The sequence below is a fragment of the Actinoplanes ianthinogenes genome, from assembly GCF_018324205.1.
Lineage (GTDB): Bacteria > Actinomycetota > Actinomycetes > Mycobacteriales > Micromonosporaceae > Actinoplanes > Actinoplanes ianthinogenes.
In genome coordinates this window covers 4591371-4647098 of the sequence record NZ_AP023356.1, presented here as the reverse complement: position 1 = coordinate 4647098, position 55728 = coordinate 4591371, and the positions used below count along the sequence as shown (strand labels likewise).

The 55728-nt window shown below is 71.6% G+C and carries 59 protein-coding genes and 1 pseudogene (1 of these 60 cut by a window edge); 19 read left to right on the top strand and 41 right to left on the bottom strand.

Annotated elements, in window-relative coordinates; genetic code table 11:
• Nucleotides 1-1424, bottom strand: partial view of a putative bifunctional diguanylate cyclase/phosphodiesterase gene (locus Aiant_RS20935; RefSeq protein WP_189332047.1) — the 5' portion only. The gene continues 1105 nt to the left of window position 1, outside the view; only the first 1424 of its 2529 coding nucleotides appear in the window; its start codon is at nt 1422-1424; its stop codon lies beyond the left edge, outside the window.
• A 514-nt stretch (nt 1425-1938) separates the two neighbouring features.
• Here Aiant_RS20935 and moaC point away from each other — a divergent pair.
• The 4 genes from moaC to Aiant_RS20915 are packed head-to-tail and all read left to right on the top strand — an operon-like array spanning nt 1939 to nt 4508.
• Nucleotides 1939-2379, top strand: coding sequence for a cyclic pyranopterin monophosphate synthase MoaC (gene moaC, locus Aiant_RS20930; protein WP_229830443.1), 441 nt, complete (start codon nt 1939-1941; stop codon nt 2377-2379).
• Nucleotides 2352-2849: a MogA/MoaB family molybdenum cofactor biosynthesis protein gene (locus Aiant_RS20925; RefSeq protein ID WP_189332049.1), complete on the top strand. Its 498-nt coding sequence runs from the start codon at nt 2352-2354 to the stop codon at nt 2847-2849. The genes moaC and Aiant_RS20925 overlap by 28 nt, the downstream gene beginning before the upstream one ends.
• 16 nt (nt 2850-2865) lie before the next feature.
• Complete coding sequence (locus tag Aiant_RS20920) at nt 2866-4092, top strand: molybdopterin molybdotransferase MoeA (protein WP_229830353.1); 1227 nt, start codon at nt 2866-2868, stop codon at nt 4090-4092.
• Nucleotides 4089-4508 carry a molybdenum cofactor biosynthesis protein MoaE gene (locus Aiant_RS20915; protein WP_189332050.1) on the top strand — a complete coding sequence of 140 codons (420 nt, stop codon included), beginning with the start codon at nt 4089-4091 and terminating at the stop codon, nt 4506-4508. Before Aiant_RS20920 ends, Aiant_RS20915 begins: the two co-directional genes overlap by 4 nt.
• Nucleotides 4509-4516: 8 nt before the next feature.
• Here the strand turns inward: Aiant_RS20915 and Aiant_RS20910 are convergent, their stop codons facing one another.
• From Aiant_RS20910 to Aiant_RS20895, 4 genes are all read right to left on the bottom strand, one after another.
• The gene (locus Aiant_RS20910; RefSeq protein ID WP_189332051.1) at nt 4517-5788 is read right to left on the bottom strand and encodes a glycosyltransferase 87 family protein; all 1272 of its coding nucleotides are present in this window, start codon (nt 5786-5788) and stop codon (nt 4517-4519) included.
• A 203-nt stretch (nt 5789-5991) separates the two neighbouring features.
• Nucleotides 5992-6570 (bottom strand): DoxX family protein, encoded by a 579-nt coding sequence (locus tag Aiant_RS20905; RefSeq protein WP_189332052.1) that lies wholly within the window; start codon nt 6568-6570, stop codon nt 5992-5994.
• A 27-nt stretch (nt 6571-6597) separates the two neighbouring features.
• Nucleotides 6598-7803 (bottom strand): ATP-binding protein, encoded by a 1206-nt coding sequence (locus Aiant_RS20900; RefSeq protein WP_189332053.1) that lies wholly within the window; start codon nt 7801-7803, stop codon nt 6598-6600.
• Between the two features lie 101 nt (nt 7804-7904).
• Nucleotides 7905-8537 (bottom strand): LppU/SCO3897 family protein, encoded by a 633-nt coding sequence (locus Aiant_RS20895; protein WP_189332054.1) that lies wholly within the window; start codon nt 8535-8537, stop codon nt 7905-7907.
• A gap of 126 nt (nt 8538-8663) precedes the next feature.
• Between Aiant_RS20895 and Aiant_RS20890 the strand changes: the two genes are divergently transcribed.
• Nucleotides 8664-9218, top strand: a complete 555-nt coding sequence (locus tag Aiant_RS20890) for a prepilin peptidase (protein ID WP_229830356.1) — start codon at nt 8664-8666, stop codon at nt 9216-9218.
• Here Aiant_RS20890 and Aiant_RS20885 read toward each other — a convergent pair.
• From Aiant_RS20885 to Aiant_RS20860, 6 genes are all read right to left on the bottom strand, one after another.
• Nucleotides 9205-12330, bottom strand: a complete 3126-nt coding sequence (locus Aiant_RS20885; RefSeq protein ID WP_189332055.1) for a UvrD-helicase domain-containing protein — start codon at nt 12328-12330, stop codon at nt 9205-9207. The genes Aiant_RS20890 and Aiant_RS20885 overlap by 14 nt on opposite strands.
• A gap of 65 nt (nt 12331-12395) precedes the next feature.
• Nucleotides 12396-13718 (bottom strand): metallophosphoesterase, encoded by a 1323-nt coding sequence (locus tag Aiant_RS20880; RefSeq protein WP_189332056.1) that lies wholly within the window; start codon nt 13716-13718, stop codon nt 12396-12398.
• Between the two features lie 87 nt (nt 13719-13805).
• Nucleotides 13806-14474: a VOC family protein gene (locus Aiant_RS20875; protein ID WP_306415827.1), complete on the bottom strand. Its 669-nt coding sequence runs from the start codon at nt 14472-14474 to the stop codon at nt 13806-13808.
• A 101-nt stretch (nt 14475-14575) separates the two neighbouring features.
• Nucleotides 14576-14827 carry a ubiquitin family protein gene (locus Aiant_RS20870; protein ID WP_189332335.1) on the bottom strand — a complete coding sequence of 84 codons (252 nt, stop codon included), beginning with the start codon at nt 14825-14827 and terminating at the stop codon, nt 14576-14578.
• On the bottom strand, nt 14824-15831 hold the full coding sequence (moaA, locus tag Aiant_RS20865; RefSeq protein WP_425322681.1) for a GTP 3',8-cyclase MoaA: 1008 nt from the start codon (nt 15829-15831) through the stop codon (nt 14824-14826). The genes Aiant_RS20870 and moaA overlap by 4 nt, the downstream gene beginning before the upstream one ends.
• Nucleotides 15832-16616: 785 nt before the next feature.
• Nucleotides 16617-17495, bottom strand: a complete 879-nt coding sequence (locus Aiant_RS20860) for a fructosamine kinase family protein (RefSeq protein ID WP_189332059.1) — start codon at nt 17493-17495, stop codon at nt 16617-16619.
• Nucleotides 17496-17551: 56 nt separating this feature from the next.
• Here Aiant_RS20860 and Aiant_RS20855 point away from each other — a divergent pair, with 56 nt between their 5' ends.
• Together Aiant_RS20855 and Aiant_RS20850 are read left to right on the top strand one after the other, a co-directional pair.
• Entirely contained in the window at nt 17552-18055 is a 504-nt protein-coding gene (locus Aiant_RS20855; protein ID WP_189332060.1) for a GNAT family N-acetyltransferase, read from the top strand.
• A gap of 78 nt (nt 18056-18133) precedes the next feature.
• Nucleotides 18134-19141 carry a DUF4192 domain-containing protein gene (locus tag Aiant_RS20850; RefSeq protein WP_189332061.1) on the top strand — a complete coding sequence of 336 codons (1008 nt, stop codon included), beginning with the start codon at nt 18134-18136 and terminating at the stop codon, nt 19139-19141.
• Between the two features lie 38 nt (nt 19142-19179).
• Here Aiant_RS20850 and Aiant_RS20845 read toward each other — a convergent pair whose 3' ends face one another.
• Together Aiant_RS20845 and fdhD are read right to left on the bottom strand one after the other, a co-directional pair.
• Nucleotides 19180-20829, bottom strand: coding sequence for an alkaline phosphatase D family protein (locus tag Aiant_RS20845; RefSeq protein WP_189332062.1), 1650 nt, complete (start codon nt 20827-20829; stop codon nt 19180-19182).
• A gap of 71 nt (nt 20830-20900) precedes the next feature.
• Complete coding sequence (fdhD, locus tag Aiant_RS20840) at nt 20901-21731, bottom strand: formate dehydrogenase accessory sulfurtransferase FdhD (protein WP_189332063.1); 831 nt, start codon at nt 21729-21731, stop codon at nt 20901-20903.
• 92 nt (nt 21732-21823) lie between these two features.
• Here fdhD and mobA point away from each other — a divergent pair, with 92 nt between their 5' ends.
• From mobA to Aiant_RS20825, 3 genes are all read left to right on the top strand, one after another.
• A complete protein-coding gene (gene mobA, locus Aiant_RS20835; protein ID WP_189332336.1) occupies nt 21824-22405 on the top strand; it encodes a molybdenum cofactor guanylyltransferase in 582 nt (193 codons plus the stop codon).
• Nucleotides 22402-22638 (top strand): DUF6457 domain-containing protein, encoded by a 237-nt coding sequence (locus tag Aiant_RS20830; protein WP_189332064.1) that lies wholly within the window; start codon nt 22402-22404, stop codon nt 22636-22638. The genes mobA and Aiant_RS20830 overlap by 4 nt, the downstream gene beginning before the upstream one ends.
• A 63-nt stretch (nt 22639-22701) precedes the next feature.
• On the top strand, nt 22702-23784 hold the full coding sequence (locus Aiant_RS20825) for a T3SS (YopN, CesT) and YbjN peptide-binding chaperone 1 (protein ID WP_189332065.1): 1083 nt from the start codon (nt 22702-22704) through the stop codon (nt 23782-23784).
• Here the strand turns inward: Aiant_RS20825 and Aiant_RS20820 are convergent.
• A complete protein-coding gene (locus tag Aiant_RS20820) occupies nt 23781-24233 on the bottom strand; it encodes an Lrp/AsnC family transcriptional regulator (RefSeq protein WP_185038386.1) in 453 nt (150 codons plus the stop codon). The two genes, Aiant_RS20825 and Aiant_RS20820, sit on opposite strands and share 4 nt — an antisense overlap.
• 68 nt (nt 24234-24301) lie before the next feature.
• Between Aiant_RS20820 and ddaH the strand changes: the two genes are divergently transcribed.
• Entirely contained in the window at nt 24302-25135 is an 834-nt protein-coding gene (gene ddaH, locus Aiant_RS20815) for a dimethylargininase (RefSeq protein WP_425322680.1), read from the top strand.
• Between the two features lie 196 nt (nt 25136-25331).
• Nucleotides 25332-25877, top strand: coding sequence for a bacterial proteasome activator family protein (locus Aiant_RS20810; protein WP_189332066.1), 546 nt, complete (start codon nt 25332-25334; stop codon nt 25875-25877).
• A 173-nt stretch (nt 25878-26050) separates the two neighbouring features.
• Here Aiant_RS20810 and Aiant_RS20805 read toward each other — a convergent pair whose 3' ends face one another.
• From Aiant_RS20805 to Aiant_RS20790, 4 genes are all read right to left on the bottom strand, one after another.
• Nucleotides 26051-26878, bottom strand: a complete 828-nt coding sequence (locus Aiant_RS20805) for an HAD family hydrolase (RefSeq protein WP_189332067.1) — start codon at nt 26876-26878, stop codon at nt 26051-26053.
• Nucleotides 26878-27690, bottom strand: coding sequence for an HAD family hydrolase (locus tag Aiant_RS20800; RefSeq protein ID WP_189332068.1), 813 nt, complete (start codon nt 27688-27690; stop codon nt 26878-26880). The genes Aiant_RS20805 and Aiant_RS20800 overlap by 1 nt, the downstream gene beginning before the upstream one ends.
• Before the next feature lie 104 nt (nt 27691-27794).
• Nucleotides 27795-29057 carry a serine--tRNA ligase gene (gene serS, locus Aiant_RS20795; protein WP_189332069.1) on the bottom strand — a complete coding sequence of 421 codons (1263 nt, stop codon included), beginning with the start codon at nt 29055-29057 and terminating at the stop codon, nt 27795-27797.
• Between the two features lie 33 nt (nt 29058-29090).
• Nucleotides 29091-29786, bottom strand: a complete 696-nt coding sequence (locus Aiant_RS20790) for a hypothetical protein (RefSeq protein WP_189332070.1) — start codon at nt 29784-29786, stop codon at nt 29091-29093.
• A gap of 66 nt (nt 29787-29852) precedes the next feature.
• On the opposite strand from Aiant_RS20790, the gene Aiant_RS20785 reads away from it, so the two are divergent.
• Entirely contained in the window at nt 29853-30281 is a 429-nt protein-coding gene (locus Aiant_RS20785; protein ID WP_189332071.1) for an OsmC family protein, read from the top strand.
• 54 nt (nt 30282-30335) lie between these two features.
• Nucleotides 30336-30698 carry a metallopeptidase family protein gene (locus Aiant_RS20780; protein ID WP_189332072.1) on the top strand — a complete coding sequence of 121 codons (363 nt, stop codon included), beginning with the start codon at nt 30336-30338 and terminating at the stop codon, nt 30696-30698.
• A 674-nt stretch (nt 30699-31372) separates the two neighbouring features.
• Here the strand turns inward: Aiant_RS20780 and pheA are convergent.
• The 5 genes from pheA to Aiant_RS20755 all read right to left on the bottom strand — a co-directional run bounded on the left by pheA (nt 31373) and on the right by Aiant_RS20755 (nt 34822).
• The gene (gene pheA / locus Aiant_RS20775; RefSeq protein WP_189332073.1) at nt 31373-32320 is read right to left on the bottom strand and encodes a prephenate dehydratase; all 948 of its coding nucleotides are present in this window, start codon (nt 32318-32320) and stop codon (nt 31373-31375) included.
• 104 nt (nt 32321-32424) lie between these two features.
• Nucleotides 32425-33012 carry a hypothetical protein gene (locus Aiant_RS20770; RefSeq protein ID WP_189332074.1) on the bottom strand — a complete coding sequence of 196 codons (588 nt, stop codon included), beginning with the start codon at nt 33010-33012 and terminating at the stop codon, nt 32425-32427.
• Between the two features lie 60 nt (nt 33013-33072).
• The gene (locus Aiant_RS20765) at nt 33073-33459 is read right to left on the bottom strand and encodes an ACT domain-containing protein (RefSeq protein WP_189332075.1); all 387 of its coding nucleotides are present in this window, start codon (nt 33457-33459) and stop codon (nt 33073-33075) included.
• Nucleotides 33460-33542: 83 nt separating this feature from the next.
• Nucleotides 33543-34004 (bottom strand): PAS domain-containing protein, encoded by a 462-nt coding sequence (locus Aiant_RS20760; protein ID WP_189332076.1) that lies wholly within the window; start codon nt 34002-34004, stop codon nt 33543-33545.
• An 80-nt stretch (nt 34005-34084) separates the two neighbouring features.
• Nucleotides 34085-34822, bottom strand: coding sequence for a hypothetical protein (locus Aiant_RS20755; RefSeq protein ID WP_189332077.1), 738 nt, complete (start codon nt 34820-34822; stop codon nt 34085-34087).
• 311 nt (nt 34823-35133) lie between these two features.
• Here Aiant_RS20755 and Aiant_RS20750 point away from each other — a divergent pair, with 311 nt between their 5' ends.
• Nucleotides 35134-36330, top strand: a complete 1197-nt coding sequence (locus tag Aiant_RS20750) for an arginine deiminase (RefSeq protein ID WP_189332078.1) — start codon at nt 35134-35136, stop codon at nt 36328-36330.
• 36 nt (nt 36331-36366) lie between these two features.
• Nucleotides 36367-36837: a hypothetical protein gene (locus Aiant_RS20745; protein WP_189332079.1), complete on the top strand. Its 471-nt coding sequence runs from the start codon at nt 36367-36369 to the stop codon at nt 36835-36837.
• A gap of 168 nt (nt 36838-37005) precedes the next feature.
• On the opposite strand, the gene Aiant_RS20740 is transcribed toward Aiant_RS20745, so the two are convergent.
• The 9 genes and pseudogenes from Aiant_RS20740 to Aiant_RS20700 form a co-directional block, all read right to left on the bottom strand.
• Complete coding sequence (locus Aiant_RS20740) at nt 37006-37878, bottom strand: DUF5926 family protein (protein ID WP_189332080.1); 873 nt, start codon at nt 37876-37878, stop codon at nt 37006-37008.
• Nucleotides 37879-38021: 143 nt separating this feature from the next.
• The gene (locus Aiant_RS20735; RefSeq protein WP_189332081.1) at nt 38022-38468 is read right to left on the bottom strand and encodes a hypothetical protein; all 447 of its coding nucleotides are present in this window, start codon (nt 38466-38468) and stop codon (nt 38022-38024) included.
• Nucleotides 38469-38649: 181 nt separating this feature from the next.
• Entirely contained in the window at nt 38650-39837 is a 1188-nt protein-coding gene (locus Aiant_RS20730) for a sensor histidine kinase (RefSeq protein ID WP_189332082.1), read from the bottom strand.
• 48 nt (nt 39838-39885) lie between these two features.
• Nucleotides 39886-40677, bottom strand: coding sequence for a glycerophosphodiester phosphodiesterase (locus tag Aiant_RS20725; protein WP_189332083.1), 792 nt, complete (start codon nt 40675-40677; stop codon nt 39886-39888).
• Complete coding sequence (locus tag Aiant_RS20720; RefSeq protein ID WP_185038367.1) at nt 40674-41009, bottom strand: rhodanese-like domain-containing protein; 336 nt, start codon at nt 41007-41009, stop codon at nt 40674-40676. The genes Aiant_RS20725 and Aiant_RS20720 overlap by 4 nt, the downstream gene beginning before the upstream one ends.
• A gap of 28 nt (nt 41010-41037) precedes the next feature.
• The gene (locus Aiant_RS20715; RefSeq protein WP_189332084.1) at nt 41038-42171 is read right to left on the bottom strand and encodes an LCP family protein; all 1134 of its coding nucleotides are present in this window, start codon (nt 42169-42171) and stop codon (nt 41038-41040) included.
• A 119-nt stretch (nt 42172-42290) separates the two neighbouring features.
• Entirely contained in the window at nt 42291-43964 is a 1674-nt protein-coding gene (locus Aiant_RS20710; protein ID WP_189332085.1) for a solute symporter family protein, read from the bottom strand.
• Nucleotides 43964-44308 carry a DUF485 domain-containing protein gene (locus Aiant_RS20705; RefSeq protein ID WP_189332086.1) on the bottom strand — a complete coding sequence of 115 codons (345 nt, stop codon included), beginning with the start codon at nt 44306-44308 and terminating at the stop codon, nt 43964-43966. Before Aiant_RS20705 ends, Aiant_RS20710 begins: the two co-directional genes overlap by 1 nt.
• Before the next feature lie 109 nt (nt 44309-44417).
• Nucleotides 44418-44921: pseudogene (locus Aiant_RS20700) on the bottom strand (flavin reductase family protein); the annotation flags it as partial.
• A 107-nt stretch (nt 44922-45028) separates the two neighbouring features.
• On the opposite strand from Aiant_RS20700, the gene Aiant_RS20695 reads away from it, so the two are divergent.
• Entirely contained in the window at nt 45029-45307 is a 279-nt protein-coding gene (locus tag Aiant_RS20695) for a hypothetical protein (protein ID WP_189332088.1), read from the top strand.
• Here the strand turns inward: Aiant_RS20695 and Aiant_RS20690 are convergent.
• Nucleotides 45255-45953: a GntR family transcriptional regulator gene (locus tag Aiant_RS20690; protein WP_212847117.1), complete on the bottom strand. Its 699-nt coding sequence runs from the start codon at nt 45951-45953 to the stop codon at nt 45255-45257. The two genes, Aiant_RS20695 and Aiant_RS20690, sit on opposite strands and share 53 nt — an antisense overlap.
• 112 nt (nt 45954-46065) lie before the next feature.
• On the opposite strand from Aiant_RS20690, the gene Aiant_RS20685 reads away from it, so the two are divergent.
• A complete protein-coding gene (locus Aiant_RS20685) occupies nt 46066-46293 on the top strand; it encodes a hypothetical protein (RefSeq protein ID WP_189332090.1) in 228 nt (75 codons plus the stop codon).
• Here the strand turns inward: Aiant_RS20685 and Aiant_RS20680 are convergent.
• From Aiant_RS20680 to Aiant_RS20645, 8 genes are all read right to left on the bottom strand, one after another.
• Nucleotides 46277-47881, bottom strand: a complete 1605-nt coding sequence (locus Aiant_RS20680; RefSeq protein ID WP_189332091.1) for an ABC transporter permease — start codon at nt 47879-47881, stop codon at nt 46277-46279. The genes Aiant_RS20685 and Aiant_RS20680 overlap by 17 nt on opposite strands.
• Nucleotides 47872-48651, bottom strand: coding sequence for an ABC transporter ATP-binding protein (locus tag Aiant_RS20675; protein WP_189332092.1), 780 nt, complete (start codon nt 48649-48651; stop codon nt 47872-47874). Before Aiant_RS20675 ends, Aiant_RS20680 begins: the two co-directional genes overlap by 10 nt.
• Before the next feature lie 386 nt (nt 48652-49037).
• Complete coding sequence (locus tag Aiant_RS20670) at nt 49038-49718, bottom strand: RlpA-like double-psi beta-barrel domain-containing protein (protein WP_189332093.1); 681 nt, start codon at nt 49716-49718, stop codon at nt 49038-49040.
• Nucleotides 49719-49774: 56 nt separating this feature from the next.
• On the bottom strand, nt 49775-51400 hold the full coding sequence (locus Aiant_RS20665; RefSeq protein WP_189332094.1) for a sodium/solute symporter: 1626 nt from the start codon (nt 51398-51400) through the stop codon (nt 49775-49777).
• A 25-nt stretch (nt 51401-51425) separates the two neighbouring features.
• A complete protein-coding gene (locus Aiant_RS20660) occupies nt 51426-51809 on the bottom strand; it encodes a DUF485 domain-containing protein (protein WP_189332095.1) in 384 nt (127 codons plus the stop codon).
• Nucleotides 51810-51840: 31 nt separating this feature from the next.
• Nucleotides 51841-53316, bottom strand: a complete 1476-nt coding sequence (locus tag Aiant_RS20655) for a DUF4153 domain-containing protein (RefSeq protein WP_229830365.1) — start codon at nt 53314-53316, stop codon at nt 51841-51843.
• A gap of 113 nt (nt 53317-53429) precedes the next feature.
• Entirely contained in the window at nt 53430-54467 is a 1038-nt protein-coding gene (locus Aiant_RS20650; protein ID WP_189332338.1) for a HAMP domain-containing sensor histidine kinase, read from the bottom strand.
• Nucleotides 54468-54478: 11 nt separating this feature from the next.
• On the bottom strand, nt 54479-55180 hold the full coding sequence (locus Aiant_RS20645; protein ID WP_189332097.1) for a response regulator transcription factor: 702 nt from the start codon (nt 55178-55180) through the stop codon (nt 54479-54481).
• A 151-nt stretch (nt 55181-55331) separates the two neighbouring features.
• Between Aiant_RS20645 and Aiant_RS20640 the strand changes: the two genes are divergently transcribed.
• Nucleotides 55332-55718: a hypothetical protein gene (locus Aiant_RS20640; RefSeq protein WP_189332098.1), complete on the top strand. Its 387-nt coding sequence runs from the start codon at nt 55332-55334 to the stop codon at nt 55716-55718.
• Nucleotides 55719-55728: the final 10 nt, after the last annotated feature.

The following is a 55728-nucleotide window of genomic DNA, read 5'->3' as shown; positions in this document are numbered from 1 at the left end:
GCCGGCGTGGGCAGGCCGGTGAGCAGCACGGCGAACTCGTCCCCGCCGAGCCGGGCCACCAGGTCACCGGGCGCCGCCGCCTCGCTCAGCCGGCGGGCCACCTCACGCAGCACGTCGTCGCCGGCGGCGTGCCCGAGCGTGTCGTTGACCTCTTTGAAGTGGTTGAGATCGATGATCATCAGGGCCACCAGGCCGTCCGGCGCCGCGTCGTGACACAGCAGCTCGGCGTGCTCGTAGAACTGGCGGCGGTTGGCCAGCCCGGTGAGCGGGTCGTGGGCCGCCGCATACGCGTTCTCCGCGGCGATGCGTGCCAGCTCGGCGTACGCCTGCGCGTTGCGGATCGCGGTGCACACCGCCGAGGCGAAGGTACGCAGTTTGTACTCCTCCACCTCGGTGAGGCGCACCGCGCCGCCGAAGCGCAGCCGCAGCACCCCGACGCGGACCCCGCCGTCGTGCGCGATCAGGTCCACGCTGGTGTCACCAGCCTGGACGGGCGCCACGGACAGCGGGCCGTCGGCGAGGACCTGCTCCTCGGTGGCACGCACGGTCCGGCCGGGACCGGTCGCGGTCAGGTCGATGGCCGCCTCGGCGGCGCGGAAGATCTGCGCGGCCCGGGTGGCCGCGGAGTGCAGCACCTGGGTGAGGTCGACGGCGTTCAGCTCGTCGGTGGCTTTCGCCAGGCGCTGCCACGCCTCGCGCTCCTCACGGGTCCGGGAACTGCGGGACTGCCACAGCTGCATGCAAGCAACAACGAGCGGGACGACCAGGAGAAGCAGCACGTTCGCGTGGGAGGTCAGCACCCAGAGGGCGAGCAGGCAGGCGCCCAGCTCGCCGAGGAAGCCGATGACCTTGCCGATCCAGCTGCGCCGGGCGACGCTCAGGATGCTGGTCCGGTTGTCGGTCGCCAGGACCGGCAGGAAGACGAGCTGGTCGACCAGGGTGAAGACGACCAGGCCGGTGATCACCGCGAGGACCGGGACGTGCGGCTGGTCCAGGTCGGGCCGGACCCCGAACGCGGCGAAGACGGCGCCGGCCGCGCTGACCGTCAACGCCTGCTTGGCCGCCGCGAACACGGTCTTGCGGATGCCCTGCCGGTCCCAGATCTTGAGGGCGAGGACGCTGATCGTGGCACAGAGCACCATCCAGGGCGCCGGGATCAGCATCAGGCCGACCAGGGCCGGGATCTCGTCCCAGGCGAGGCCCTCGCGGCCGGAACGCACCCGGACCGTGACCCGGAGGCGATAGGCGGCGATCACCGTGCCGCCGAGCAGAACCAGCAAGCCGGGTGGCGGGACCGCGCCGGGATGGAGGTAGGCCTGCTGGGCCCAGGCGGCGGAGGCGCCGAGGCCCAGAACGACGACGAGACCGATGAGCAGCCGGAGCCGCCGATCGGTCGCGTCGTCGTTGAAGCCGGTGTCAGGCATGATGTCCTTGTCGCCGAACGCAACTGAGCTGTCGCTCAGGGTTCAAGGCTATTCATCTGCGCCGTTTTGCGCATCACTGTCTTTTTCAGAGCCAGTCGCCGCCGCGCATGGCGTTCTCCTCATCCTCATCGGTGCGGGAATCCGCTCAACTGATCGCCGGATCTTCAACGAGCCGGCGGGGTGTCCGTCGCGACGAGATCGACGCTAGGCTGCGATCTTTCCCATTTCCAGTAAATCGTGTCGTTATGCGCATAATGCGGGAACGATTCAAAGGATTGTCACAGACGGTTTCCCAATGGCAACAGAAAGCGATGGATAGCCGTTCCGATTTCTATTTTCAATACTCCGGGCAAGGCTCCTGAGCAGTGCTCAAGAAGGTACGGAGCCGATGTGGACAAAGTGTGAAGCCGGTCCGGCGGTGATGCGAACGCGGTTTCCGCCACCGCTCTATAAGCTCCCGGGTATGCCCCAGGAAACACATCTCACCCATGTCGACGAGACCGGCGCCGCCCGGATGGTCGACGTGTCCGCCAAGACGGTGAGCGACCGCCGTGCCGTCGCCGCTGGTCAGGTGCGCACCACGGCCGAGGTGATCGAGCTCCTGCGGGGCGACGGCCTGCCCAAAGGTGACGCCCTCGCGGTGTCCCGGCTGGCCGGCATCATGGGCGCCAAACGCACCCCTGACCTGATCCCGCTGTGTCACCCGATCGGGCTGCACGGCGTCAAGGTGGAGCTGGAGCTCGGCGCCGACGTGGTGGAGATCACCGCGATCACCAAGACCGCGGACCGCACCGGGGTCGAGATGGAGGCGCTCACCGCGGTGGCCACCGCCGGCCTCGCGATGATCGACATGATCAAGGCGGTGGATCCGGCCGCCAGCCTCGACACGGTCCGTGTGCTCCGCAAGGAAGGCGGAAAAACCGGACTTTGGGTACGCCCGGAGGACCGGCCGTGACCATCCGGGCCCGCGTGATCGTCGCGTCGAACCGCGCGGCCGCCGGTGTCTACGCCGACACCAGCGGCCCCCGCCTGGTCGCCGGCCTGCGCGAGCTGGGTTGCGAGGTGACCGACCCGGTCGTGGTGCCGGACGGCGACCCGGTCGCCGAGGCACTCCGGGCCGCGGTCCAGGACGGCGTCGACGTGGTCGTGACCAGCGGCGGCACCGGCGTCACCCCGACCGACCGGACCCCGGAGGCGACCCGCCCGCTGCTCGACTTCGAGATCCCGGGCATCGCCGAGGCGATCCGCGCCCACAGCCGCGACAAGGTCCCGGCCGCCGCCCTCTCCCGCGGCCTGGCCGGCGTCGCCGGCCGCACCCTGATCGTCAATCTGCCCGGCTCCACCGGCGGCGCCAAGGACGGTCTGGCCGTCCTCGGCCCCCTCCTCGAGCACACGGTCGACCAGATCAAAGGCGGCGACCATTAGCGACTAGGCTCGACCGGTGAGCGCTGACGTGAATTCTCCGGTCGGCTGGGAGCAGGCCCGGCAGCTGGCCTATCAGGCCGGTCTCGCCGCCTGCGCCGGCGTCGAGCGGATCCCGCTGGCGGCCGGCGACGGCCGCACCCTGGCCGAGCCGCTGCGTGCCCTCACCGCCCTGCCCGCGTTCCCCACCTCCAGCATCGACGGCTGGGCGGTGCGCGGCGACGGCCCGTGGCGGCCGGTCGGGCGGGTGCTGGCCGGCAGCACGCCACCGCCGCTGACCGAGGACGGCACCTGCGTCGAGATCGCCACCGGCGCCATGGTCCCGGACGGCGCCGCCGCCCTGATCCGCGTGGAGGAGTCCGCGACCGGCGCCGATGGCCTGGTCACCGGCGTGCCGCGCCCCGCGCCGGAGTGGCGCCTGCCCGGCGAGGAGGCGGCCGAGGGCGAGGAGCTGCTGCCGGCCGGCACCCCGGTCGACCCGGCGGTCATCGGCGTCGCGGCCACGTGTGGATATGAGACGTTGGCCGTGCGGCCCGAGCCCCGCGCGGCCCTGCTGGTCTTCGGCGACGAGCTGCTCACCGCCGGCCCGCCGGGCGCCGGCCGGGTCCGCGACTCGCTCGGCCCGCAGGTGCCGGGCTGGCTGCGCCGCTGCGGCGCCACGATCACCTCGGTCGACGGGCCGGTCCAGGACACTCTGGACGCGCACCTGACCGCGATCCGCTCCGCCCTGGCGACCGCCGATCTGGTCTGCACCACCGGCGGCACCATGCACGGCCCGGTCGACCACCTGCACCCGTCGCTCACCGAGCTCGGCGCGGACTATGTGGTCAACACCGTCGGCGTCCGCCCCGGCTTCCCGATGCTGCTCGCCCGGGTCCCCGGGCCGGACGGCCGCCCGCGTTTCCTGGCCGGCCTCCCCGGCAACCCGCAGTCCGCGGTGATCGCCCTGGTCAGCCTGGTCGCGCCGCTGCTCGCCGGGCTGTCCGGCAGGCCGTTCCCGGCCGAGCTGCCGCAGGTCGAGGCGGCCACCCCGGTCGGCGGTCGCGGCCGCGACACCCATCTGGCGCTGGCCGCCCTCGATCCCACCGGCCGGGTCGCCACCCCGGTCGGCCACGTCGGCTCGGCGATGCTGCGCGGTCTCGCCAACGCGCACGGTTTCATCGTGGTCCGCCCCGGCGTCAAGGTTGCCGCCGGCGACTCGGTTCCGTTCCTGCCCCTTCCGCTGCTGCCCGGGGAGCGCGCATGACCGTCACCCTCGCCGAGGTGCTGGACGCCCCGCTGGACCTGGCCGCGCACGAGGCCGCCGTGGCCGACCGCCGGGCCGGCGCCGTCGTCTCCTTCCAGGGCGTGGTCCGCGACCACGACCACGGCCGCGGCGTCACCCTGTTGGAATACGAGGGCCACCCGACCGCCGCCGCGATCCTCCGCGAGGTCGCCGAGGAGATCGCCGCCGATCCCGCGGTCTACGCGGTCGCCGTCTCGCACCGCATCGGCACCCTCCAGATCGGCGACGTGGCCCTGGTCGCCTCGGTCAGCACCGCGCACCGGGCCGCCGCCTTCGAGGCCTGCGCCCGCCTGGTCGACGAGGTCAAAGCCCGCCTGCCGATCTGGAAGCGCCAGGTCTTCCTGGACGGCCAGGAGGAGTGGGTGAACTGCCCCTAGGCGGATGATCACGCGGCCTGGTCCCGGCGGCGTCCGCGAGGGACCGGGATGGCGGCGCGCCTGACGGGTTCGGCGGGCGCCGGAGCCGCGCGCCAGGGCAGCGCGCCGGTCAGCAGGATCAGCGCGAAGGCGAAGACGTCCCACCGGAACAGTACCGGCAGCGGAGCGACCAGCAGGGCGTACCCGGCGAGGGCCACGCCCTGCCGGTGACGGGAGAGGGTGTCGGCGAGCACCAGCAACGCCGGGAGCAGCCAGATCAGCTCGGCCGGCGTGCTCATCGGCCCGACCGCAGCCGCCGCCAGCCCGATCACCGTGAACGCGGCCACCTCGTCACCCGCGGCCAGCGCGGATCGGGCCCGGATCAGCCCGGCCGCCAGCAGCACCGCCCCGAGCGACAGCCAGACCAGCACCGGCGGCGCCGGGAGACCGTAGGCCCGGGCCAGCACCCCGGCCAGGGCCTGATTCCCGGCCGCGGTCAGCGGCTCGGTGCGGTTCAGCTCCCACAGCGTGTCGCCGAACCAGGTCAGCGTCTCCCGCGGGGCGAACAGCAGCCCGGCCAGCGTCACGGTCACCGCCGTGGTCAGCGCGGTCAGCGCGGCCCGGCGCTGCCGCAGCACGACGAGGCCGAGCAGGAAGAACAGCGGCGTCACCGCGAACGCGGCGGCCAGTCCGGTGCCGATCCCGGCCCAGGAGCCGTCCGCCCAGCCCTGCCGCAGCCGGTCCGGCAGCGGCCTCGGCCGGTCGGTGAGCCACCACCGCGCGCCACGGCCGCGGCCGGCCCGGAGCCGGCGCAGCGCCACCAGGTCCGCCACCACCAGACCGAAGAGCAGCAGCTCCGGGCGTCCCTCGCCGAGCGCGGCCCGGACCGGTTCGGTGAGCAGTGCGAGCGCGGCCACGCCGAGCACCAGCGGAGCGCGGCGGCGACCGTGCCGGCGGGCGATCGGACCGGCCAGCACCACCGTGGCCAGCAGCAGCGCCGCGACACCGGCGAGGGCGAGGAGCCAGCCTGCCGCTTTCAGCGGCAGCAGGGCGAGGGGCGCGAGGAGGATGGCGAGTGCGGGTGGCAGCGCGGCGCCGGCTCGATTCACCGGTTCCCGGTACGCGTAGAGCCCGGTCCCGCCCAGCCAGTCGCGTACCGCCGCATGGGTGACGGCGAGAGTGCTCAGGCCGTACCGGGAAAGGAAGAGCGCGACCAGCGCGAGGGTGACCAACCCGCCCACCGCGACCAGGGCGGACCTGGTTGGCGCGGCGCGCTGCGCGCGTTTCTGACTGACCGGCATGGCGCGACCCCTGTCTCGTCCTCGGGGCGCGGCACGGCCTGCCACCGGCGCGGGTCGCGTGGCAGGTGGGTAGCCGGGCGGAAGCGAGCGGTGCGGGCGCAGACCGTCGAGCGGCCCTTCGTTCGCTCTAACGCCAGGGCCGCTACAAGGTTGTTATCGGACTAATTAGGACATTACGCCCGCGCACACCGGGTGCGTCGGATTCACCCGGGAAGCTTGCGGGCGGCGGTGGCGGAGAGCGCCGCGATCTTCGCCTCGCGTTTCGCGGTCCGCGCGGCGCGCCGCACCGAACGCTGCGACCGGTCCACCGCGCGGCTGATCGAGCGCTGCCCCCGGTCGACGGCGTGCGACGTGCGATAGCGGAGCCCGGGCTCGCCCTCGGTGTCGACGGCGGCCAGCAGCAGGCCGCCGAGCAGACCGAGATTTTTCAGGAAGTGGATCTGCTGGTCGGCGCGACGCTCGCCCGGGACGGCCCAGAACGGATGCCCGGCATACGTCGTCGGGATCAGCCCGGCGGCCAGCACCGCGGCGGCCGGCCGGGTGAAGCGCCCGGTGGCCAGCGCCAGCCCGGCCGCCACGTCGCTCGCCGCCTTCACCCGGACCAGCGTCCTCGGGTCGGTGGGCAGGCGGGGGTCGGCTTTCTCCAGCAACGGGGCGAGCCGGTCGGTGACCCGGCGGGCGGCCTGGATGCGGGCCTCGCCGGGATTGATCAGCACGCGGACCCCGCTGATCACGAAGATCGAGGCGAGCATGGCTCGGGCGGCGGTGCGGACGGGCTTCATAGATCCCTTATACCCGTCCTGCGGAGATCACACCGGCTGCGTTCTGAGGTAGCGACCGAAGTGCGGGACGGTGAACGCCACCGTGCCCCGCTCGCCGGAGTAGATGAGTCCTTTTTTGATCAGAGCGTCCCGGGCCGGGGAGAGGCTGGCCGGCTTACGCCCCAGCGCCACCGCGATGTCCGAGGTCGGCACCGCGGCGTCCATGTCGTTGCCGGGGTCGTTGGAGAGCGCGGCCATCGCCCGCATGTACTCCCGCTCGGCCGGGGTGGCCCGCTCGAACCGGGAGCCGAAGAAGCCGACGGCCAGCTCGCTCTCCGCCTCCGGCGCGGCCACCCGCACGTCGTCGGCGGTGACCGGGGACTGCGGCGCGTGGTCCCAGGTCGCCTTCCCGTACGCCTGCACGAAGTACGGATACCCGCCCGACTTCTCGTAGAGCAGGTCGAGCGCCTCCTGCTCGTAGTCCACGCCCTCCCGCTCGGCCGGCACCGCCAGCGCCAGGTCGGCCGCGTCCCGGTCCAGCCGGTCGATCCGCTGGTAGCGGAACAGCCGCTCGGAGTACGACTTGGCGGCGGACAGCACCGCGGGCAGATGCGGCAGGCCGGCGCCGACCACGATCAGCGGCGCGCCGAGCTGGGACAGCTCGTGGCAGGCCGCGCAGAGCGCCGACACGTCGGTGGCGCTCAGGTCCTGCATCTCGTCGATGAACAGGGCGATCCCGGTGCCCACGTCGGTGGCCAGCGACGCCGCGTCGGTGAAGAGCTCGACCAGGTCGATCTCGATGTCGCCGGAGTCCGCCCGGCCGCGCGCCGGCGGCACGTCGATGCCGGGTGCCCACCGGTCCCGGATCTTGCCGTTGGCGTCGTTGGCCCGCAGCGCGAACGCCTTGAGCACGCCGAGCACCTCGTCCACCCGGTCCGGGTCGCGGTGGTGCGGGGCCAGCTCGCGGATCGCCATGTGCAGCGCGCCGGAAACCGGGCGGCGCAGCGACTGGTCGGGCCGGGCCTCGATCTTGCCGGTGCCCCAGAGCCGGCCGATCGCCGCCGAGCGCAGCGTGTTCAGCAGCACCGTCTTGCCCACCCCGCGCAGGCCGGTGAGCACCAGGCTGCGCTCCGGGCGGCCCCGGGCCACGCGCTCCAGGACGACGTCGAAGGCGTCCAGTTCACGACCGCGTCCGGCCAGCTCGGGCGGGCGCTGGCCGGCGCCGGGGGCATACGGGTTCCGCACCGGATCCATGACGTAGCACCGTATCGGGCCATCTAGGACGAACGCTAGAGTACGCTCGATATGTCGCTCTAACGCTGTCTAGCTCTTTCGCTAGAGTCCGCTAGAGCGACCTACTGACCCGGGTACTCGCGGAGACAGAGCACGAAGTCGACGTCGTCGTACTCGGTGTCGTAGTAGTACCACTTGGTGTAACCAGGCACCTTGCCGCACTTGGCGACCGCGTCCTTCTCCCCCTCGGTGCGCCCGTCGACCCTCTTCAACACCTCGTAGGTGTTGGTGGTGCAGGTGACGATGCGCAGCTCCGGCTCGGTGTTGGTGCCCTCGTTGCGGACACACTGGCCCTTGGCGGCGAACCGGGCGTCGGCGCTGGTCTGCGGGCGCGGCACGGTGACCGCGGCGGCCGTGGTGGCGCCGGCGGCCGGGGTGCCCCCGTCGTCCTTGCGGCCCAGCAGGTACCACACCGTGGTGGCCAGGCCGCCACCGAGCAGCACGCTGAGCACCGCGATCAGCGCGCCCATCGCGATGCCGCGCCGGCCGCCGCTCCGCTCCGGCGGCGCCGGCGGCCGGGGCTGCTGCCAGGACGGTTGCGGCGCGAACTGCTGGTGCGGAATCTGCGGGACGTCCCAGGCCGGGTCGTGCATGGCCCGGCTGTTCTCACCCCACGGGTCGGAGGGTTCCGCGTACGGCTCCTCGGGGCGTCCGCCGGACCAGGGCGGGCCGGAGTGCGGGCCGTTGTGCGACATGCCTGTCACGGTAGCGTGCGCGGCCTGCGGCGATGGTGCCGGAATCGCCCGCGAACAAGTCACATGGGAACGGTTGTCCACAACCCGACCTGCGTTCGCCCGGCCGGGTCGTTACCTTGCCGGGTTGTGGCGTTTCCGATGGTGATCCTCGCGGTGCCGGTGATCTTCCCGGCCGGCCGGTGCTTCGCCGGGGCCCTGTCCGCTCTGCTGGCGGCCGGGATGCTCGCGGCGCGGCTCGGAGCGGTCCCGCAGCTGCCGGTGCTGCTGTTCGCCGTGGAGCTCGGCGTCCTGCTGGCGGTGATCGACCTGCGTACGCTGCGGCTGCCCGATCCGCTCGTCGGCGCCCTCGCGGCGGGCGCCGGCCCGCCGCTCGCGCTGCTCGCCCCGGCACGGATCGGCCCGGCGCTGCTCGCGGCGGCCGTGGTCGGGGCCGGTTACCTGCTGGTCGCGCTGCTGCCGGGCCGCGGGCTCGGTCTCGGGGACGTGAAGCTCGCGGCGGTGCTGGCGCTGCTGGTGGGTCTCGCGGCCGGCTGGCCGGCGGTGCTCACCGGGGTGCTCGTGGCGCACCTGCTCGGCGCCGGGGTGGCCGTCGTCCTGCTGGCCACCCGGCGCCGCCGGGTCTTCCCGTTCGGCCCGGCGCTGCTGCTCGGCGCCCTGGCCGGGCTGCTCACAGGAGCCTGAGCTGCCGGTCCTTCGGCCGGGCCGGGGCCGCCTCGCCGAGTTTCTCGAACAGCCCGGAGTCGATCACGTCCAGGAACGGCGTCGGCTGCTGGTCCCGCTCGCTGCCGTGCCGGGACCGCTTCGCCGCGTAGCTCACGTAGAGCCGGTCCTGCGCCCGGGTCAGGCCGACGAAGAACAGTCGCCGCTCCTCGGCGATCTCCTCCTCCGTCGGCGTCGCACCGGGCCAGCGCAGCGGCAGCAGCCCGTCCTCGCAGCCGACCAGGAAGACCACCGGGAACTCCAGGCCCTTGGCGGCATGCAGGGTGAGCAGGTTGACCGCCTCGGCGCGCGGGTCCAGCGCGTCCACCTCGGCGCCGGTCTCCAGCTGCTGGAGGAACAGCGGCAGGTCGTCGCCGACCCGCTGGGCGAGCGGAGTGAGCAGGTCGGCCGCCGACCAGATGTCCTCCGGAGTGATCTGGCCGCCGTCCAGCGTCGGCGCGGCGTAGCGCTGGGCCAGCACCTGGGCGGCGAGCCGGACCCGGGCGGCCAGCGAGCCGCCGAGCCCGCCGGCGTGCCGCAGCTCGCGGGCGATCACCTCGACCCCGGCCCGGTCCCGCAGCCGGTTGTGCGAGCGTTTCTGCACCGGGACACCGGCCCGCAGCAGCGCGTCCAGGATCGGGCCGGACTGCGAGTCGGTGCGGTACAGCACCGCGATGTCGGAGAACGACAGCGACCCGGTGACGGTCGCGCGCGAGTCCACCCGGCCCGAGTCCAGCGACCGGTGGGACAGGCCGCCGACCAGCTCGTCGATGGTGCGGACCACGAAGTCGGCCTCGTCCGTGACGCTGCGCGCCGGGTACCGCCCGACCAGCGGGGCCTCCGGATCCAGCCGCGCCGGGTCCAGCCGGCGGCCGCGAACCAGCGACGACGGGGCGATGGCCTGCACCGCGGCGGCCAGGATCGGCGCCGACGACCGGTAGTTGCGGGTCAGCCGGACCAGGCGGGCGTCCACGAAGTCCTGGTTGAAGCGGAGGAAGTAGCGCACGTCGGCGCCCCGGAACGAGTAGATCGCCTGGTCCGGGTCCCCGATCGCGCACAGGTTCCCGTCCGCCGGGCTGAGCAACCGGAGCAGCTCGTATTGCAGCTCGTCGACGTCCTGGTACTCGTCCACGAAGATCCACTGCCAGCGCCTGCGGTATTTCTCGACCAGCGCCGGGTCCTCGCGCAGGAGCTCGACCGGCACGCTGATCAGGTCGTCCAGGTCGACCAGGTCCTGCTGCCGCAGCAGTTTCCGGTACGCCGTGTCGTCCTCGCCGGCCTGCTCCCGGGCCGCTTTCTGCTCCGGCTCCTCGGCGATCCGCCAGCCGGCGCCGAGCCCGGCCGCCTTGGCGTTCTCCTTCAGCACGGTCAGGCCCAGCGAGTGGAACGTGCCCACGGTGATGTCCTCGGCCACGTCGCCGAGCAGGCTCTCCAGACGCTCGCGCAGCTCGGCAGCGGCCCGCCGGGTGAACGTGATCGCCAGGCAGCGCTCCGGGAAGACCCCCAGCTCGGCGCAGAGGTACGCGATCCGGTGGGTCAGCGTCCGGGTCTTGCCGGTGCCCGGACCGGCCACGATCAGCAGCGGCCCGCCCGGCGCGGACGCGGCCACCCGCTGCATCGCGTCGAGCCGGTCCAGCAGCCCGGTGCCGACCTCCTCCATGCCGGCCAGCATCGGCTCGAACGGCTCGTGCGGGCTGGGCGGCGGGGCGAGCGGCGGCGGGGCCGGCTTCTCCTTCGCCGGTTTGGCCTTCCTGGGCGCGGGCGGCGCCTCGGCCTTCGCCTTCGGCTTCTCCACCGGAAGCATGTCGAACAGCGTCTCCACCTGCGGCGCGCTGGTGCGGTTACGCAGCTCGCCCGGCTCGAAGAGGGTGATCACGCCGTACTCACCGTCGTATCCAGGGACCCGCCGCACGTCGCCGCGCCGCAACCGGGTGATCGCCTCGCGCAGCTCGTCGCCGCCGGCCTTGCCGATCTCCTCGACCGGCACCCTGCGCAGGATGTCCAGCTCCGCGCCGAGCGTGGCGACCAGGTGGTTGAGCTGCGACTCGACGGTTTTCGACTTGGGGCCGACGCCGTGGATCTCGCCGAGGATCTCGTGCAACTGGATCAGGTGCTCGACGTGCGTGTCCTTGGTGAAGCCGGCCGGCCGGTCGGCCAGGTCCTCGACCCGGCTGAGCACGCCGACGGTCAGCGGGCGGCCGCACTCCGGGCACCGGCCGCCGGCCTCCCGGGTGCGCTCCGGCTCCCAGTTGACGTTGCAGGCGCGGTGGCCGTCGGCGTGGTACTTCCCCTCCTCCGGGAAGAACTCCAGCGTGCCGGCCAGGCCGATCCCGTCCCTGACCGCGAAGTAGTCCGGGACGCCGGTGAACAGGGTGGCCTCGCGGGCCAGGGCGGCCGGCGAGTGCGCGTCCGAGTTCGAGACCAGGCGGTAGCGGTCCAGGCTGGAGACCCGCCAGTTCATCGCCGGGTCGGAGGAGAGACCGGTCTCCACCGCGGTGATGTGGTCGGCCAGGTCGGCATAGCAGTCGGCGATCGCGTCGAAGCCGGACTTGGAGCCGAGCGCGGAGAACCACGGGGTCCAGATGTGTGCCGGGACCAGGTAACCACCGGCCTCCAGGGTGATCTCCAGCAGGTCGCGGGAGTCCAGGCCCAGGATGGGGCGGCCGTCGGCGGTCAGGTTGCCGATCCGGCCCAGCGCGGTGTTGATCCGTGCGGCCGACGCGAAGTCGGGTGCGTAGAGCAGGTGGTGCACCTTGCGGGTGCGGTCGTCCCGCTTGTAGATCGTGGAGATCTCCACGCTCAGCATGAAACGGGCCGGCGAGGTGCCCTTGAGCGAGCCGGGCAGCCGCTTGGTGATCGGCTTCTCGTCGTTCAGCCGATACAGGCCGGGCTCGGCCGCCTCGAGGCTCTCCTTGAGGTGCTCGAACCAGGCCGGATGGGTGAAGTCACCGGTGCCCAGCAGGGCGATGCCCTTGCGCCGTGCCCACCAGGCCAGGTTGGGCAGGGTCAGGTCGCGACTGCAGGCCCGCGAATAGCGCGAGTGAATGTGCAGGTCCGCGACGTATGTGTCCGGGCTGACCTCCACGTCTCGCATCCTGTCACGGCCGTCGGTTCCGGCATGAATCGCCACGCTCAAACACACTTACCGATCTTGATGAGTTACGCCACGCGGAGTTCGACCACCGTGACCTGCGGCGGCGCGCCCACGCGGACCGGTGGGCCCCAGAAGCCCGCGCCGTTGGTCACGTAAACCGGCACGCCGTCCACCCGTCCGAAGCCGGAGACTACCGGTTGCTGGAGTTTCACGAGCAAGTTGAAGGGCGCCATCTGGCCGCCGTGGGTGTGCCCGGAGACCTGGAGGTCGACGCCGTAGGGCGCGGCGTCCTTGGCGGCCAGCGGCTGGTGCGCCATCAGCACCACCGGCCGGCTCCGGTCCCGGTCGCCGAGCGCCCTGCCGAAGTCGGCCGGGTCACCGAACTGATCCCCACCCAGGTCGTTCACCCCGGCTAGGTCCAGCCCGTCGATCTCCACCCGCGCGTTGCGCAGCGGGCGCATGCCCAGCTCGGTGACCTCGTCGATCCACGGCTCGAAGCCGGAGTAGTACTCGTGGTTGCCGGTCACGAAGTAGGCGCCCCTCCGGGACTCGATGCCACGCAGCGGCTCGGCGAGCCGCCCCAGTTCCGCGACAGTGCCGTCGACAAGGTCACCGACGACGCACACCACGTCCGCGTCCACCGAATTGATCACTCGGGTGATGCGCTGCGCGTGACCGATTCCGGTCAGTGGCCCGAGGTGGATGTCGGAGACGACGGCCAGCCGGGTCCCGTCCATCGATCGGGGGAGCTTGGCGATCGGGATCCGCACCCGATCGATCCGCGGCGCACTGGTCGCGGTCCGGATGCCGTAGCCGGTGACACTCGCCGCGGTCAGTCCGGCAAAGATCGCCGCGCCTCGCGCCAGCACCAGCCGCCGATCGACGCCGCCAGGCGTGTCCGTCGCGGCGCCCGTGGCACCGGTCGCATCGGTGGCCGCCGCCGAGTCGCGGGTCGGGGAGTCGCGGGTCGGGGAGTCGCCGGTCGCACCCGGCGTCTCCCCGCTGGTCCCGGCCGGAACGGCCCCGGCGGGCTGCAACGCGAGATCCGCCGCGTCCCCGGTCGGTGTCACCTCCGCGCCATCTCCGGCACGCCCTCGACGCAGCCGGGTCAGCCGCACCAGCAACCGCGGAACCTCCAGCACGAGCAGCGTGATCAGCAGGTAGAACATCAGGGCGATCCACAGGTAGCCCGGCCAGGCCAGCCACCTCACATGCCCGGCACGCACCCCGATCAGCGTCGCCGGCACCAGCAGCGTGAGCCCGGCCGCGATCACCGTGCCGACCCGCCGTGCCCACCCCGGCCGCGTCGTGTCGAGCACCAGGCGCTTGAAGAGGTAGTAGTGGATCAGAACGATGACCAGCAGGATCACCGCGAAGAACGCTGCCACCCGGACTCCTCCCCCAGCGCGGCCTCCCCGCCGCACGCCAAGTCTCCCTGATCGGCCGGTGCCCGGGCGGGCACCCCCGCCGCCCGATCAGTCACGTCCCTGCCAGGTCGTCACGCAGATCTCGTTGCCCTCGACGTCGGCCAGAATCCAGAACGCGGGGGCGCGCCGCTCGGACACCAGCCGGCCCCCGGCCGCCACCGCGGCCGCGATCCGATCCGGCGCCTCGTCGTGCGGCACACAGAGATCGAAGTGCACCCGGTTGCGCTGGGGGCGCGGCTCGGTCATCCGCTGGAACCAGACCGCCGGCCCCTGCCCGGCCGGGTCGACGATCGGATCGGTCGGTCCGTCGGCCGAGGGCTCGTGCGTGTAACCCAGCACCGCTTTCCAAAACGGGCGGATCGCGGCGATGTCTCGCGCGTCGATGGCGATCTCCAGCATCTGCACCGCTCGGTGCTCCGCCCGCGACGCGGTCCGGTGACCGATCTCGGCCAGCGCGGCGGAGATCCGGTGGGCCAGCTCGACGTCACGGCTCGTCAGCGACGCGAGCCCGAGCGTCTCGAGGGTGAGGATCACCCGATCCGACCGCAGATCGACCCGCAGGTGTCCGTCGGCGTGCTCCCCCGCGGCTTGCGTCGCGGCGGCCGCCACCTCGACTGCGGTGGCCAGCGAGGGAACCGGAACGGCGCTTTGCAGCCGGCCCAGCAGGAACCGCCACCCCACGTCCAGAACCGCCGCGGAAGCCTCCGCCCGACTCACCACCCGCACCACGCCGGTCTCCCTCGCTGACTCGCCGACAACTCCCCCCGGAGCGCCCCGAATCCTGCCGGAGGGGTACGACAAAACCGCGAAGTGCGAGGTCAGCCCCCGGCGAAGGGCGGCAGGACGTCGACCGTGGCGCCGACCGGCAGCGCCGCCTGCCGGTCGTGACAGGTCAGCCCATCCACCAGGAAGCTCGCCGACTTCATCACCAGCCCGAGCCGCTCCCCGTGCCGGGCGGTGACGATCTGGGCCAGCTCCTCCAGCGACCCGGCCGCGATCTGCTCGCTGCTCACCCCACCGGCCGCGGCACGCGCCCCGGCGAAATAACGAACCGTCAGCACGACGCTCAGCCTCCGATGGCGGACATGGGCCGGGCCGGCTGCAAGAAGGCCGGATCGTCGATGCCGTGCCCGGCCCGCTTGCCGGCCATGGCCACCCGCCACGCCTCCGCGATCTCGGCGTCGGGCGCGCCGTCACGCACCAGCTTCCGCAGGTCGCTCTCCTCGGTCGCGAACAGGCAGTTCCGCACCTGGCCGTCGGCCGTCAGCCGGGTCCGGTCGCAGTCACCGCAGAACGGCCGGGTCACGCTCCCGATCACACCGACCCGGGCCGGCTCCCCGGCCGCGTCCACGTGCCCTGGTACCAGCCAGGTCTCGGCCGGAGCCGTTCCACGTGAAACCACGTCAGGACGCAGATCGAAGGGTTTCAGCGCGGCGAGGATCTCGTCGGCGGTGATCATGGTGTGCCGGTCCCACTGGTGCTGGGCGTCCAGCGGCATCTGCTCGATGAACCGCAACTGGTAGCCGTGCTCCAGCGCGAACCGCAGCAGGGCCGGCGCCTCGTCGTCGTTCACGTCGCGCATCAGCACAGTGTTGATTTTCACGGGCGTCAGCCCGGCCTCGGCCGCCGCGCGCAGGCCCCGCAGCACGTCGGCGTGCCGGTCGCGGCGGGTCAGCGTCAGGAACCGCTGCGGATCGAGCGTGTCCAGCGAGACATTCACCCGATCGAGCCCGGCGTCGCGCAGCGGGACGGCCAGCCGGTCGAGGCCGATGCCGTTGGTGGTCACCGACATCCGCGGCCGCGGCGCGAGCCGGGCCACCTCGGTGACGATGCCGACCAGGCCGCGGCGGATCAGCGGCTCGCCACCGGTGAACCGGACCTCGGTCACGCCGAGCCGCTCGACGGCGATCCGGATCAGCCGGACCACCTCGGCGTCGGTGAGCTGCTCGGGCTGCGGCATCCAGGCCAGGCCCTCGGCGGGCATGCAGTAGGTGCACCGCAGGTTGCACCGATCGGTGAGGGAGACCCGCAGGTCGGTCGCGACACGGCCGAAGCGATCGGCAAGCGCGATCACGGCCGCCACCCGGCCCACACGACTGATCCCCTGATCTCGCTCACGAAATCGAATCTAGCCGCTCCGGCGCTGAGTTGCCGCTAGGCGTTTCGTCCTATGAGCGCGGGCCGATGGTCCGGCTGCGATCTCCTGCCCCCTACCGCTCATGCCCCACTGTCCCGTGTCCGGGTACGGCTCCCAGGGCCAGCCGAGTTTGTCGGGCTGGCGTTCATGGCCCTTTCGCGCGCCCGGATAGGGCCTCCAGGGCCAGCTGCGTTTGTCGGGCTGGTGCTCATGGCCCTTTCCTGTGCCCGGATAGGGCCTCCAGGGCCAGCTGCGTTCGTTGGGCTGGTGCTCATGGCCCTTTCCGGTGGCCGGATAGGGCCTGCAGGGCCAGCTGCGTTTGTCGGGCTGGTGCTCATGGCCCTTTCCCGTGCCCGGATAGGGCCTGCAGGGCCAGCTGCGTTCGTTGGGCTGGTGCTCATGGCCCTTTCCGGTGCCCGGATACGGTCAGCGGGATCGGTCGCGATGGCACGGGGCCAGGCAGGTGGCGTTGCCCGGGGCTCGAGGGGCTTTGGGCGTACCGAAAAGGCCGGTGAGTGGGCAGGCGTGCCGCAAGCGGGCTGTGACCGGATCCGGCCGGTCATCCAGTCGGGACGGGCGGCCGGGGCCGGGACGGTCAGTCCGCGTCGCCTGACGCGCAAAACCCGTAACCGGCCACCGGGCAGAGCCGTGACCAGGCGAGATCCCAGTGCCGCCACAGGTTTTGCTGCCAGGCAGCTCGATCTACCTCAGAATGCCACGACCTATCCGCGGAGCACCGCCTCAGCGGCCTCCCGGACCGCCCCGCGATACCCCGCTCCAAAAGCCGCCGTATGCACGAGCAACAGGTGCAGCCGATGCAACGGCACCCGCCCCCGCCACCCGTCCCCGAGCGCCCACTCCTCCTGATAAGCCGCGAGGATCACGTCCAACCAGGACACCCCACCGAACAACCCGAGCGTCGCCAGATCCGTCTCCCGATGCCCGCCATGAGCCGCCGGATCAACGAGCCACCCCCGCCCGTCCGCACCCCACAACACGTTCCCCGGCCACAGGTCACCATGGATCCGGGCCGGCGGCTCCTCCCCGCCGTACCCGTCAATGCCCTTGATGACCTCCTCGACCACCGCGGCGTCGCCGCCGGACAGCGCACCGCGATCGACCGAGATCCGCAGGTAGGGAAGCAGCCGCCGCTCCGCGAACCAGGCGCCCCACGGCCCCGGAGACGGCGTGTTGTCCAGCGGCAACGGCCCGATCCACCCCGTCCACGGCGCGCCGAACGCCTCCGCCCCACGGCGATGCAGCGCGGCCAGGCCGCGCCCAAATTCTTCGGCGGCCTGCCGGCCACCATCACCCGGTTCGACCCATTCCATCGCGATCATCTCGGGCAGGGCGACAAGAATTTCCGGTACGGCAACCGCCCCCGCCTCGCGCAACCAGCGCAACCCCGCCGCCTCCGCCGCGAACAGCCCCGCCGGAGCATCCCCGTCCGGCCACGTCTTCGCGAACAGCGACGTCCCGTCGTCCAGGGTCAGCCGGGACGCCGAGCTCACCCCACGATGTACCGGTGTCTCCCGGATCCGCTGGTGAGTCAGGAATGTCGGGAGATGCTCCGGGTGCGCGCGCAAATACGCCATGTCCACCCGGTTATCTTGCTCTTCTGGTGACGGACATCCCATTTCAGAGGCAAAATGTCGGCATGGCCCCTGTCGCAGTCCGTTCGTACCGCCCGAGTGACCACTCCGCGGGCCGGCGGCTGTGGTCCGAGCTCACCCGGCAGCAGCACGAGATGTACGGGGAGGCCGACGACGACGGTGGCGCCGGCTTCGAGGAGTATTTGACCAGGCTCGATCTGAGCGGCCTGTGGGTCGCCGACCACGCCGACGACGGCGTGATCGGGATGGTCGGCCTGATCATGCGGAACCGGGCCGGCGAGGTCGAGCCGGTCGTCGTCACGGTCACCCACCGGCACAAGGGCGTGGGCCGCCGGCTGCTCCAGCACGTCGCCGCCGAGGCGAAAAAGCGGAACATGACCTCGCTGACCATCTCCCCGTCCTCGCGGAACGTGGAGGCGATCCGCAGCCTGCACGCGGCCGGCTACGACGTGGTCTCCTCGATCGAGCTGACCATGGATCTGGACCGGCACACCCACGCCTGGCAGCAGGAGGGCCTGGAGTTGCAGGGCCTGCCCTTCCGCAACTGACCCGGCCTGTGGACGGCCTGTCCACAGCGGCCGGACGAGGCACGCGGCGGGCCGGGCGGCCGGGCCAAGCTGCCCGGCATGACATCCGACTGCAGCCTCGTCATCCGTACGCCCGCCGAGCTCATCGCCATGGTGCCGTTCGTGATGGGCTACCACCCCAGCGACAGCCTCGCCGTCGTCGCCGTGCGCGGCAACCGGCTGGAGTTCGCCCTCTGCCACGGCCTGCCGCCGCCGCTCTCGGCCGGCGCCGAGGCCTGGGAGCCGGCCGACACGGTCGCCGACACGGTCGTCCGGCAGCGGGTGCGCACCGTGGTCGTCATCGGATACGGGCCGCTGAGACGGGTCACCCCCGCGGTGCTGCGCTGCGCCGAGGCGCTGCGCCGGCGCGACGTGATGGTGCTGGACGCTTACCGGGTCGCCGACGGCCGATGGTGGTCGTTCCTCTGCGGCGACCGCACCTGCTGCCCACCGGAGGGCCGGCCCTGCCTGCCCGCGGACAGCGTGATCGCCGCCGAGGCCACCTTCCGCGGGCAGGTCGCGCTGCCCAGCCGGAGTGAGCTGACCGCGCAGGTGGCCGCGGCCGGCGGGGCCTTGCGCACCGAGATGGTCCGGGCCACCGAGCGGGCCCGGCGCCGGTTCACCGGCCTGCTGGCTCGTGGCCGGCACGTGGCGGACTACGAGCGGCTGGTCCGGCAGCACGGGCGGGACGCGGTCCGGGCCGCCGAGCGGTGCTACCGGTCCGGCGGCAGCCTGAGCCCGGACGAGACCGCCTGGCTGGGCGCGCTGCTGGTGGACCGGTCGGTGGAGGACTTCGCACTGGACCGGGTCGCGCCGCAGGAGTGGCGGATCCGGCTCTGGACCGACGTGCTGCGCCGGGTCGAGCCGGCCTACGTGGCGCCCGCGGCCTGTCTGCTCGGCTACACCGCGTGGCGGGCCGGGCGTGGCTCCCTGGCCCGGGTCGCGGTGGACCGGGCGCTGGCCGCCGATCCGCGGCACCACCTGGCCGAGCTGCTGCACAACGTGCTGGGTTTCGGGCTGGCCCCGCACATGGTGCTGCCGACCGCACCGCGGCGGAGGCGCGGATGAGCGGGCCGGCCGGGCGACACCCGGCCGGCCCACCGGGCTCAGGGCCGCTCGGTCTCCTGCCGCACGGTCGCGGCGCCCAGATCGTCGGCCGCCTTCGCGAGCGGCGTCGCGCCCGGCGTCGGGTTGTCGGCGATCTTGGTGAGACCCGGCACCCGGTCCTCGATCACGAAGCTGGCCCGGGTGTGCGCGGCCGCACCCGGCCTGCTGACGTAGGGCAGCACCACGAAGTCCGCGGTCAGCGAGTCCGGCGTGATCCGGGTCCGGACGTATCCTCGCTGGTTGTTGTAAAACTTCAGGTGCGGGTTCCAGGCCGCCCACAGGTGCGTCCCGCTCGGCACGTCGGCGCCGTCCCCGGTCGACGTGATCGACGAGCAGACCAGCTCGGTGCCGACCGTCCGCGAGGTCGGATCGTCGTAATCGAGTTTCAGCTCGTCGGCCCAGTGCGCGTGCACGTCCCCGGTGAGCACGACGGGGTTGCGCACGCGCGCGTCCACCCAGCCCTGGGTGATCCGCTGCCGGGACGCCTGGTATCCGTCCCAGGAGTCCATGCTGAGCACCTTCTGCGGCCCGGCGTTGTTGTCCCGCTGGCCGAAAAAGACCTGCTGCCCGAGGATGTCCCAGCGCGCCGCCGACCGGTGGAACCCGTCGAGCAGCCAGGCCTCCTGCTCGGCCCCGGTGATCGAGCGGGCCGGGTCGATCGCGGCCGGGCAGTCCTTGTACCCGTCCCCGCAGCCCTGGTCGTCCCGGAACTGCCGGGTGTCGAGCATGTGGAAGGTGGCCAGCCGCCCCCACCGGAGCCGCCGGTACAGCTGCATGTCGATGCCGCGCGGGATCGAGGTCCGGCGCAGCGGCATGTTCTCGTAGTACGCCTGGAACGCGGCTGCCCGGCGCGCCAGGAAGTTCGGGTCGGGCTGCTCGGGCACCTCGTCGGCCCAGTTGTTCTCCACCTCGTGGTCGTCGAAGACCACCGCCCACGGCGCCACCGCGTGCGCGGCCTGGAGGTCCGGGTCGGTCTTGTACTGCGCGTGCCGCTGCCGGTAATTGGCCAGCGTCACGGTCTCCGGCCCCTGGTGGTCGCGCGGGTTACCGGTCGGCGCCACATAGACGCCGGCCTGGTACTCGTACTGGTAGTCGCCCAGGTGCAGGATCAACTCCGGCTCGTCCTCGGCCAGCCGGCGGTACGCGGTGAAGTACCCGTGCTCGTACTGCGAGCACGAGACGAACGACATGGCCAGCGAACCGCCCGTGGCCCACCGCGGCGGCGTGGTCCGGGTCCGCCCGACCGGGGACGTGTGCTTCTCGGCGTGGAAGCGGTAGAAGTACTCCCGCCCCGGCAGCAGCCCGTTCAGTTCCACGTGCACGGCGTGCGCCGACTCCGGCCGGGCGGCCACCGAGCCCCGGCGGACGACGCGGCGGAACCGCTCGTCGGCGGCGAGTTCCCAGTCGACCCGGATCGTCCGGTCCGGCATGCCGCCGAGACCGTCGTCGGCGAGCGGGGTGGTCGCCAGCCGGGTCCAGAGCACGAAGCCGTCCGGCTCCGGGTCACCGGAGGCGACACCGAGGGTGAAGGGGTCCGCCCGCAGCGGTCCCCGGTACGGCGCGGCGCTCGCCGCGAGCGGCCACAGGGTGGTGGTGCCGGCGGCGCCGGCCGCTGAGCTCAGCAGCAGGGTACGTCGTGAGATCGGCATGCCCGCAGCCTCGCGGACATGGATGAAAATAAATCGACACGGAACGTTGACGGTTCTCGAACGTCCCGTGGTCAGATCGTGACGCGATCCACCCCGGCGTACACGTTCATGGTCTCCCCGCGCAGGAAGCCGACCAGCGTCATCCCGGCCTCCTCGGCCAGCTCGACCGCGAGGGTGCTCGGCGCGGACACCGCGGCGAGCATCGGCAACCCGGCCATCCAGGCCTTCTGGGTGAGCTCGAAACTGGCTCGACCGGAGACCATCAGCACGTGCCCGGCCAGCGGCAACCGGCCCTCCCGCACCGCCCAGCCGAGCACTTTGTCCACCGCGTTGTGCCGGCCCACGTCCTCGCGCAGCACCAGCAGCTCGCCGCCGGCGGTGAACAGCCCGGCCGCGTGCAGCCCGCCGGTCCGGTCGAAGGTCCGCTGCGCCGCCCGCAGCCGGTCGGGCAGCTCGGCCAGGGCGCCGGCCGCGATCCGCAGCGGGTCGCCGGAGACGTCGAACCGGGACCGGGTCCGCACCGCGTCGATGCTGGCCTTCCCGCACACCCCGCACGAGCTGGTGGTGTAGAAGTTCCGGCTCGGGTCGGTGACCGGCGGCGGCACGTGCTCGCCGAGCACGACGTCCACCACGTTGTACGTGTTCGGGGTGTCCGTCCCGGCGCAGAGCTGCGCGGTGACCACGTCCTCGGCGCCGCCGATCACGCCCTCGGCGAGCAGGAACCCGATCACCAGGTCGATGTCGTGACCCGGGGTGCGCATGGTGACGGCCAGCGCCTGCTTGCGCAGCCGGATCTCCAGCGGCTCCTCGGCGGCGAGCTCGTCCGGCCGCCGCCGGCTCACGGCCGGGGACGCTCCGAGATCGATGCGGACCACCGGCCGCCGGGTAGTGCTCCTCGCCATGGCCCGGAGCTTACGACCCCCTACTGTCTGAGCGCGTGGTCACGCTCACCGGCGGCTCGGGATACGGTACTCACGTGGGGGGATTTGCGGCGGTGGTCCTGGCCGGTGGTGCGGCGCGGCGGATGGGCGGTGCGGACAAGCCGACGCTGGCCGTCGCCGGCCAGTCGATGCTGACCCGGGTGCTGGCCGCGGTGCACGACGCCGATCCGCGCGTGGTGGTCGGCAAGGTGCCCGCCGACCTGCCCGTTCCGGTGCATGTGACCCGGGAGGAGCCGCCCGGCGGTGGTCCGGTCGCGGCGGCCGCGGCGGGGCTGGCGCTGGTGCCCGAGCAGATCGCGTACACCGCCCTGCTCGCCGCCGACCTGCCGTTCCTCACCGGCGAGGCGATCGACGTGCTGCGCCTGACCATGGAGTCGGCGCCGATGGAGGGCGCGGTCTACCGGGACACCGACGGACGGTTGCAGATCCTCTGCGGGGTGTGGCGCACCGCTGCCCTGCGCGCGGCGATCGACCGGCTCGCCGCCCAGCGCGGCGGCCTGCACGGCGCGCCGGTGCGGGAGCTGATCGAGCAGCTCCGGGTCGCCGAGGTGTCCTGGCGCCGGCCCGGCCCGCCGCCCTGGTTCGACTGCGACACCGACGACGACCTGCGGACCGCGGAGGAGTGGGCGAGATGAGCGAGCTGGACGACTGGGTCGAGGCCGCCGCGGCCGAGCTCGGTGTGCAGCCGGAGGAGCTGGCGGTCCCGGTGGTGCTGGACGTCACCCGGGACGTCGCGCACAACGTGCTCCGGCCGGCGGCGCCGCTCACGTCGTACCTCATGGGGCTGGCCGTGGGACGCGGAGCGGACCCGGCCGAGGCCGCCGCGAAGATCAGCGCTCTGGCCCTCTCCTGGTCCAGGGATTCCTGACCGCGGGAGGGGCGTTCACAGCACAGCCGCGCTCGATAGGGTGACGGGAACGGAGGTGCGATCATGACGGCAGAAGCCGCGGCGGGCGATTCGTCCGAGGGTGTGTTGCTCGACGAACCGACCACGGCCGACCTACGGGCCAAGGTCACCGAGGCCTGGCGCGAGTTCGCCGGCGCCCTGGCCGGCGTGCTGGCCGCCCTGCCGTCCGGCGCCCAGGTCGACCTGACCCTGGATCCGACCGCGTCCGGCACCGGCTCCGCGGTCTACTCGGTCAGCATCCGCGTGCTGGACGCCGGAGTGGTCGAGGCGCTCGCGGTGGGCAACGCCGGTCTGCCGCCCGAGTTCCGGATGGACCGGGCCACCGTCGCCGACATGGTGGCGCTCGGCTGGTCGCCGCCGGGCGTGCTGGCCGGTTCCGGTGACTCCTTCGGCCTGCGCTCCGAGCAGGCCAAGGCGACCCCGCTGGCCGCCACGATCTCCCGCACCCTGCGCGACGTCTACGGCGCCCCGCACCCGGCCTTCCTGGTCTACCTGGCGCACGACGCCGAGGACGAGCCGCTCGAGGTGGGCCCGCTGGCCACCGCCCGGCAGGAGCCGGGGCTGGACGGGATCGGCCTGGGCGGTCTCGACGACGAGCGGGCGCTGGCCGAGGCGATGGGCTCCTCGGCGGCCGACGACCTGGTGCCGCTCGAGGAGCGGGTGCGCACGGTGGTCGCCACCATGTCGAAGACGACGATCGACCAGCTCCAGGTCGACGCGGACGGGGACATCGGCATCCGGGCCGGCTCCGCGATGGTGTTCGTCCGGGTCCGGGACAACCCGCCGCTGGTCGACGTCTTCTCGCCGATCCTGACCGAGGTCGAGCCGACCGAGCAGCTCTACGTGAAGCTGTCCGAGCTGACGAACAGGATGCCGATCGGCCGGCTGTACTGCGCGCAGGACACGGTGTGGGCCTCCATCCCGGTCTTCGGCCGCAATTTCCAGCCGACCCACCTGATGCTGGCGGTGCAGGTGATGACCGGACTCGCCGACGAGCTGGACGACCGGCTGCACGGCGAGTTCGGCGGCAAGCGCTTCTTCGGCGAGGGCGACAAGCCCGCCTCCCCGAAAAACGAGGGCGAGCACCGCACCGGGATGTATCTCTAGAACGGCACCCCGGTCGGCGTCTCCACCAGCCGGGACAGCACGATCATGCTGCGCGTCGAGGTCACGAACGGCTCGGCGCGCAGCCGCTCCAGTGCCTGCTCCAAATGACCGATATCGGCCGCTCGCAGGTGCACCAGCGCGTCCGCCTGCCCCGAGACGGTGTATGCCCCGACCACCTCGGGGTGCCGCCGGGTGGCCACCGTGATCTGCGCCGGTGTGGTCCGCCCGGTGCAGAACAGCTCGACGAAGGCCTCGGTCGTCCACCCCACCGCGGCCGGATCCACCACCGCGGTGAACCCCTTGATCACTCCGGCCGCCCGCAGGCGGTCCACCCGGCGTTTCACGGCCGGAGCCGAGAGCGAGACCTTGGCCCCGATCTCCGCATACGAAGCGCGGGCGTCCGCCACGAGCAACGCAATGATTCGCTGGTCGACGGCGTCCATCTGCAACGATTCGCCTCCGAGGAGCAAGGTTTAGAGCTGTTTGACGCATCGCAGCCTACCTACGCTAAATCCTCATGAGCCACCTGGAGCGATTGCCGCGAAAGCGTACATATCTGATGTGCCCCCCGAAGCACTTCACGGTCGAGTACGCGATCAACCCGTGGATGGACACCACCGTCGCGGTGGACGCCGGCCGGGCGCTGACGCAGTGGGAGTCGCTCCGCAGCACCCTGGTCAATCTCGGTCACGAGGTGCACGTGCTGGACGCCCGCCCGGGCCTGCCCGACATGGTCTACTCGGCGAACGGCGCGTTCTCCGTGGACGGCGCGGTCTACGGCGCCCGTTTCCTGTACCCGCAGCGCGCCGACGAGGCCGTCGCCCACCGGTCGTTCTACGAGAGCGCCGGCAACTGGACGTTCTTCGCTCCCGAGCACGTCAACGAGGGTGAGGGCGACTTCGCGTACCTGCCCGCGGCGTACGGCGGCATCGTGCTGGCCGGTTACGGCTTCCGCACCGACCCGGCCGCGCACGCCGAGGCGCAGGAGGTGCTGGGCCGCCCGGTGATCTCGCTGCGGCTGGTCGACCCGGCGTTCTACCACCTGGACACCGCGCTCGCCGCGCTCGACGACCGGCACGTCACCTACTACCCGGGCGCCTTCTCCGAGGCCTCCCAGCGGGTGCTCGCCCAGCTCTTCCCGGACGCCGTGCTGGCCGACCGGGCGGACGCCGAGGCGTTCGGCCTCAACCTGGTCAGCGACGGCCGCCATGTGATCCTCAACACCGACGCGATCGGCATGGGCCGCAAGGTCCGCGACGCCGGCTACCAGCCCGTGCACGTCGACCTCTCCGAGCTCAAGCGCGGCGGCGGCAGCGTCAAATGCGCCGTAGCCGAACTACGAACGAGCTGACGCCCACCGCGCCACGGATGGGCTGACCTCACCAGCACGCATTGCGCCCGTCGATGTCGAGGGCACCGAAAACGACTAGCGAAGCGTGGTCGTTTTCGGCGCCCTCGACATCGACCCCAAGGGGCGCAATGCCTGCGAGCCGGAGGCGACGCCGGTCAGCACAGCCGCCGGTTAACACAGTGCGAAGATAGGAGCCATGACCGACGACTCCCGCACCACTGAGCACAAGGAAGACGGCTCCGTCATCGTCATGGGTCCGGATGGCCGCCCGATGGGCACCATCGAGGAGGACGGCACGATGAGCCCGGAGGAGCCGGGCAACCTCATCGAGCAGCCGGCAAAGGTCATGCGCATCGGCAGCATGATCAAGCAGCTGCTGGAGGAGGTGCGGGCCGCTCCGCTCGACGAGGCCAGCCGGGGCCGGCTGCGGGAGATCCACCAGCGCTCGATCAAGGAGCTGGAGGACGGGCTGGCCCCCGAGCTGCGCGAGGAGCTGGAGCGCCTGTCCCTGCCGTTCGAGGGTGAGACGCCGCCCAGCGAGGCCGAGCTGCGGATCGCCCAGGCCCAGCTGGTCGGCTGGCTGGAGGGTCTCTTCCACGGCATCCAGGCCGCGCTGGTCGCCCAGCAGATGGCCGCCCGCCTCCAGTTGGAGCAGATGCGCGGCGGCGGCCCCCGCCCGGCGCTCCCGATGGGCACCGGCATCCCCGGCAAGCCGGACCGCCCCACCGGCCAGTACCTCTAGATCAAAACCAGTTTTGGGTACGCCGTGAGCACCGTCCCGTCCGTGACCGCCCGCGAGGCGGTCCCGGCGCCGGACCGCGGTGCCCCCTGAGGTCCCCTCTCGACCCTCCCGGACCCGGCCTCGCGCCGCGGTCCGGGGTGGCGGGCGGCCTCGCGGCGTACCGGAAATCGGGTTTAAAGGTTGAAGGCTTTCCGCAGGTAAACCGCGACCCCGTCGTCCTCGTTGCTGGCCGTGGTCGCGTCCGCGACCGCGCGGACCGCCTCGTGCGCGTTGCCCATCGCGACCGCGTGCCCGGCCCAGGTCAGCATCGGGATGTCGTTGGGCATGTCGCCGAAAGCGATCACCTCGGACGCGGCGATCCCGTCCCGCTCGCAGAGCCAGGCCAGCCCGGCCGCCTTGGTCACCCCGGCCGCGGAGATCTCGACCAGCGCCGACGACGACGAGCGGGTCGCCTCGGCCACCCCGCCGAGCGCCTTGCTGACCAGCTCCAGGAAGTCGTCCGGATCCGCGGTCGCCGAGCGGACCAGCAGTTTCACCGCCGGGACCGAGGTCAGCTCCGCCGGCGAGGAGATCACCTGGACCCGGTGGTCGACCCACAGGCGCGGCCAGCTCGCCTCGTGCCGGAACGCGCGGCCGTCGTCGATCTCGACCGCGAGCGAGATGTCCGGCACCGCGTCGCGCAGCCGGGCGACCACGTCGATCAGCAGCTCGCTGGAGAGTGGCTCGGTGCGCAGCACCTCGTCGGTGTGCGGGTCGTAGATCACCGCGCCGTTCAGGCAGACCGCCGGCAGCGGGGCCGGCAGCTGGTCGTAAAGCTGCTCCAGCCAGCGCAGCGGGCGACCGGTGACCAGGACGACGGGAACCGGCACCGCGGCGAGCGTGTCGATGGTCCGCCGGCTCAGGAGCCGCTCGCTGTTGATCAGAGTGCCGTCGATATCTGTTGCTACGAGCCGGAATCGTCGATTGTGCTCGGGTTTTCCGCCGTGCGGGAGCTCTGCCATCACCTCGACAATAGCCGGTCCAGAAAGACCGCCACGCCGTCCTGATCATTGGTCAGCGTCACCTCGTCGGCGGCCGCCTTCAGCTCCGGATGCGCGTTCGCCACCGCCACCCGGCCCCACCCGGCCCAGCCGAACATCGGCAGGTCGTTGGGCATGTCGCCGAAGACCAGCACGTCCTCCGGGTCGACACCGACCGCGTCGGCGACCACCGCGAGCCCGGTCCCCTTGTCCACCTGGGCCGGGCAGATCTCCACGTAGTTGAGCCCGGCCTGGGTGACCGTGGCCATGTCGGCCGGGACCACCCGGCGCGCGTAGTCCAGCAGCTCGTCCACGTCGTGCTGGAACGATCGCGCGAACGCCTTGATCACGTCCCCGCTCAGGCACTCGGTTCGGGTGCGCGCCTCCACCGTCACCGGGTAACGCCAGGTGGGGTCGTAGTCACCCCAGAGCGGCGAGTCGTCGTGCTCCAGCGCCTCGAACATCACCGAGAGCGGGCCGGCCACCGACTCCAGCCGGGCGAGCACGTCGGCCAGGGCCCAGCCGGGCAGCCGGGCCTGCCGCAGGTAACGCGCCTCGGCCTGGTCCAGCACCCAACCGCCCTGGGCGAGCACCAGATAGTCGGCGACCCGGATGTCGTTGCGCGTCAAGGAGGTGAGCCGGGGGCCGCGGCCGGTGGCGGCGACGATCCGGATGCCGGCTGCCCGGACCCGCTCCAGGACCTCATGCGTGTACTCGGACACGGTGTCGTCACTGCGCACCAGCGTGCCGTCGAGATCCGTGGCGATCAGCTTGGGAAGCCCGGGCTTGAGCATGGGTACCTCCGAGGGTTCACAAACCCCCGCGGAGGGCGGAAGGAGAACGGTACACCCGATCGGCTACCAGCGACCATGACAACTGGTAGCCGATCGGTGACGCCTCACTTAACGGGTTCGAGCACGTCCCGGCCGCCGAGGAACGGCTGGAGCGCCTTGGGCACCCGCACCGATCCGTCCGGCTGCTGGTGGTTCTCCAGGATCGGGATCAGCCAGCGGGTGGTGGCGAGCGTGCCGTTCAGCGTGGCCGCGGTCTGCGTCTTGCCGTTCTCGTCCCGGTACCGGATGTTGAGCCGGCGGGCCTGGAACGTGGTGCAGTTCGACGTCGAGGTGACCTCGCGGTACCGCCCCTGCGACGGCACCCACGCCTCGCAGTCGAACTTGCGGGCGGCGCTGGTGCCCAGGTCGCCGGCGGCCACGTCGATCACCCGGTACGGGATCTCGACCTTGGCCAGCATCTCCTCCTCCATCGCGAGCAGCCGCTGGTGCTCGGCGACCGCGTCCTCGGGACGGCAGAAGGAGAACATCTCCACCTTGTCGAACTGGTGGACCCGCAGGATGCCGCGCACGTCCTTGCCGTGCGAGCCGGCCTCCCGCCGGTAGCACGTCGACCAGCCGGCGAACCGCGACGGACCGTTGCTCAGGTCGATGATCTCGTTCGAGTGGTAGGCCGCGAGCGCCACCTCCGAGGTGCCGACCAGGTAGAGGTCGTCGGCCTCGAGCCGGTAGATCTCGCTGGCGTGCGCGCCGAGGAAGCCGGTGCCCTCCATCGACTCCGGCCGGACCAGGGTCGGCGTGATCGACGGGGTGAACCCGTGCTCGACCGCCTGCTGGATGGCCAGCTGGAGCATGCCGAGCTGGAGCAGCGCGCCCACCCCGGTGAGGAAGTAGAACCGCGAGCCGGACACCTTGGCGCCCCGCTCGGTGTCGATCGCGCGCAGCGCCTCGCCGATCTCCAGGTGATCGAGCGGCTTGGCGATCTCCGGTTTCGTGCCGACCTCGCGGAGCACCACGAAGTCGTCCTCGCCGCCGGCCGGCGCGCCGTCCTGCACCACATTCGGCACGGCCAGGTGGGCGCGCTTGAGCGCCTGCTCGGCCTCGGTCACCGCGGCCTGGGCGGCCTTGACCTCGGCGGCCAGCTCCTTGGTGCGCGCCAGCAGAGCGGCCCGCTCGTCGCCGGACGCTCTCGCCACCTGCTTGCCGATGGAGTTCTGCTCGGCCCGGACCGTCTCGAACCGCTGGGTGGACGCCCGGCGCTCCTCGTCGGCGCGCAGCAGGTCGTCGACCAGCTCGGTGGACTCCCCGCGCAGCCGCTGGCTGGCACGGATCAGTTCCGGGTCTTCACGTAGCAGACGGAGGTCAATCACAGTTGTCGAGCGTACCGGTCCGCCGCGCCCCATTTATTGCTGGTGGGGCATGTCCCGGTCGGTCGGGTGGTAGGCGAACGGCGCCGTCGGCATGATGCTCAGTTCCAGCGAGTTGTCCGGTTCGTCGTCGTCCGCGTCCTCCGGTGCCCAGCGCGGCGCGGCGGGCCGCCGGGTCGCGCGCCCGGACAGCCACAGGGCGATCAGTCCCGCGGCCACCCCGGCCAGCGCGCACCACAGGCCGCGGCCGTAGGCCAGCTTCAGGTTCTCCGAGGTCAGGTCGATCGTGTAGAACCGGGCGATCACCCGGGTCGCGTCGTTCATCAACTGGAGCATCGCCAGCAGCAGGGCGAGCAGCATCCCACCGGCGGCCAGGCCGGCCAGCCGGGCGTACCGGCGGCCGCCCTCCGGCCCGAACAGCGCCAGCACCACCGTGATCACCAGGAGGAAGAGCCCGCCGACGTAGGCCGCGCCGATCCCACCCAGGTCGATCAGGTCGGCGGGCAGCATCTTGGTCGCGCCCACCTCGGTGGAGCTGAACTCCAGCCCCTGCACCGTGGTCACCTGCCACTCGGAGATCAGCGAGGCGAACCCGGCGACCGCGCCCAGCCCCGCGACCAGCGGGGCGAGCCGCGCGTCGGCCCCGAGCCCGCGCAGGAACCCGCCGACTCGCCCGGCGCGTGAACCGGACGCTGGTTCCGCAGGACCGAATTCGACCACTGTCTCCGACATGTGATCCATGATGGGCCCTGCGTCGTCAGCCGACCAGCGGCCCGCGGATGGGCTAGCGTTCTGTCCATGCCTATTCGTTCTGCTTCGGCCCGCTGGGAAGGGAACCTCACCGAGGGTTCCGGCACGGTAAAGACTGGCAAGGGCGGTCTCCAGGGGAACTACTCCTTCAAGTCGCGCTTCGAGGAGGGCGAGGGGACCAACCCCGAGGAGCTCATCGCGGCGGCCCACTCCGGCTGCTTCTCGATGGCGTTCTCCAAGGGCCTCGCCGACGCGGGCTTCACGCCCACCTCGGTGGAGACCGTCGCCAAGGTGCACCTCGACAAGACCGATGCCGGCTTCGGCGTCTCCCGGATCGACCTGGAGACCGTCGGCGACGTGCCCGGCATCGACGACGCCACGTTCCAGAAGATCGCTGAGGGGGCGAAGGAGAACTGCCCGATCTCCCGCCTGCTCAGCCCGGGTGCGGCGATCAGCCTCTCCGCGAAACTGGTCTGACTGCCGGCCGCCGGCGCGGCCGGGTGAAAGCCGCGCCGGCGACATCGGGGCACAATGTTCCTCGTGCCGGTCGACATGAGTCGGGAACGCTTCGAGGAGCTGGTCGGTGAGGCCCTCGACGAGGTGCCCGTTGAGCTGCTCTCCTTGATGAACAACGTGGTGTTCCTGGTCGAGGACGCCCCACCGGACGGCAGCGACGACCTGCTGGGCCTCTACGAGGGCACCGCGCTCACCGACCGCGGCTGGGATTATGCCGGCGCCCTGCCCGACCGGATCACCGTCTACCGCCTGCCCACGCTGCGCGTCTGCGACTCGGAGGACGACGTGGTCGAGGAGGTGGCGATCACCGTGGTCCACGAGATCGCCCACCACTTCGGCATCGACGACGATCGCCTCCACGAGCTGGGCTGGGGATAGCCGGCAACCCCTTCGAAGATCAACTTCAAGATCTTCATGGACGCAGGTCCGCTGGGGTACGGACCGCATGCTCCCGCGCGGGCCGGGCGGGCTGATCTGGCCGCTGACGCGTCCATGACGATCAGCCCACCCTTCACTGCCCGCCGTTGGTTCCGGAGATCAAACCCCGAGCTGGTTCTCAGCGCCCTATCCCGGTCCCGGATAGGGCCGTCAGCGCCAGCCGGAGGGTCTCGGGCTGGTCCCCAGCGCCCTATTCCGGTCCTGGGTAGGGCCGTCAGGGCCAGCCGGTCGGTGTCGGGCTGGTTCTCAGCGCCCTATCTCGGTCGTGGATAGGGCCGTCAGGGCCAGCCGGAGGGTGTCGGGCTGGTTCTCAGCGCCCTATCCCGGTCGTGGATAGGGCCGTCAGGGCCAGCCGGAGGGTCTCGGGCTGGTCCCCACCGCCCTATCCCGGTGCCGGGTAGGGCCGTCAGGGCCAGCCGGTCGGTGTCGGGCTGGTGCTCAGCGCCCTATTCCGGTTCTGGGTAGGGCGGTCAGGGCCAGCCGGAGGGTGTCGGGCTGGTGCTCAGCGCCCTATTCCGGTCCTGGATAGGGCCGTCAGGGCCAGCCTGGGTTTCGGCGGGACTGCGGGACCTTGCCCGGCTGGGTGGGCCCTCGGTGCGAGCCGTGAACCGGGGTTACAGGACCTCGCCGGAGCGGAGGCGGTGGAGCCAGGCGGAGGAGTCGGCGAAGTCGGCGTCGGAGAGACTGGCGGGGGCCTGGACCGGGGGCTCGGGGTGCAGGCGGTGGCGGGCGTAGCTGCCCAGGAAGCGGACCTCGGCGCAGATGCGGCGCAGGCCCTGGAGCGCCTCGCCGACCCGGGCCTCGGCCACGTGGCCGGTGCAGTCGAGGAAGAAGAAATACGTCCCGAGCTGCTCGCCGGTGGGGCGCGACTCGATGCGGGACAGGTTGACGCCGCGGACCGCCAGCTCGGTGAGCACCGCGAGCAGCGCCCCCACCTGGTCGTGGCGGATCGACACGGCCAGCGAGGTGACGTCGTCCCCGGTCGGCGGCGGAGGCGTCGCGGGCCGGGTCAGCAGGGCGAACCTGGTGACCGCCTCGGCTCGGTCGGCAACCTTCTCGGCCAGCACGGTGAGCTTGTTGCGTGGGACGCCGATCGGGGCGCAGAGAGCCGCGTCGTACTCCCCGGCGGCCGCGTGCAGCGCCGCGGCGGCGTTGGACAGCACGTCGACCACCACGGCATCCGGCACGTTCGCCTCAAGCCAGTGCCGGCACTGCGCGGAAGCCTGCGGATGCGCCGCGATCGTGCGCAGCCCGGCGAGCGGTTTCAGCGAGTCCGCCGCGAGCACGAACTCGACCGGCAGCAGCACCTCCCGCGCGATCGTCAGCGGGCTCCCGGTGACCAGCTCGTCCAGCGTGACCGGAACGGCCCCGCCCACCGAATTCTCCAACGGCACCAGAGCCGCGTCGGCCTCACCGGCCCGGACCGCCTCGAGAGCCTCAGGCACACTCCGAGCCGGCATCCGCAGTCCATGCTCAGCAGCCGGAATGGTCCGCAGGGCCGCCTCGGTGAAGGTGCCCTCCGGGCCGAGGTAGGTGAATCGCGTGGGCGGCGTTCCGGGCATTCCGCCAGTCTATGACCCCCGAAGTCCACCCCCTCACCCCAGACCGTCCCGTCCCGCCCCTTGGCCACCCGGCAATCCTGCCCGCGCTCGCCGGGTGGGGGCGGTCAGAAACCGCAGACCAGCACTCGGATTCCGGGCGGGGCGGTGGTCTGGACCTGGGCGTTGCAGACGTCGGTACCGGCCGCGACCAGGGTGAGTGTGCTGCCTTTGCCAGTGGCTACCACCATCAGCGGTTCGACCTCGTCGGCGTCAACGCCCGCGATCCCCACCGTGGTGGAGGACCATGTACCGGCGCAGAACGGGCCGTCCTGCACCTTCAGGGTCGCCTTCGGGATACCCGGCTGGCCCTTGATCAGCGCCAGGATCTCCGCCTTGGTCGGCTGGCCGGAGCACTTCGCGGCGTGCGACGGGGTGGGCGTCGGTGAGTTGGTCAGACCAGGGGTACCCGTGGTGGTGGGCGTGACCGTCGGGACGGCGTAGGTCGGAACGGCGTAGGTCGGGACGGTATAGGTGGGGGTGTTGTAGGTCGGCGTCAGCGGCATGAAGGTGGGCGCAGGCAGGGACGCCGAGGGCTGCACGCTGACCGGCGACAGCGGCGGGCTCGTGGGCAGCGGCTCCGGCGGCGCGCCGCAGGCGGCCGTCAGTGCCAAGGCACCCACGACCAGGGGGATATGGCGTGTGTGGGGGAACACGCGCCAATGGTAGGAGTCCGTCCCGGTCCGGGGCCAGATCGGAAGCCGACCGCCCGGGTGTCAGCCGGCGATGCGGTGGCCGGCGGCGGTCAGGGTGTTGACCGCCTCGGTCAGGCGGACCGTGGGGACCAGCAGGTAATCGGTGTCGTACGTGGAGAAGGTGACGATGTTGACCCGGGCCTCGGCCAGCGGGCCCACCAGGGACGCGAGCACCCCGGTCATGGTCAGCTCCAGCCCGGCCACGCGCAGCGCCCGCCAGGCAGTGTCGGCCTCGGCGCCCTCGGGCACCCGGCCGGACGGGCAGATGATGGAGATCTCGTCGAGGCCCCAGGTCACCGAGATGACGCTCTTGTCGTCCGGACCCGTGGTCAGTGAGGCGGGCAGGGTGGAGCCCGCCGGCAGGCGGCACACCGTGTACTCACCCGGTAACAGGTCTAGATCGAGCATGACGGGAGCCTACGTTACGGATCGGTAACACCCAATGGTTGCCGGATGCGGCGAACACCACACCGCCACGGACAAAACGGACTTCAGTAGTGCACCGGGGACAGGAAGGTCATGGAACCGGCCACCCGGTCGCCCGCCAGCAGCGGAGTGGAGATCGCGTCCACGGTCAGCGGCGCTTTCCCGGCGTCGGGCACGACCCGCATCAGGCCGCGGGCCAGCCGCTCGCTGCGGACCGCGAGCAGCGGCGGAATCTTCTCCGCCTCCGGCTCCTCGAGCGGACCGGCGCCGGCCGTGAAGTCGATCAGATGAAGGGTCGTGGTCAGCCGTTTGCCCAGCGCGTCGGCAGGTTTGCCCAGGCCGAGCAGCTCGCTGGCGGACGGTGAGACGGCCAGGATCGCGCCACTGGCGTCGACGACGATGCAGGGCTCGTCGGCCACCGCCACGGTGCCGGACCAGCGCTCGATGCTGGTGACGAACTCGGCCTCGGCCGGTGTGCGTGCCTGGGGGACGAACGCTCCCGAGAGGGAGAGCTCAACATGCGCCACCCGCTCCTCCTCGCTTCCGTCGCGCCGGCCGTGGCGCCCCGGAGGACCGGGACGCCATGTCGGCGACGTCGCAAGGAACGTTACCGGCGGGTCGGCCGCTTGTCAGCGGCCGTCTGTCCGTTGCTGTACCAACGGTAGTCACCGTTCGGCCGATAGGGTGCGTTCGCCCAGGTGGCCGGGTTGCTGGCGACGGCTGAGAGTTTGCTCGCGGTGGCCGCGGAGATGCGGGCGCCACCGGCGAGGAGCAGGCGGTCGAGCTCCCGGTCGGTGGCGACGAGACAGTCTTTCGGCAGGCCGTGGACGCTGATCACGCCGGAGCCGACGAACGTGAGGACCGGGGTGACCGGCACGTTCAGGCCGACGGCGGCGGACAGCGCCTTGGCCGCCCGCTTGGCGTCGCGGCGGGCCTCCACCACGAACTGCGGGCGCTTGCCGTTGATCTGGACGACGTCACCGGCGATCAGCACGCGGGCCCGGCCGTGGTCGGCGACGGTCACCGCGTAGACCCCACCGGGCCCGATCGCGAGGAAGCCCGCCCGGTCGTCGGCCGGGTCGGGCTCGTAATAAGACTGGGACAGGTCGGTGCGCGGCCAGTCCACGATGTGCCAGGCGGAACCGAGACGGTCGAGCCTGGTCAGAGCGCGGGCTCCGGCGGCCTCCATGCGGCGCGCGCCGCGCTCGGCACGACGACGCCGCGCCCACTCCATCGGGGTGAGACGCGGTTCCAGATCGGTGCCCGGTGAACTATGGCTGACCGGGGTCAACGCTTTGCTCGTGGACGGAACGGGCAGGGCAGGGCGGGCAGGGAAGACAGTCACTTGCGACCTCCGGCAAAAGGTCTTCTCGGGCTGGCTTTCTTTTCCAACTACCGTACGTGCTCGAACCCTCACGGAACAGGGTGACGGGTGGGAAAGAAAGACGAATGAGTGTGGATGAATACCGCATTCACGGACAACGTGTTCTTGCGGATGGTGCAGACCGACGCCTGTACTGGCTCGAACAGCAGCGGGTTGCGGTTTCGTCGCACTCTGCCAAGTTAGCTCTGTCGTCCGTTCGATGCATGCCCGTCCCAAGATCTAGTCGCTCTGTCATCGAGCGGTAACATTCGGTGCGGGCTAACGTCGAGGTCGTGTACGTCGACAGTGAAGTCAGCCGCCTCCACACCGTCCTGCTCCACCGGCCGGGCAAGGAGCTCGCCCGGCTCACGCCGCGCAACAGCGGTTCGTTGCTCTTCGACGGCATCCCGTGGGTCGGCCGCGCCCAGGAGGAGCACGACCGGTTCGCCGAGGCGCTGCGCTCGCGCGGGGTCGAGGTGCTTCATCTGGACCGGTTGCTCGCCGAGACGCTCGCGGTGCCGGCCGCCCGCGCCGAGCTGACCGCCGGGGTGCTCGCCGATCCCCGGCTGGGTGACGGGCTGCGCGCCGGGGTGGCCGGATATCTGGCCGATCAGGATCCGGAGCGGCTGGCCGAGGTGCTCATCGCCGGGCTGGCGCACGAGGAGGTCAAACCGGGCGGCGGCAGCCTGGTCTACGAGATGCTCCAGCCGAACGACTTCGTCATCGACCCGCTGCCCAACCTGCTGTTCACCCGGGACTCCTCGGTCTGGGTGCGTGACCGGGTGGCGGTGACCAGCCTGGCGATGCGGGCCCGGCGCCGGGAGACCACGCTCACCCACGCGGTGTACCGGTTCCACCCGCGGTTCGCCGGCACCGAGCTGCTCTACGACCCCGCGCTGGAGCACGTGGAGGGCGGCGACGTGCTGGTGCTCGCGCCCGAGGTGCTCGCCATCGGGGTCGGTGAGCGGACCACCCCGGCCGGAGCCGAGCGGCTGGCCCGCCGGGTGCTCGCCGCGGGCCTGGCGCACACCGTGCTGGCCGTGCCGATCGCCCAGGAGCGGGCCACCATGCACCTGGACACCGTCTGCACCATGGTGGACGCCGACGCCGTGGTGATGTACCCGATCGTTGCCGACACCCTGCGAGCCTGGACGATGACCGCCGGTCCCGGGGACGAGCTGGTGGTCCGGCACCCGCGGCCGTTCTTGGAGGCGGCCGCCGAGGCGATGGGCATCGACCACCTGCGCGTCATCGACACCGGGCTGGACCCGGTCACCGCGGAGCGCGAGCAGTGGGACGACGGCAACAACACCCTCGCGATCGCGCCCCGGTTGTGTGTCGCCTACGAGCGCAACGTGGAGACGAACGCGCAGCTGGAGCACGCCGGCATCGAGGTGGTCCGGATCCAGGGCTCGGAGCTGGGCAGCGGCCGCGGCGGCCCGCGCTGCATGAGTTGCCCGATCCAGCGCGCCCCGCTGGAGCAACCCTGACAGAAGATGTCAGGTATCCGGGCTTAGCGTCCCGGCATGAGCCTGGAGAGCAACAACTTCGATTTCTTCGTCGGCACCTGGACCTCGACGCAGCGCCGCCGCAAGAAGATCCTGGCCGACTGCGACGAGTGGTACGAGCTGACCGCCACCGCGCGCTGCTGGAACGTCTTCGACGGCGCCGGCAACATCGACGAGGTCACCTTCGACGGTGACTCGGCGCCCGGCATGACCGTGCGCCTGTACGACGCGGCCTCCGACCAGTGGTCGCTGTACTGGACGCGCAGCGGCACCGGCGTGCTGCCGCTGCCGGCCACGGTCGGCCGGTTCGAGCAGGACGGGTGCGGCCGGTTCTACGACGACGAGGACTGGGAGGGCCGGCCGATCCGGGTCCGGTTCCTGTGGTCCCGGATCACCGCCGACTCGTGCCGCTGGGAGCAGGCCTTCTCCACCGACGGCGGCGTCACCTGGGAGACCAACTGGATCTCCGACTTCACCCGAGTTTCCTGACCATCGACGTGCTCGGGGGTTTCGGTGACCACCCGCGGACAATGAAGGGGTCGGCGATCGCTCTGGACGCGCCAGCGGCCAGATCGCCGACCCCGGCCCGCGCGGGAGCATGCGATCTGCACCCCAGCGGACCTGCGTACATGAAGAATTTGATCTTCGTGGGAAAGCTCAGCGGAGGGTCAACTGGCGGCCGATCAACCCCTGGCGGGCGCGGCGGGCGGCGGCGTCGAGCGGCTCGGTGATCGCCAGCGTGTCCTGGTAGCGCTTGGCGAAGTCGGCCAGCGGCGCCTCCCAGTCGGCGGCCTCCGGCTCGCCCGGAATGTCCCAGACCGGCACCAGCAGACCGTGCGCCCGGAACATCCCGGCGAACTTGGTGTCGTCGCGCAGCAGCAGCTCACCGGCGGCGGAGAGGCGGGCCAGGGCGTCCAGCGCCCGGTCCTCGCCGTCACCCAGCACCCAGCGCACGTGGCCCTTGTCCGGCGCGATCCGGCACCAGTACGCCGCCCGGGCCGCGGCCAGCCGGACGGTCGGGTAGATCGACGCGTTCGCCCGCTCCAGCGACGCCTTCACGCTGGCGTCCTGCAGCTGGTCGGCGTCCAGCCAGTACTCGAAGCCGTCGTGCATGGTGATCTCGAGCGGGCCGTCGACCAGCACGTCCTGCAGGCGCGGGCCCTCGCCGGGCAGCGCCGGCACCGACACCGGGTCGCCCGGGGTGGTGCGCAGCGCGGCGAGGATGGCCACGGCCAGGTCGCGGGAGACGTCGCCGGACTGCACGTGCCGCTGCAAGCCGATGAAGACGGCGCCGTCCCGGCGGGACATGGCCGGCCAGGCCATCGGCAGCACGGTGGAGAGGGTGACGGGACGGTCGCCGTACTCCTCGACGATCTCCGGCTTGAGGGTCAGCGGAGCGGAGGCGGCCGGGACCAGCTCACGCAGCGCGACCCATTCGGGCTCGTCGGCCAGGCCCTCGAACGGGCGGGCGACGAAGATGTCGCGCACCTTGGTCTTGGGGGCGGACTCGCGGTTACGACGCTTGCTCACGAGGGACCAGCCTAGGCGCTGTCACCCGAATTGCGGTGACCTGGGCCACCCGTGTCCTCGGTATTCGGCGTTGACCTGGGCAAACGGGAACGGGCGGTGACCGATGGCCACCGCCCGTGCATGTGCTTCAGCTGCTTTGCGGCTTACCAGCCGTCGCAGATGGTGGTGCCCTTGGAGATCACCGGGGTGTAGAAGTTGCCGGCCGAGGAACCGCTGGAGTTCTTGGTCTCCATGTGGCCCTGGAGGCAGTCGCCGAGGATGCTGGCGTTGTTCCAGACGGTCGACTTGGTCTGCCCGGAGGAGATGGACTGCCAGGCGCCCGGCGAGGTGGCGGAGCCCTTGACGTGGCTGCCGTAGGAGAACCGGACGGAGAGCGCGCTGCCACCGGTCTTGACGTACTTCACGTCGACGCCGGTGAAGTTGTTGATGTAGCGGATGCAGACGCTGCCGTTGGTGAGGCTGCTGCAGTACCACTTGCTGTCGGTGACCCTGGTGTAGTCACCACCGGTGCTGAGCACCGTGACAGAGCCGGCGTCCGCGGCCGACGCCGACGCCGGGACGGCGACGACACCCAGCGCGACGGACATCATGACCGCAGCCATTGCTTTGAAACGCAACGAAACCTCCCGTTAGGAACACCCGGGCAGCAAGATCATCTGCCCAGGGCGAACCGTACAGGGGCATTCATGTACTTGCAACAAGTAATATTTACCGACTTAATGTTATGGAAACGGCGCGCCGGGCGTTATGGATGACAGCGGCGCGGAGCGGTCAGGCGCGGGGGAGGCGCACCTCGGCGACGGTGCCGCCGCCCTCGCGCGGGCGCAGCGACACCCAGCCGTGCTGGCGCTCGACCATCCGCCGGACCAGGTAAAGACCCAGGCCGGCGCCCGGGTGGTGGTGCCGGTCGCCGCCCTCGGCCTGCCAGTACCGCTCGAAGGCGCGTTCCACGTGCTCCGGCGCGATGCCGACGCCCCGGTCGGCGACCCGGAACCGCAGCACGTCGTCGTCCATCCCGGCGCAGAGCTCGACCGTGGTGTCCGGCTCCGAGTACTTCTCCGCGTTCGTGGTCAGCTCGGTGAGGATGGTGGCGATCGAATCCCGATTTCCGTACGCCTTCGGCAGGTCGCCCGGCATCTGCCCGAACTTCAGCCGGCGCCGCAGGTCGGCCGGCAGCTCGCCGACCGCCTCGCGCAGTGCCTCGACCAGGTCGAACGGGCCGGCCGGGGCGGAACCCACCACACCGTCGTCGCTGGCCGCGGAGAGCAGCCGGTCGACCAGCCGGGCCAGCTCCCCGGCCCGGTTGCCGATCACCCGGACGGCCTCCCGGCGGCCCGGCTCGCCGAGGGTGTCCCAGTGGTTGGTGAGGGTGTCCGCGTACCCCTTGATCACCGTGACCGGGGTGCGCAGCTCGTGGCTGGTGACGGCGACCCAGAGGTCCCGGTCGGCCTGCGCGTCCGGCGCGGGCGCCGGGTGCACCGGCAGCCCGGCGCCCAGGCCGTAGAGCCGCCCGATGTGACCGGCCAGCAGCTCCAGCACGGCGTGGTGCTCCGGACCGGGCTCGCCCGCGTCGGCGCCGAAGTAGACGTGCAGCGAGCCGGTGAACGTGTCGCCGGCCTCGCACCGGGCGCCCAGCATGTGCCGCAGGTCGCCGCCGTCGATCTGCCGGGCGAACTCGTCGTTCACCGAGTCCAGCGGGATCAGCAGGGTGCGGCCGGTGCCCTCCAGGCGGCGCTCCACGCGGCGGCCGATCGCCGGCTCGCACACCCCGGTGGCCGCGATGATCCGGCCGTGGCCGCTCGCATACTCCGCGAAGCCGGCGCCGCGCGCGCCGAGCACGTCCTGGGCCAGCCGGACCAGCTGCTGGAGCACGGGCAGGCCGGACTCCCCGGCGTTCACGCGGTCGAGGACCGCGATCTGACCCCGGGTCAGCGCTGGGTAGTCGGGACGGTCCGGCATGTCTGCGAGTCTGCCTCGCTCCTCAACGGTGAGCAGCTGTGTCCACGGTCACATCTGTGCCAGGTGGTCGAGAACGAATTTCGGCCGGTCACTGATCACGCCGTCCACCCGGTGGCGCAGGACGAGCTCCAGGTCGGCCGGCTCGTTGACGGTCCAGACGTACGTCCGGTGCCCGGCCGCCCGCATCGCCGGCAGCAGCCCGGGCCGGCTGCGGACCAGGTCCACGCCGGGCCCGGCGATCCGCGCGCCGAACGGCAGCTTGCCCTTGCCCACCCCGGGTGGCAGCAGCTCCAGCAGGTAGACGGTGGGCACGCCGGGTGCCTGGGCGCGGATCCGGCGCAGCGCGAGCGCCGCGAACGACATCACCGTCACCTGGACCGGGTCGTCCGGTTTCGGCTCGGCCAGCCCGAACCGGCGCAGCATCCCGACCAGCCGGCGCTCCACCTCGGCGCCGTACCGGGACGGGTGTTTCGTCTCGATCAGCAGGCGGACCGGCCGGCCGCTGTCCCGGACGGCCTCGAGCAGTCGTTCCAGGGTGAGCAGCCGGCTCAGGTCGGGCAGCTCCTCGTCGGCCGGGTAACCCGGGTGCCAGGAGCCGTAGTTGTACTCGTCGAGCTGGGCCAGGGTGCGCCGGCTGACCAGACCCTTGCCGTTGCTGGTGCGGTTCAGCCGGCGGTCGTGCACGCAGACCAGGTGCCCGTCGCGGGTGAGCCGGACGTCGCACTCCAGCCCGTCGACGCCGTCCTCCAGCGCGCGCAGGTACGCCCCGAGGGTGTGCTCGGGCAGCGCGTCCGCGCCACCACGGTGGGCGAAGACGAGAGGTCGGTACGCGCTGGTCACAACACCCGGGCCGACTGCCCGTCCTCGCTCACCAGGTCACGCCCGTGGGCGGCCCAGGACTGCATCCCGCCGTCGAGGTTGCGCACGTTGTCCCAGCCGTTGTTCATCAAGTAGGCCACCACCTGGCCGGACCGGCCGCCGGCCCGGCAGATCACCACGACCTCGCCGTCCGCGGGCACCTCGGCCATCCGGGCCGGCACCTCCATCATCGGCAGGTGGTGGGCGCCGGGCGCATGCCCGGCGACCCACTCGTCCGGCTCGCGAACGTCGAGGAGGTAGGCGTCGGCGCCGACCTGATCCGGGGTCACGCTGGGTACCTGAGGTCCGAACACGGCATCCAGCGTACGGGTTCGGGTCGGGTCAGGACTTCTTGACCGGGTTCGCCGCGAGGTAGTCCGTCATCTTGTCGGACTTCACCGCCTCGAACAGGGCCAGCGCCTTCTCCCGGTCGGAGACCACCACGGACTGCCCGTTGATCGTCTCGCTGCCCTTGTTCGGGCTGGTCAGGAACGTCAGGTTGTCCGAGCGCAGGCTGCGGAACTGCAGGGCGACATCCTTCAGCGAGAAGTCCTGGTCGACGGTGACGGCGGCGGCCACCGCGGTGAGGAAGTCGTCGAGCTTGCCGGGGCTGGTCAGCGTGCCGCTGCTGGCCGCCTTGTCCAGGATCGCCTTGAGGAACTCCTGCTGGTGCTTCTGCCGGGCGAAGTCGCCGCGGGCGAACTGGTAGCGCTGACGCACCCAGTCCAGGGCCTGCGCACCGTTCATGTGCATCATGCCCTTCTTGAACACCCGGTGCGGCTTGTGGATCGAGGTGATCGTCTGGTCGACGTAGAGGTCGACGCCGCCGAGCGCGTTGGTGACCTCCTTGAAGCCGCCGAAGTCGATCGCCACCACGTGGTCGATCTTCACGCCGGTCAGGCACTCGACGGTGTGCACCGCGCGGGGCAGGCCGCCGAACGCGAACGAGGCGTTGATCTTGGCTCGGGAGCCGTCGCTGCACGCCGCGCCGTTGGCTTTCGGCACGACCACCCACAGGTCCCGGGGGATCGAGATGAGCTGGGCGCTCTTGTGGTCGGCCGGCACGTGCATGAGCATCAGCGTGTCCGCGCGCCAGGCGTTGGCCTGGTCCTCCTTGGCGTCCGGATCGCGCGAGTCGCTGCCGACCAGCAGGATGTTGAGCGCGCCCTCCACCGTCTTGGCCGGCCGGTCCGCGGTGATCCCGGCGAACGCGTCGGTCCGCTTGAGGTCGTCGTCGATGCCGTTGACGTAGTTGACCGCGTAGATCCCGCCGATGACCGCGAGGACCAGCACCACGGCGCCGGCGACCAGGGCGATCCGGCCCCAGCGCGGCTTGGTGCGCCCGCCCTTGTAGGAGCCGCCGCTGCCGTAGGAACGGCCCCGCTCACCGGGCCCGCCCGGGGAGACCGGGCGCCCGGACGGCGGGACGGAGGCCCGTCCGGAGGAGTTGCCGCTGGGAGAGGTGGTGGCAGACATGGCACCAGGTTAGGTCGCAACGACCAGCTATCCGGCGGCACGACATGGTTCGGCACGAACGTGGGAGGACCCGGGCCGGCGCGGCGACGACGCCGGCCCGGGGGTGTTACGGAGAAGGATCAGTGGGCGCCGTGCCCGGTCAGCGACCGGACCTCCAGCTCGGCGTACTTCTTCTCGTCGGTCTCCTTGCTGAGCACGGTGCCCAGCCAGCCGAAGAAGAAGCCCAGCGGGATCGAGATGATGCCCGGGTTGGACAGCGGGAACCAGTGCCAGTCCTCGGCCGGGAACATCGCGGTGGGCGAGCCCGACACGACCGGCGAGAAGAACACCAGGACGACCGCGCTGAGCAGGCCGCCGTAGATCGACCAGAGCGCGCCGGCGGTGTTGAAGCGCCGCCAGAACAGGCTGTACAGGATGGCCGGCAGGTTCGCCGACGCGGCCACCGCGAACGCCAGTGCGACCAGGAAGGCCACGTTCAAGCTCTGCGCGAAGATGGACAGCGTGATGGCGACGGCGCCGATCACGAAGGCCGAGATCCGGGCGACGTTGACCTCGCTGCGCTCGGACGCCTCACCCCGCTTGATCACGTTGGCGTAGAAGTCGTGCGCCACGCTCGACGACGACGCCAGCGTCAGGCCGGCCACCACGGCGAGGATGGTCGCGAACGCGACCGCCGCGATGATCGCCAGCAGCACCGCGCCGCCGGTCTCGCCACCGAGGTAGTCGACGCCGAGCTTCTGCGCCAGCTGCGGCGCCGCGGTGTTGCCCGCCTTGTCCTGCGCGGTGATCGCCTTGCCGCCCACCAGGGCCGCCGCGCCGAAGCCCAGGGCCAGGGTGAACAGGTAGAACGTACCGATGATGCCGATCGCCCAGAGCACGCTCTTGCGGGCGATCCGGGCAGTCGGGACGGTGTAGAAGCGGGTCAGGATGTGCGGCAGACCGGCCGTGCCGAGGACCAGCGCGAGGCCCAGCGAGAGCAGGTCCATCTTGCTGTAGAACGTCTTCGTCGCGTCACCGGCCGTCTCGACGCCGTACCGCAGGCCGGGTTCGAGGAAGGCGGCACCCTTGCCGGACTGCGCGGCGGCGTCACCGAGCAGCGCGGACAGGTTGAACTTGTAGTGCGCCAGCACCATCAGGGTCATCACCAGGGCGCCGGTCATCAGCATGAACGCCTTGACGATCTGCACGTAGGTGGTGCCCTTCATGCCGCCGACGACCACGTAAACGATCATCAAGGCGCCGACCAGGATGATCGTGACGGTCTTGGCGGTGGCCGCGTTCATCCCCAGGAACGTCTGGTCCGCGGTGATCCCCAGCAGCAGCGACACGAGCGCGCCGGCGCCGACCATCTGGGCGATCAGGTAGAAGATCGAGACCACCACGGTGGAGACCGAGGCGCCGAGCCGGACCGGGCGCTGACGCATCCGGAAGGCGAGCACGTCGGCCATCGTGTACCGGCCGGAGTTGCGCAGGAACTCGGCGACCAGCAGCAGCGCCACCAGCCAGGCGACCAGGAAGCCGATCGAGTAGAGGAAGCCGTCGTAGCCGTAGAGCGCGATCAGGCCGGCGATGCCGAGGAACGACGCGGCCGACATGTAGTCGCCGCCGATCGCCATGCCGTTCTGGAAGCCGGAGAACTGCCGGCCACCGGCGTAGAAGTCGGTGGCGGTCTTGGTCTGCCGGCTCGCCCAGATGGTGATGCCCAGGGTGATCGCCACGAAGATCAGGAACAGCGTGATGGTCAGCGTGCGCGAGGTGCTGGCCGAGACCTCGGCCGCGAGCAGGTTCGGCATCAGGCCACGCCTTCCTCACTGGGAGCGGTGGCCGACTGGTCGATCTCCTGGTAGATCTCGTCGGCGAGCGGGTCGACCTTCTGCGCGGCGAACCTCGCGTAGTACCAGGCGATCACGAACGTGGAGACGAACTGGAGCAGGCCGAGCAGCAGGCCGACGTTGATGTTGCCGACCAGCTTGATCGCCATGAAGTCCCGCGCGTACGCGGTGAGCAGGACATACAGCGCGTACCAGAGGATGAACGCGATCGTCGTCGGGAAGATGAAGCGGCGGAGCGTATGGCGCAGTCGCCCGAATTCCTCGGAGTTCTGCACCTCGAGATATCTCTCGGGGGTGGCCGGCACGGTGTCACCACCTTCGTGGGCGGAGTGGACTTTCCGGCACGGTACGAAGGAAAGCCGCCCACCCCGGCCCGCCGGTCGGCGTCTGCGCTGAGTGGTGGTCTGAGTGCGCTCAGCGGTCGGTCAGCTCGGCATATCGCCCCCGGAAGTGCACCAGTGGCGCGGCGGGACCGGGGAAGAACGCCTCCTCGACAACCGCCTCGACCAGCAGCGCCCACCCGCACGGCCGCTCCGCGGACAACCGGCAGCCGGCCCAGGCCCCGGCGTGCGCCGGCACCGGCCCGTACGCCGTCTGCTGCCACTCGCCGGTGGCGAACAGCCCGCCCGGCGCCGGCATCAGCCCGGCGAACCTGTCGGCGAGCTGCCGGTCGGCCGGGGTGAGCGGGGTGACCGCGAACCGTCCGGCCCGGGAGGCGGCGTCCCAGAAGTCGCTCTCCTCGTCGATCAGGCCGAGCACCCGGCCCGGATCACCGTCGGCGACCAGCACGGAGGAGACGGTCAGCCCGGCCGGGCCGGGGGCGGTCCAGAGCGTGACCGGGGCGGCGAGCCGGCCGCGGAGCCGCCGCACCGGCGACTTGTCCCCGTCCGGCACGGCGAACGGATCGGTGGAATGAATCGTCACCCGGCCATTCTCGGCGATTACAGATCGCGCACGCCGCTACCCGATTTAATTGATCAACGGCTATTTTTTCCTGGGGACCTCCGGCGGGAAGGGGACGGCGCATGCCCCAGGTGGTGTTACGGCCGGGCGACGTCGTTCACGTCGGACCCGACGCGAGCGTGCAGTTCTCCGGCGATCGAGCCCTGACCTTCCGGATCATCAGAATCGACCCCCGGGTCACCTACGACGGCTGGATCTGGCTGGACGGCTATGTCGTCGGCCCGGCCGGCAACGCGTTGCAGCGGCGGCGCATCTTCGTCCGGCAGGACGGCCTGCGCCCGATCCGGGTCAACCGGGTGCCGGCACCTCGTAACGGATCTCGAACTGCTGGCCGGCCTTGATCATCACGGTCACCTCGACCGGCCGCCCGCCGTCGGTGTAACCGATCCGGAACTGCCGCAGCACCGGGATGTCCTCGGGCAGCCGCAGCGCGATGAACTCGGCCACCGTGGCCGGGCGGACCGAGACCTGGTCGGTCGCGTGCCGCACCGGATACCCGAGCGCGGCCAGGGACCCGTCCGGCAGCGGATCCGGTCCGGCCAGGGCGGTGCCCCGGGCCAGGGGGAGCGGATAGTAGCTCCAGCTCAGCTCGGCCGGCTCGCCGTCGAGCAGCCGCAACTGGTGGCGGACCACCACCGGCTCGTCCCGGTCCAGGCCGAAGGCCCGCGCGACCGGGGCCGGGGCCGGTGTCTCGCCGACCTCGAGGAGCTGGGCCTCGGCGCTGGTCAGGCCCGCGGCGACGGTGGCCGGGCGCCGGGCGGTCGCCGTCACCGATCTTCCCTTGTGGCCGGTCACCAGGCCTTCCGCCTTCAGGATGCGCAGGGCGCGGGTGACCGTCATGTTGGTGACCGCATAGCGACGGGTCAGTTCGGCGGTGCTCGGCAGGCGCTGGTGCGGCCCGATGTCACCGGCCAGGATCAGCGCCCGAAGATCACCGGCGAGTTGCCGCTGACGCGAGCGGCGGCCGTCGTCCGGAACGGCAGTCACGGGCAACTCCCTTCAACCGAGAAAGGATCATGCCTCATCAACCCTCGAAAGTGGACAATCGCCGGGCTGTCATCTGATTACACATTTTGTGTAATGTCGTCGGGGGGTGCGAATGACCGACGACTTGCCGCGCGCGGGCGACGTGCTGCACGTCGGTGGTGCCGCGAGCGTCCAGTTCGCGGGCGATCGGGCGTTGACGTTCCGGGTGATTCGCGTCGATCAGCGGCAGACCTATGCCGGTTGGTTGTGGATCGACGGATATGTGCTCGGGCCGACCGGCGATGCCACCGAACGGCGGTTGATATTCGTGCGCCGGGACGGCCTCACGAAACTGCGCTGAGCACTTCCGGCATCCGGCGGTCCAGCCAATCTCCCGCAATTCCGGAACCGACCAGATACGTCGCTGTTCCGTAACCCAGACCGATCGGGAATCCGGCCCAGGTCCAGGCCGGGCCGAGCAGATATCCGGCCAGCACGACCGGCAGCGCACCGACGATTCCGCCCACCATTCCGGCGACGCTCGGCAGGCCCTTGGCCAGTCCGCCGCCGGAGGAGACGGCGAACGGGCCGGTCGACTCGGGCAGGGCGTAGGCGGCGCGTACCGAGATCGGCAGCAGCACGGCGAGGCCGGTGCCGTAGACCGCGAACAGCGTGCCGAGCCGCGCCGGGATCTGCGCCGGATCGTCGGCGAGCAGCCCGGCCACCACCGCGACCAGGATCAGCAGCGGGACCGTGACCAGGGCGTGCGCCGCGGCCCGGGAGTGCACTTCGAGGCGGCCGGGCACCCCGATCGCCAGGTTGGTGGCGTACGCGCTGCCGTCGTACCCGAACTGGTTGGCTAGCGCGACCGGGGCGACCGCGCCGACCATGAAGGCCATCCCGCCGGCCAGTCCGAGGTCCGGCCCGAGCATCGACGACAGCGGCAGGAACAGCCCGGCCATGGTCAGCGCGACCAGGCCGGCCCGCCGCCGGTTCTCCCGCCACCAGTACCGGGTCTCGCGGGCCACCAGCGCGCCGAACCGGGTCCGCGGCCACCATCGGAACATCAGCTGGTCGACCGGTCCGCGGCCGTCCGCCCGGCCGCGCGCGACCCGCCGGCCACCGGAGACCGACGTGCCGGCCATCGCCTGCTCCAGGGTGCCGCGCCACCAGAGGACCAGGCCGCCCGCGGCGACCAGGACGATCAAGACCTTTATCGGTACGACCCACGCCCGCCCCGCCGCGACGTCCAAGCCCATCGAGTACGGCGCCCCGAGCGGCGTCCACCCGCTGACCTCCGCGATCGCCGCGACGTTGTCCCAGTTTGCGCGGTCCACCAGCCCGAGCAGGAGCAACTGCGCCGGCCCGACCGAGGCGGCCACCACGGCCAGCAGGATGGTGGCCAGGTCCCGGGCCCGGCGCGACCGCAGCGCGGTGGCGAACGCGCTGGTCACCGCCCGGCTCAGCAGCACACAGAGCAGCAGCCCGCCGAGCACCCCGGACGCCTCGGCCACCCCGGCCGCCGGTCCGCCCAGCCGGGCCGCGGTGTAGACCATCCCGGTGGTGGCCGCGAAGGTGGCCAGCGCCGGCAGGCCGACCAGCGCGGACGCGCCCAGTCCGGCGATCAGCGTGCGCCGGCGCAGCGGCAGCAGCGCGAAGCGGGCCGGGTCCAGCGTCTCGTCCACCCCGAAGAACAGCAGCGGCAGGAAGAGCCAGCCGAGCATCAGCAGCGCCCCGCCGAACGGCAGCAGCATGCCCGCGGCGCGCTCGTCGTGCAGCATCCCGGGCAGCGCGAACACCGAGTAGCCGAGCACGGCCAGCAGGGTGGCGGCACCCGCGCCGGTCAGGAAGAGGGCGACCCGGGCCGGGCGGCCGCGCAGCCCGTTCGCGGTGAGCCGGAGCTTGAGCCGGACGAACGGCCAGACGCCCGGCCCGCCGGTCAGAGCCATGCCAGCTCCGAGCCGGTGGCCACCCGGCCGCCGACCACCTGTACGAACACGTCCTGGAGCGGGCGGCCGGCGCGGACCGTGTCGAGCGTGCCGTGCATCCGGAGCACCCCGTCCGACATGATCGCGACGTGCGAGCAGAGCCGCTCGACCACCTCCAGCACGTGACTGGAGAAGACCACGGTGCCGCCACCGGCCACGTAGCGCTGGAGGATGTCGCGGATCAGCGCGGCCGCGACCGGGTCCACCGCCTCGAACGGCTCGTCCAGCACCAGCAGCCGCGGGGCGTGCAGCAGCGCGCAGGCCAGGCCGATCTTCTTTTTCATCCCGGCCGAGTAGTCGATCACCAGGGTGCGGTTGTCGGCGCCGAGGTCGAGGACGTCGAGCAGGTCACGGGCGCGCTGGTCGACCACGGCGGCCGGCATGCCGCGCAGCAGGCCGTGATAGGCCAGCAGCTCCGGGCCGCTCAGCCGGTCGAACAGCCGGGCGCCGTCGGGCAGGACACCGACCAGGGACTTGGCCTGGACCGGGGCGTGCCACACGTCGTACCCGAGCAGGAATGCCTGGCCCGCATCGGGCCGCAACAGGCCGACGGCCATCGAGAGGGTGGTGGTCTTGCCGGCCCCGTTGGGGCCGAGCAGGCCGTAGAAGGACCCGGCGGGCACGTCCAGGCTGACCCCGGCGACCGCGAGTTTCGTGTCGAAGTGTTTGACCAGCCCGCGCAACGACATCGCCGCGACCGGCTCGCCCGTGCGTTGTGCCGGCACCGTCATGTCTAAGCAACCTAGCCGGGCATCCGGGCCGCGACCAGCCGGAACACCCGGGCGGCGACACGTTGCGGCGGTCCGGGCAGAACGGCCTGCCGGTTCGGCCGAATCCGGCAATTTCCACAATGGAGAAAAGTAGCCACGATAAGTTCAGTTAATTGACATTTTCGACGCGCTGTCGCGCTGATCACAGCCTTCTGTTTCGGCTTGCTCAATCGACGTCGATCGGCGCAAGATCTGCGCGATCAGCGGGAATCTCGCGATGTGAAGCAGGGGTTGCGTCACGAGTTCTTTGCTGCGTCAGAGAAATACCGGTTGTCATTTACCGGTGCCCGAACGGGCCCGGGTGTTCCGCGGCGAAACGGGGGAATCGCGGAACACCCGGGACCGGATCACCCCACGCGCTCGATCACCGCCCGGCGGATCAGGAATTTGCCCGGCTCGCGCACCAGCTCGAACGCGGCGTTGTTGAGCAGCACGCAACTGCCCGAGGTGGTCTGCACGGTCACCGTGACGCTCTTGTTGTTGTCCAGGTTCGTGACCTTGAGCCGGGTGCCGACCGGGAACGTGCCGCTGGAGGCGAACGGTGCGCCGGCCTCGCCGGACAGCGTCACGGTCGAGCCCTTGCAGACGACCTCACCGGCGCCGGTCCCGGTGGCGGGAGCGGTCGTCGCCGGCGCCTTGGTCGGCGCGGTCACGGCCGGGGCTTTCGTCGGCGTTGTGGCCGGGGCTTTGGTCGGCGCCTTCGTCGGTGCCTTGGTCGGCGCCGCCGGGGCGGCGATGTTCGCGGTGCAGCCCGCCTCCCGGCGCTGCAGGTTGATCAGGTCGACCACGGCCTGCCGGTTCGCCAGCACGGCGTCGGTCTGCGCGGTGCGATGGGCTCGCTGGTCGGCCATGAAGGCGACCGTCTCGCGCAGCGACCGGTCCAGGCCGTCGCAGGTGGTGGCCGCGTTGCTCATCCCGGTGCCGACGGCCAGCGCGCCGCCGGCCAGGGCCGCGATCGCGAGGCCGACCGCGATCTTGCGATTGCGTCCGGTGAGTCCCTGGTCAGCGTTCCGGCGGTATCTCCTCATGCCCGTCACTACGTGGGTGCGTCCGGGCCGGGCCGGGAGTCGTACCTTAAAGATCCTTAATTCCGCAGCGACTCGGGCGCGTGCAGCCGCAGCATGGTCGCGCCGATCTCCGGCGGCACGCGGCGGCTGGTCAGCAGCGAGACGGTGACCATCACCAGGAACGCCAGCGGCACGGTCCAGGCGGCCGGCTGCCCGACGAACTCGGCGATCCCGCTCGGCAGCTCGGCGCCGAACACCGTGACGAACACCGCCACCACCGCGGCCCCGCCGCCGACCAGGATCCCGGCGATCGCTCCGGCGTCGGTCAGCCGCCGCCACCAGATCCCCAGCACCAGCAGCGGGCAGAAGCTCGACGCCGCCACCGCGAAGGCCAGCCCGACCACCCGGGAGACGTCCATTCCGGACAGGAACAGCGACATCGTGATCGGTACGACTGCCGCCAGCACCGTGGCCAGCCGGAAGTCGCGCACCGTCCCGGGCCGCCCCGGCCGCAGCACGTCCGTGAAGATCACCCCGGCGACGCTGGTCAGCAGCCCCGAGGAGGTGGACAGGAACGCCGCCAGGGCGCCCGCGGTGACCAGCGCGCCGAGCAAGCGGCCCAGGTGCCCGCCACCGAGCGCCGCCTCCGGCAGCAGCAGCACCACCGCGTCGGTCCGCCCGGTCATCAGCAGCTGCGGCGTGTAGATCCGGCCGAGCACGCCGTAGAGCGTCGGCAACAGATAGAACAGGCCGACCATCGCCAGCACGACGAGCGTGGTGCGCCGGGCCGACGCTCCGTCCGGATTCGTGTAGAACCGCACCAGCACGTGCGGCAGCCCCATCGTGCCCAGGAACGTCGCCAGGATCAGCGAGTACGTCCCGAACAGCCCGGACTCGCCACCCGGGCGCAGCCAGTCGGCGCCGAACCGGGCGTCGACCGTGTCCACCCTCGGCACCGGGTCACCGGCCTGGAATCGCAGCGTCTGCCCGGCGCTCACCGGGCCGACCCCGTCCAGCACCGCGTCCTGCTGGATCACCACGCTCGTCGCCGCCGGGAACACCGCGCCGGCCGCCGGCGTCACCGCGGGCCGGCCGTCCGACTGCCATTGAAAGATCAAGAAAATTATCGGTACGGCCAGCGCCGTCAACTTCAGCCAGTACTGGAACGCCTGCACGAAGGTGATCGCGCGCATCCCGCCGAACGCCACGTTCGCGGTCACCACCACGCCGATCAGCAGGGCGCCCCAGGCGTACGAGCCGCCGGTGACCGTGGCGAACGTCAGGCCCGCGCCCTGCAACTGCGGCAGCAGATAGAGACAGCCGATGAACAGCACGAACGCGGTGGCCAGCCGGCGCAGGTGGGTGGAGTGCAGCCGGACCTCGCAGAAGTCGGGCAGGGTGAACGCGCCCGAGCGGCGCAGCGGGGCGGCCACGAACAGCAGCAGGGCCAGGTAGCCGGCGGCGAAACCGACCGGGTACCAGAGGACCTCGACGCCGTACCGCAGGATCAGTCCGGCCACGCCCAGGAACGAGGCGGCGGAGAGGTACTCGCCACTGATCGCCGCGGCGTTCCAGGATGGACTGACGCTGCGCGAGGCGACCAGGAAATCCGAGGTGGTGCGGGCGAAACGCAGGCCGTACGCGCCGATGGCGACGGTGATCAGGACGACGATGACCAGGCCCGGGACGAGGTAGGGGTTCACCGGTCCGGCCTACGGATCACGGGGTTCACCGGTCCGGCCTACGGATCACGGCGGTGAAGTCCTGCTCGTTGCGTTCGGCCCAGTGCACGTACGCCGCGCCGACCAGGACCAGGAACGGGAAGGAGAGCACGCCGAGCAGCACCCAGGGCAGGTTCATCCCGAACACCTTGAGCCCGCCCACCGCGGGCGCCACCGCGAACAGCAGCGGCAGCGCGCCCAGCCCGGCCACCACCACCAGCGAGAGGCGCAGGGCCAGCGCCAGCTGAGCCCGGACCAGGCCTTTCACCAGGGCCTCGCCGACCGGGGTCTGCTCGGTCAGGTCGGTGCGCACCGGTTCGGCGGGCCGGCGGCGGGCCGTGGCGTCGCCCAGCACCACCCGGGTGCGCGGGGGCGGCGGTGTGTCGGCCATGTCCGGCAGTCTTGCCGCCCCCGGCGGAATGTCAATAGCCGTACCGCGCCCGGGCGCAGCGTTCCGGGTCGATCGGCCGCGGTTGATCGCCGATCACCGTGAGCGCGGTGGCCCGGCCCAGGTTCCAGGTCTGCCAGCCGTCCTCGCCCCGGTTCAGGCTCAGCTGGTAGAGCACGCAGGTGCGGTCGTGCGGGTCGGCCAGCTTCTCGATCGCCGGCACCGCGTCCAGCGACAGGTCGGACAGGTAACCGACGTCGACCCGATCGGCCGGGCGGTCCACCTGGTTACGCGCGATCAGCAGGTCCGGGTTCGCCGCCGCGAGACCGAGCAGGGCCAGCACGCCGGCCCCGATCGCGGCGCGGGGCAGCCACGGCGCCCGGATCCGGACGCCGGCCAGCAGGACCAGCACCAGGATCACCCCGAACCACACCTCACAGGAGGCGACCAGCAGCCGCAGCCGGGTCAGGCCGTAAGTGTCGATGTACACCTGCATCTGGGCCAGCGCCGAGGCGACGATGACGAGGGTCAGCACGGTGAGGGCGCCGAGGACGACGCGCAGGACCAGGCGGTCGCGGGCCGAGGCGCGGGGCGCCCAGCGGGCCGCGCCGGCCAGCACCACCAGGGTCAGGCCGGTGACGATGCAGAGCTGCCAGAAGCCGGCGCGGGCGTACTCGGCGTAGGTGAGGCCGGCGGTGCGGCGTACGTGCGGGTCGCCACCGAACAGGACGGTCAGGCGTACCGCCACGAATGTGGCGAACAGCAGCGTCAGCAGGCCCAGCGGCACGGCCCATTCCAGCCGGCTCACCTTGCGCCCCTCGGTCTGATCGAGATCGGTCAGGTTCGGCGGGGCGGCGCGCAGGAAGGCGGCGCCGCCGAGCACCGGCGCGACGAAGCAGCAAATGAAGGCCCAGCGCAGCACGCTGTCCGGGCTGATGTCCGGCAGCAGGTTGGCGACCAGGCTCGCGAACTTCGGGTCGGCCGACGCGAAGAGCAGACCGAAGACCGCCAGCAGCAGGACCGAGACGGCCAGCGTGCCGGCGATCCGGATCGGCGCCGGGCCGCGGCCCGGCCGGCGCATCCGCGCCATGCCGCGGACCAGCCAGGGTGCGGACCGCAGGATGGCCACCGGAGCTATCAGGTACGTCGTGGCGACCGCCCGCATCGACCGGCCGGCCCCGATCGCCAGGGCGAAGGTGACCGTCGCGGTCACCACGCAGAGCGCGAACAGCCACCCGGCGGCGCGGAACGTGCCCACCCCGAGCAGCGCGATCGTGGCGACGGCCCAGATCGGCCGGTCCCAGCGCGCCGGTTCCGCGCGCGGCGGCACCAGCGCCGGGACCGTGCTCGCCGACGGCCGGGCCACCAGCAGGGCGATCGCACCGGCCACCGCGGTGACCAGCCAGCCGAGGCCGACCTGGCCCAGCGGCAGGCTCAGCGCGGCCACCGCGGTGGCCGCGCCGATCGCGACGACCGTGCTCGGCGAGGCCGGTCGGGCCGGACCGGGCATCCGGCGGCCCCAGGGAGCGACGTTCGGCCAGGGGCCGTGCAGCGGCCCATTTAGAGGGATTTGTACCTGCTTGAAGGCTGGAGGTGCCGTGGACATGTCGATTCGTCCTTTTCCTACAGAGGGAGGCGCACGTGGATGTGGCAGCCGCGGCGCTCGGTCGGCTCGACCACGGCGATCGTTCCGTTGTGGAGCTGCACCACCCAGCGGGCGATGGCGAGGCCCAGGCCGGTGCCGCCACCGGTGGGCCGCTCACCCCGGGTGAAGCGTTCGAAGACCCGCTCCCGGTCCGCCACCGGGATGCCGTCACCCTGGTCGGTGACGGCGATCAGCACCTGCTCGTCGCGGCGCTCGGCGCGCAGCGTGACCAGGCCGGACGGCGGGCTGTGCCGGGCCGCGTTGTCGAGCAGGTTCGCGAAGACCTGGTGCAGCCGGGCCCGGTCACCGGGCAGCACCAGCGCCGGGGCGGCGACCTCGAAACGCACGTCCTGGCCGATGCCGTCGGCGTTCACCTTCGCCTCGCGGACCACCTCGTCCAGGAACTCCGGCACGTCGATCAACTCGCGGTGCATCGGCACCACGCCGGCGTCCAGCCGGGACAGGTCCAGCAGGTCGGTGACCAGGCGGCTGAGCCGCTCGGTCTGGGCCAGGGCGGTGCGCATGGTCTCCGGCTCGGTGTCGGCGACCCCGTCGACGATGTTCTCCAGCAGGCCGCGGAGGGCGGTGATCGGCGTACGCAACTCGTGCGAGACGTTCGCGATCAGCTCCCGCCGCTGCCGGTCCGCGGCCGCCAGGTCGGCGGCCATCTGGTTGAAGGCCTCGGCGAGCTCGCCCACCTCGTCCTGCGACCGGGTGCGGATCCGGCGGGTGTAGTCGCCGCGGGCCATCGCCCGGGCCGCGACCGTCATCTCGCGCAGCGGAATGGTCGCTCCGTGCGCCATCACTTGCAGGGTGACCAGGCCCAATGCGGCTGCGATGCCGATCCACAGGACGTCGACCCGATAGAAGTCGATGCTCCACAGGAAGACCAGCAGACCGATGCCGCCGGCGAAGCCCAGCGCCAGGGAGAGCTTCGCCTTGATCGAGCGGACCGGGTCGAGCGGGCGTGGCAGCCAGCGGAACAGCCGGGCGGCCACGTCGTGCACGAGCTGCATCAGGCGGGCGATCATCGATCGACTTCCAGGGCGTAACCGACCCCGTGCACGGTACGGATGAGGTCCGCCCCGAGCTTGCGCCGCAGCCCCTTGATGTGGCTGTCCACAGTGCGGGTTCCGGAGGCGTCCGCCCAGCCCCACACCTCGGCCAGCAACCGCTCCCGGGGGAGCACCGTGCGCGGCGCCCGGGCCAGGTGCACCAGCAGGTCGAACTCGGTGGGGGTCAGATGCTTCTCGGCGCCGGCCCGGAGGACCCGGCGCTCCGCCTGATTGATCTCCAGGTCGCCGAACCGGATGGTGGGCGGGCCGGCCGCCGGTCGCGGCGCCGCGGCCACCTTGTCGACCCGGCGCAGCAGCGCGTGCACCCGGGCGGCCAGCTCGCGCATCGAGAACGGCTTGGCCATGTAGTCGTCGGCGCCGACCGCGAGCCCGACCAGCAGGTCGGTCTCCTCACCGCGGGCGGTCAGCATCAGCACCGGGACCGGGCGTTCGGCCTGGATGCGGCGGCAGACCTCGAGGCCGTCGAAGCCCGGCAGCATCACGTCCAGGACGATCACGTCGGGCGGGAGGCGCCGGGCGGCCTCGACCGCGCTCGGGCCGTCCCCGGCGATCTGCACCAGGAAGCCCTCGGCACGCAGCCGGGCCGCCACCGCGTCCGCGATGGCCCGATCGTCCTCGACGACGAGAACCCGTCGCTCGGTCGTCGTCTCCACGCGCCCTCACCCCTGTTTTCGTTCGTGCTGACGGCGACCGGGCCGGTGCGCCCCCGTGACTCACCGGCCCGCGTCGCGTGTCAGCAGCTTATTGATCGCTCGGGGAGGGCTGGAGATGGAGTTGTGAACGACTTGTGGAGATGATGGCCGGGTGGCGTACACGGTCGAGGTGGAGCGGCGCTTCCGCGCCCGGCAGGGCCTGACGGCCGCGGTCCGATCGGTGCTCGCCCCGGGCGAGGACGTCCCGGTGCTGCTCCGGATCGGGGTGGACTTCGAGGACGCCCAGCTCACCGGCCGCGGCTGGTTCTTCGACACGGACGTGGCCGGCGACCTCCTGGACAAGTGCTGTGCCGAGCTGGCCGGTGCGGTGTGGACGTCGCTGTTCCCGTTCCGGCCCACGTTCGAGCTGGTGGCCCGCGATCTTTACGAGCGCCTGGCCGCCGGGATCCCCCAGCTGGCCTTCGTCGAGCTGCGGGACGAGGCGTTCGGCACGGTCACCCGCTACCACCGGCCGGTGGACGTCGGAGAATCACCGTGACTCCTGGGGC

Bases quoted from the DNA above. Each gene is read 5' to 3' on its own strand.
- pheA (WP_189332073.1), bottom strand. From the start codon at position 32,320: ATGCCCGGAACGCCGCCCACGCGATTCACCTACCTCGGCCCGGAGGGC.
- Aiant_RS20790 (WP_189332070.1), bottom strand. From the start codon at position 29,786: ATGTCGGAGACAGTGGTCGAATTCGGTCCTGCGGAACCAGCGTCCGGT.
- Aiant_RS20885 (WP_189332055.1), bottom strand. From the start codon at position 12,330: ATGCGAGACGTGGAGGTCAGCCCGGACACATACGTCGCGGACCTGCAC.
- Aiant_RS20830 (WP_189332064.1), top strand. From the start codon at position 22,402: ATGAGCGAGCTGGACGACTGGGTCGAGGCCGCCGCGGCCGAGCTCGGT.
- fdhD (WP_189332063.1), bottom strand. From the start codon at position 21,731: ATGGCGAGGAGCACTACCCGGCGGCCGGTGGTCCGCATCGATCTCGGA.
- Aiant_RS20765 (WP_189332075.1), bottom strand. From the start codon at position 33,459: ATGCTCGATCTAGACCTGTTACCGGGTGAGTACACGGTGTGCCGCCTG.
- Aiant_RS20695 (WP_189332088.1), top strand. From the start codon at position 45,029: ATGCCCCAGGTGGTGTTACGGCCGGGCGACGTCGTTCACGTCGGACCC.
- Aiant_RS20825 (WP_189332065.1), top strand. From the start codon at position 22,702: ATGACGGCAGAAGCCGCGGCGGGCGATTCGTCCGAGGGTGTGTTGCTC.
- Aiant_RS20910 (WP_189332051.1), bottom strand. From the start codon at position 5,788: ATGCCGGTCAGTCAGAAACGCGCGCAGCGCGCCGCGCCAACCAGGTCC.
- Aiant_RS20915 (WP_189332050.1), top strand. From the start codon at position 4,089: ATGACCGTCACCCTCGCCGAGGTGCTGGACGCCCCGCTGGACCTGGCC.
- Aiant_RS20680 (WP_189332091.1), bottom strand. From the start codon at position 47,881: ATGGCTCTGACCGGCGGGCCGGGCGTCTGGCCGTTCGTCCGGCTCAAG.
- Aiant_RS20800 (WP_189332068.1), bottom strand. From the start codon at position 27,690: ATGCTCAAGCCCGGGCTTCCCAAGCTGATCGCCACGGATCTCGACGGC.
- Aiant_RS20660 (WP_189332095.1), bottom strand. From the start codon at position 51,809: ATGGCCGACACACCGCCGCCCCCGCGCACCCGGGTGGTGCTGGGCGAC.
- Aiant_RS20670 (WP_189332093.1), bottom strand. From the start codon at position 49,718: ATGAGGAGATACCGCCGGAACGCTGACCAGGGACTCACCGGACGCAAT.
- Aiant_RS20845 (WP_189332062.1), bottom strand. From the start codon at position 20,829: ATGCCGATCTCACGACGTACCCTGCTGCTGAGCTCAGCGGCCGGCGCC.
- Aiant_RS20685 (WP_189332090.1), top strand. From the start codon at position 46,066: ATGACCGACGACTTGCCGCGCGCGGGCGACGTGCTGCACGTCGGTGGT.
- Aiant_RS20730 (WP_189332082.1), bottom strand. From the start codon at position 39,837: ATGCCGGACCGTCCCGACTACCCAGCGCTGACCCGGGGTCAGATCGCG.
- Aiant_RS20855 (WP_189332060.1), top strand. From the start codon at position 17,552: ATGGCCCCTGTCGCAGTCCGTTCGTACCGCCCGAGTGACCACTCCGCG.
- Aiant_RS20655 (WP_229830365.1), bottom strand. From the start codon at position 53,316: ATGCCCGGTCCGGCCCGACCGGCCTCGCCGAGCACGGTCGTCGCGATC.
- Aiant_RS20900 (WP_189332053.1), bottom strand. From the start codon at position 7,803: ATGGATCCGGTGCGGAACCCGTATGCCCCCGGCGCCGGCCAGCGCCCG.
- Aiant_RS20785 (WP_189332071.1), top strand. From the start codon at position 29,853: ATGCCTATTCGTTCTGCTTCGGCCCGCTGGGAAGGGAACCTCACCGAG.
- Aiant_RS20715 (WP_189332084.1), bottom strand. From the start codon at position 42,171: ATGTCTGCCACCACCTCTCCCAGCGGCAACTCCTCCGGACGGGCCTCC.
- Aiant_RS20905 (WP_189332052.1), bottom strand. From the start codon at position 6,570: ATGAAGCCCGTCCGCACCGCCGCCCGAGCCATGCTCGCCTCGATCTTC.
- Aiant_RS20675 (WP_189332092.1), bottom strand. From the start codon at position 48,651: ATGACGGTGCCGGCACAACGCACGGGCGAGCCGGTCGCGGCGATGTCG.
- Aiant_RS20710 (WP_189332085.1), bottom strand. From the start codon at position 43,964: ATGCCGAACCTGCTCGCGGCCGAGGTCTCGGCCAGCACCTCGCGCACG.
- Aiant_RS20745 (WP_189332079.1), top strand. From the start codon at position 36,367: ATGAGCCTGGAGAGCAACAACTTCGATTTCTTCGTCGGCACCTGGACC.
- ddaH (WP_425322680.1), top strand. From the start codon at position 24,302: ATGAGCCACCTGGAGCGATTGCCGCGAAAGCGTACATATCTGATGTGC.
- moaC (WP_229830443.1), top strand. From the start codon at position 1,939: ATGGTCGACGTGTCCGCCAAGACGGTGAGCGACCGCCGTGCCGTCGCC.
- Aiant_RS20895 (WP_189332054.1), bottom strand. From the start codon at position 8,537: ATGTCGCACAACGGCCCGCACTCCGGCCCGCCCTGGTCCGGCGGACGC.
- Aiant_RS20805 (WP_189332067.1), bottom strand. From the start codon at position 26,878: ATGGCAGAGCTCCCGCACGGCGGAAAACCCGAGCACAATCGACGATTC.
- Aiant_RS20780 (WP_189332072.1), top strand. From the start codon at position 30,336: ATGTTCCTCGTGCCGGTCGACATGAGTCGGGAACGCTTCGAGGAGCTG.
- Aiant_RS20650 (WP_189332338.1), bottom strand. From the start codon at position 54,467: ATGCAGCTCGTGCACGACGTGGCCGCCCGGCTGTTCCGCTGGCTGCCA.
- Aiant_RS20735 (WP_189332081.1), bottom strand. From the start codon at position 38,468: ATGATGTCCGTCGCGCTGGGTGTCGTCGCCGTCCCGGCGTCGGCGTCG.
- Aiant_RS20810 (WP_189332066.1), top strand. From the start codon at position 25,332: ATGACCGACGACTCCCGCACCACTGAGCACAAGGAAGACGGCTCCGTC.
- Aiant_RS20850 (WP_189332061.1), top strand. From the start codon at position 18,134: ATGACATCCGACTGCAGCCTCGTCATCCGTACGCCCGCCGAGCTCATC.